General features: G+C 36.0%; 46 protein-coding genes and 1 tRNA gene (1 of these 47 running past the window's edge). 27 read left to right on the forward strand and 20 right to left on the reverse strand.

The genetic code is table 11. From position 1 onward, the window contains the following. Both ABJ955_RS07105 and ABJ955_RS07110 read left to right on the forward strand, forming a co-directional pair. Nucleotides 1-407, forward strand: partial view of a LytTR family DNA-binding domain-containing protein gene (locus tag ABJ955_RS07105; protein ID WP_347373903.1) — the 3' portion only. It extends 325 nt beyond the left edge of the window; the window shows 407 of its 732 coding nt (coding positions 326-732); its start codon lies beyond the left edge, outside the window; it ends in the stop codon at nucleotides 405-407. Between the two features lie 166 nt (nucleotides 408-573). After that, complete coding sequence (locus ABJ955_RS07110) at nucleotides 574-1086, forward strand: gamma carbonic anhydrase family protein (RefSeq protein ID WP_347373904.1); 513 nt, start codon at nucleotides 574-576, stop codon at nucleotides 1084-1086. Here ABJ955_RS07110 and murI read toward each other — a convergent pair whose 3' ends face one another. The 8 genes from murI to ABJ955_RS07150 all read right to left on the reverse strand — a co-directional run bounded on the left by murI (nucleotide 1087) and on the right by ABJ955_RS07150 (nucleotide 9122). Next, entirely contained in the window at nucleotides 1087-1878 is a 792-nt protein-coding gene (murI, locus tag ABJ955_RS07115; RefSeq protein WP_347373905.1) for a glutamate racemase, read from the reverse strand. Between the two features lie 96 nt (nucleotides 1879-1974). Continuing rightward, entirely contained in the window at nucleotides 1975-2490 is a 516-nt protein-coding gene (locus tag ABJ955_RS07120) for an OmpH family outer membrane protein (RefSeq protein WP_347373906.1), read from the reverse strand. Nucleotides 2491-2543: 53 nt separating this feature from the next. After that, nucleotides 2544-3413: an OmpH family outer membrane protein gene (locus tag ABJ955_RS07125; RefSeq protein WP_347373907.1), complete on the reverse strand. Its 870-nt coding sequence runs from the start codon at nucleotides 3411-3413 to the stop codon at nucleotides 2544-2546. A 39-nt stretch (nucleotides 3414-3452) separates the two neighbouring features. Continuing rightward, nucleotides 3453-6026, reverse strand: coding sequence for an outer membrane protein assembly factor BamA (bamA, locus tag ABJ955_RS07130; protein WP_347373908.1), 2574 nt, complete (start codon nucleotides 6024-6026; stop codon nucleotides 3453-3455). A gap of 7 nt (nucleotides 6027-6033) precedes the next feature. Continuing rightward, nucleotides 6034-6777, reverse strand: a complete 744-nt coding sequence (locus tag ABJ955_RS07135) for an isoprenyl transferase (protein WP_347374374.1) — start codon at nucleotides 6775-6777, stop codon at nucleotides 6034-6036. Nucleotides 6778-6784: 7 nt separating this feature from the next. Beyond that, on the reverse strand, nucleotides 6785-7477 hold the full coding sequence (locus ABJ955_RS07140) for a DUF6089 family protein (RefSeq protein WP_347373909.1): 693 nt from the start codon (nucleotides 7475-7477) through the stop codon (nucleotides 6785-6787). Nucleotides 7478-7577: 100 nt separating this feature from the next. Then, entirely contained in the window at nucleotides 7578-8462 is an 885-nt protein-coding gene (locus ABJ955_RS07145; protein WP_347373910.1) for an NAD kinase, read from the reverse strand. Between the two features lie 3 nt (nucleotides 8463-8465). Then, nucleotides 8466-9122 carry an acetoin utilization protein acuB gene (locus ABJ955_RS07150; protein WP_347373911.1) on the reverse strand — a complete coding sequence of 219 codons (657 nt, stop codon included), beginning with the start codon at nucleotides 9120-9122 and terminating at the stop codon, nucleotides 8466-8468. A gap of 88 nt (nucleotides 9123-9210) precedes the next feature. Between ABJ955_RS07150 and ABJ955_RS07155 the strand changes: the two genes are divergently transcribed. From ABJ955_RS07155 to clpX, 8 genes are all read left to right on the forward strand, one after another. After that, complete coding sequence (locus tag ABJ955_RS07155; RefSeq protein ID WP_347373912.1) at nucleotides 9211-9924, forward strand: pyridoxine 5'-phosphate synthase; 714 nt, start codon at nucleotides 9211-9213, stop codon at nucleotides 9922-9924. Continuing rightward, nucleotides 9924-10685 carry an alpha/beta fold hydrolase gene (locus tag ABJ955_RS07160; RefSeq protein ID WP_347373913.1) on the forward strand — a complete coding sequence of 254 codons (762 nt, stop codon included), beginning with the start codon at nucleotides 9924-9926 and terminating at the stop codon, nucleotides 10683-10685. The genes ABJ955_RS07155 and ABJ955_RS07160 overlap by 1 nt, the downstream gene beginning before the upstream one ends. A gap of 106 nt (nucleotides 10686-10791) precedes the next feature. Further along, a complete protein-coding gene (locus ABJ955_RS07165) occupies nucleotides 10792-12042 on the forward strand; it encodes an outer membrane protein transport protein (protein WP_347373914.1) in 1251 nt (416 codons plus the stop codon). 19 nt (nucleotides 12043-12061) lie between these two features. Continuing rightward, nucleotides 12062-13594: a G-D-S-L family lipolytic protein gene (locus ABJ955_RS07170; protein ID WP_347373915.1), complete on the forward strand. Its 1533-nt coding sequence runs from the start codon at nucleotides 12062-12064 to the stop codon at nucleotides 13592-13594. Nucleotides 13595-13686: 92 nt separating this feature from the next. Then, nucleotides 13687-14028, forward strand: a complete 342-nt coding sequence (locus ABJ955_RS07175) for a phage holin family protein (RefSeq protein ID WP_347373916.1) — start codon at nucleotides 13687-13689, stop codon at nucleotides 14026-14028. Nucleotides 14029-14113: 85 nt separating this feature from the next. Continuing rightward, a complete protein-coding gene (gene tig, locus ABJ955_RS07180; protein ID WP_347373917.1) occupies nucleotides 14114-15433 on the forward strand; it encodes a trigger factor in 1320 nt (439 codons plus the stop codon). 110 nt (nucleotides 15434-15543) lie between these two features. After that, nucleotides 15544-16218, forward strand: a complete 675-nt coding sequence (gene clpP / locus ABJ955_RS07185; RefSeq protein WP_347373918.1) for an ATP-dependent Clp endopeptidase proteolytic subunit ClpP — start codon at nucleotides 15544-15546, stop codon at nucleotides 16216-16218. Between the two features lie 26 nt (nucleotides 16219-16244). Beyond that, nucleotides 16245-17477, forward strand: a complete 1233-nt coding sequence (gene clpX / locus ABJ955_RS07190; protein ID WP_347374375.1) for an ATP-dependent Clp protease ATP-binding subunit ClpX — start codon at nucleotides 16245-16247, stop codon at nucleotides 17475-17477. Nucleotides 17478-17879: 402 nt separating this feature from the next. On the opposite strand, the gene ABJ955_RS07195 is transcribed toward clpX, so the two are convergent. Then, nucleotides 17880-19400: a GH3 auxin-responsive promoter family protein gene (locus ABJ955_RS07195; RefSeq protein WP_347373919.1), complete on the reverse strand. Its 1521-nt coding sequence runs from the start codon at nucleotides 19398-19400 to the stop codon at nucleotides 17880-17882. 121 nt (nucleotides 19401-19521) lie between these two features. Between ABJ955_RS07195 and ABJ955_RS07200 the strand changes: the two genes are divergently transcribed. Then, complete coding sequence (locus tag ABJ955_RS07200; protein WP_347373920.1) at nucleotides 19522-20316, forward strand: DUF2797 domain-containing protein; 795 nt, start codon at nucleotides 19522-19524, stop codon at nucleotides 20314-20316. Here the strand turns inward: ABJ955_RS07200 and ABJ955_RS07205 are convergent. Next, nucleotides 20313-22955, reverse strand: a complete 2643-nt coding sequence (locus ABJ955_RS07205; protein ID WP_347373921.1) for an AsmA-like C-terminal region-containing protein — start codon at nucleotides 22953-22955, stop codon at nucleotides 20313-20315. The genes ABJ955_RS07200 and ABJ955_RS07205 overlap by 4 nt on opposite strands. A gap of 129 nt (nucleotides 22956-23084) precedes the next feature. On the opposite strand from ABJ955_RS07205, the gene folK reads away from it, so the two are divergent. From folK to ABJ955_RS07235, 6 genes are all read left to right on the forward strand, one after another. After that, a complete protein-coding gene (gene folK, locus ABJ955_RS07210; RefSeq protein WP_347373922.1) occupies nucleotides 23085-24230 on the forward strand; it encodes a 2-amino-4-hydroxy-6-hydroxymethyldihydropteridine diphosphokinase in 1146 nt (381 codons plus the stop codon). 99 nt (nucleotides 24231-24329) lie between these two features. Further along, the gene (locus ABJ955_RS07215; RefSeq protein ID WP_347373923.1) at nucleotides 24330-25262 is read left to right on the forward strand and encodes a pseudouridine synthase; all 933 of its coding nucleotides are present in this window, start codon (nucleotides 24330-24332) and stop codon (nucleotides 25260-25262) included. Between the two features lie 307 nt (nucleotides 25263-25569). Beyond that, nucleotides 25570-26967 carry an arginine decarboxylase gene (locus tag ABJ955_RS07220; protein WP_347373924.1) on the forward strand — a complete coding sequence of 466 codons (1398 nt, stop codon included), beginning with the start codon at nucleotides 25570-25572 and terminating at the stop codon, nucleotides 26965-26967. Continuing rightward, the gene (speB, locus tag ABJ955_RS07225) at nucleotides 26957-27898 is read left to right on the forward strand and encodes an agmatinase (protein ID WP_347373925.1); all 942 of its coding nucleotides are present in this window, start codon (nucleotides 26957-26959) and stop codon (nucleotides 27896-27898) included. The genes ABJ955_RS07220 and speB overlap by 11 nt, the downstream gene beginning before the upstream one ends. Next, nucleotides 27888-28865 (forward strand): deoxyhypusine synthase family protein, encoded by a 978-nt coding sequence (locus ABJ955_RS07230; protein ID WP_347373926.1) that lies wholly within the window; start codon nucleotides 27888-27890, stop codon nucleotides 28863-28865. Before speB ends, ABJ955_RS07230 begins: the two co-directional genes overlap by 11 nt. Nucleotides 28866-28978: 113 nt before the next feature. After that, complete coding sequence (locus ABJ955_RS07235) at nucleotides 28979-30517, forward strand: bifunctional GNAT family N-acetyltransferase/carbon-nitrogen hydrolase family protein (RefSeq protein ID WP_347373927.1); 1539 nt, start codon at nucleotides 28979-28981, stop codon at nucleotides 30515-30517. A 6-nt stretch (nucleotides 30518-30523) separates the two neighbouring features. Here the strand turns inward: ABJ955_RS07235 and ABJ955_RS07240 are convergent, their stop codons facing one another. From ABJ955_RS07240 to miaB, 8 genes are all read right to left on the reverse strand, one after another. Next, complete coding sequence (locus ABJ955_RS07240) at nucleotides 30524-31900, reverse strand: mannosyltransferase (protein ID WP_347373928.1); 1377 nt, start codon at nucleotides 31898-31900, stop codon at nucleotides 30524-30526. Between the two features lie 108 nt (nucleotides 31901-32008). Continuing rightward, nucleotides 32009-33646, reverse strand: coding sequence for a chaperonin GroEL (gene groL, locus ABJ955_RS07245; protein WP_347373929.1), 1638 nt, complete (start codon nucleotides 33644-33646; stop codon nucleotides 32009-32011). Between the two features lie 82 nt (nucleotides 33647-33728). Beyond that, entirely contained in the window at nucleotides 33729-34004 is a 276-nt protein-coding gene (locus tag ABJ955_RS07250) for a co-chaperone GroES (RefSeq protein WP_347373930.1), read from the reverse strand. Nucleotides 34005-34159: 155 nt separating this feature from the next. Further along, a complete protein-coding gene (gene secG, locus ABJ955_RS07255; RefSeq protein WP_347373931.1) occupies nucleotides 34160-34492 on the reverse strand; it encodes a preprotein translocase subunit SecG in 333 nt (110 codons plus the stop codon). After that, a complete protein-coding gene (locus ABJ955_RS07260; RefSeq protein WP_347373932.1) occupies nucleotides 34489-35406 on the reverse strand; it encodes a hypothetical protein in 918 nt (305 codons plus the stop codon). The genes secG and ABJ955_RS07260 overlap by 4 nt, the downstream gene beginning before the upstream one ends. A 44-nt stretch (nucleotides 35407-35450) precedes the next feature. After that, nucleotides 35451-35963, reverse strand: a complete 513-nt coding sequence (locus ABJ955_RS07265) for an LptE family protein (RefSeq protein ID WP_347373933.1) — start codon at nucleotides 35961-35963, stop codon at nucleotides 35451-35453. A gap of 56 nt (nucleotides 35964-36019) precedes the next feature. Next, nucleotides 36020-37345, reverse strand: coding sequence for a sigma 54-interacting transcriptional regulator (locus ABJ955_RS07270; protein WP_347373934.1), 1326 nt, complete (start codon nucleotides 37343-37345; stop codon nucleotides 36020-36022). A 117-nt stretch (nucleotides 37346-37462) separates the two neighbouring features. Further along, entirely contained in the window at nucleotides 37463-38902 is a 1440-nt protein-coding gene (gene miaB, locus ABJ955_RS07275; protein ID WP_347373935.1) for a tRNA (N6-isopentenyl adenosine(37)-C2)-methylthiotransferase MiaB, read from the reverse strand. A 260-nt stretch (nucleotides 38903-39162) separates the two neighbouring features. Here miaB and topA point away from each other — a divergent pair, with 260 nt between their 5' ends. The 7 genes from topA (at nucleotide 39163) to ABJ955_RS07310 (ending at nucleotide 48765) form a co-directional block, all read left to right on the forward strand. After that, nucleotides 39163-41679, forward strand: coding sequence for a type I DNA topoisomerase (gene topA / locus ABJ955_RS07280; protein WP_347373936.1), 2517 nt, complete (start codon nucleotides 39163-39165; stop codon nucleotides 41677-41679). Continuing rightward, entirely contained in the window at nucleotides 41679-42839 is a 1161-nt protein-coding gene (locus ABJ955_RS07285; RefSeq protein WP_347373937.1) for a formimidoylglutamase, read from the forward strand. Before topA ends, ABJ955_RS07285 begins: the two co-directional genes overlap by 1 nt. A gap of 114 nt (nucleotides 42840-42953) precedes the next feature. After that, complete coding sequence (gene gldK, locus ABJ955_RS07290; RefSeq protein WP_347373938.1) at nucleotides 42954-44327, forward strand: gliding motility lipoprotein GldK; 1374 nt, start codon at nucleotides 42954-42956, stop codon at nucleotides 44325-44327. A gap of 79 nt (nucleotides 44328-44406) precedes the next feature. Beyond that, entirely contained in the window at nucleotides 44407-45057 is a 651-nt protein-coding gene (gene gldL, locus ABJ955_RS07295) for a gliding motility protein GldL (RefSeq protein ID WP_347373939.1), read from the forward strand. 44 nt (nucleotides 45058-45101) lie between these two features. Continuing rightward, nucleotides 45102-46676, forward strand: coding sequence for a gliding motility protein GldM (gene gldM / locus ABJ955_RS07300; protein ID WP_347373940.1), 1575 nt, complete (start codon nucleotides 45102-45104; stop codon nucleotides 46674-46676). Between the two features lie 23 nt (nucleotides 46677-46699). Then, nucleotides 46700-47599: a gliding motility protein GldN gene (gene gldN / locus ABJ955_RS07305; RefSeq protein WP_347373941.1), complete on the forward strand. Its 900-nt coding sequence runs from the start codon at nucleotides 46700-46702 to the stop codon at nucleotides 47597-47599. 113 nt (nucleotides 47600-47712) lie between these two features. Continuing rightward, nucleotides 47713-48765, forward strand: coding sequence for an FAD-dependent oxidoreductase (locus ABJ955_RS07310; protein WP_347373942.1), 1053 nt, complete (start codon nucleotides 47713-47715; stop codon nucleotides 48763-48765). Here ABJ955_RS07310 and ABJ955_RS07315 read toward each other — a convergent pair. Beyond that, on the reverse strand, nucleotides 48762-49160 hold the full coding sequence (locus ABJ955_RS07315) for a DUF983 domain-containing protein (protein WP_347373943.1): 399 nt from the start codon (nucleotides 49158-49160) through the stop codon (nucleotides 48762-48764). The genes ABJ955_RS07310 and ABJ955_RS07315 overlap by 4 nt on opposite strands. A gap of 59 nt (nucleotides 49161-49219) precedes the next feature. On the opposite strand from ABJ955_RS07315, the gene ABJ955_RS07320 reads away from it, so the two are divergent. Then, on the forward strand, nucleotides 49220-51133 hold the full coding sequence (locus ABJ955_RS07320; protein ID WP_347373944.1) for an ABC-F family ATP-binding cassette domain-containing protein: 1914 nt from the start codon (nucleotides 49220-49222) through the stop codon (nucleotides 51131-51133). A 61-nt stretch (nucleotides 51134-51194) separates the two neighbouring features. Continuing rightward, nucleotides 51195-51377: a CPXCG motif-containing cysteine-rich protein gene (locus ABJ955_RS07325; protein WP_347373945.1), complete on the forward strand. Its 183-nt coding sequence runs from the start codon at nucleotides 51195-51197 to the stop codon at nucleotides 51375-51377. Nucleotides 51378-51382: 5 nt separating this feature from the next. Here ABJ955_RS07325 and ABJ955_RS07330 read toward each other — a convergent pair whose 3' ends face one another. After that, nucleotides 51383-52954, reverse strand: a complete 1572-nt coding sequence (locus ABJ955_RS07330; RefSeq protein WP_347373946.1) for a hypothetical protein — start codon at nucleotides 52952-52954, stop codon at nucleotides 51383-51385. Nucleotides 52955-53130: 176 nt separating this feature from the next. On the opposite strand from ABJ955_RS07330, the gene ABJ955_RS07335 reads away from it, so the two are divergent. Then, nucleotides 53131-53203 (forward strand) — tRNA-Met (locus tag ABJ955_RS07335). The last annotated feature ends 389 nt before the right edge of the window (nucleotides 53204-53592 follow it).

A 53592-nucleotide genomic window follows, 5' to 3' on the forward strand; every position in this document is an offset into this window, starting at 1 on the left:
TGATTGAAGCTGTGGATTACGTGAAAGAAATTAAGGAAAAGGAAAACACGCTTCAAAATTCAATTTTAAAGCCTTTACAGACCCTAGTTTTGGGCAAGATTACTATTCCGCTCCAAAATGGTTTTGAAGTACTGCAAATGGAAGACATTCTTTATTGCCAAGCAGATGATAACTATACACAGATTCACCTAAAAGTTGGAAAACGCTTAGTGAGTAAAACACTAAAATATTTTGAAGACTCACTATCTGAACACGGTTTTGTTCGGGTTCATAAATCGTATTTGGTAAACGTAAACGAAATTACAGAATACAAAAAAGGAAAAGGAGGGAGTGTGGTGCTTTCTAGTGAAAAAGAAATTATGGTAAGCCCCTCACGGAAAAAAGAGTTGCTTGCGTATTTTGGATGAGTTGTTATTAATAATTAATGATTAGTGATAAAATGGGCAATAGGCAATAGGGAGTAAGCGGTTGCAGTTGCAGTTAGTTGTGTTAATTTATGATTAAATGGTTATTAGGAAATAGTAAGAAAGGGATAATTAGTAAAGATTAAGAATTTATAAAGAAATATACAAAATGGTAATCAAAACTGTAAACGGGAAGCATCCCCAAATTCCTGAGGATTGTTTTATAGCTGAAAACGCAACCATTGTAGGGGATGTGGTAATGGGGCAGGAGTGTAGCGTTTGGTTTAATGCAGTAATTCGCGGGGATGTACATTTTATTAAAATGGGCAACAAAGTGAATGTCCAGGATGGTGCAATAATCCATGCCACCTATAAAACGTCACCTACTACAATTGGCAATAACGTTTCTATTGGGCATAATGCGATTGTGCATGGCTGTACCATTCACGATAATGTGTTAATTGGTATGGGAAGCATTGTAATGGACGATTGTATAATTGAAAGCAATACCATTATTGCGGCTGGTGCAGTTGTTTCAAAAAACACTAAGGTGGAAAGCGGCAGTATTTATGCGGGAATACCTGCTAAAAAAATTAAAGACATAAGCCCCGAACTTACCAAAGGTGAAATTGAAAGAATCGCCAATAATTATGTAATGTATTCCTCGTGGTTTAAGGAGTGATTAAAAATCCATTTTTTCAACCGAAATACTTTCTGAGTACGCGCTTAAAAGAAATTTTAAGGTAGCTGTTTCCGCATTTGTAAAAAATTGAAGGCTTGGTTTTGTTTTTTCTTCTCGAAGCAAATTTAAACTTTGTAGCACTGTTTTTGTTTGTCTAGCAACTGCTTCCCCAGAGTCTATAATTTTTACATTTTCAGGCAGTATTTTTTTTAACTGCGGAATAATATAAGGGTAGTGACTGCATCCCAAAACCACATAATCTACATTGGCATCAATCATTGGTTTTGTGTGCTTTTTTAACAATGAAATCATTTCTGGGCCATCAAGATTTCCTGCTTCAATTAGAGTTACAAGGCCTTCCCCTATAATTTCTATTACCCTAATATCTTTGGTAAACTCTTGTGTTGTTTTGCTAAAAAGGGCACTGCTCAATGTGCCTTTGGTGGCTAAAATCCCAATATTTTTTGAGGTAGTTTGTAATGCTGCTGGTTTTATTGCAGGTTCAATACCAATTATAGGAATACTATAGTTTTCTCTAACTGTTGCAATGGCATTAGTGGTGGCGGTATTGCAGGCAATAACAATAATTTTACAGCCCATGTGCAATAATTTCTCAATGTTTTTAATACTGAGAGTTGTTATTTCTTCTGAAGATTTGTTGCCATAAGGTGCATTTTTGCTATCTGCTAAATATATTATATGCTCACAAGGCAATAATTTATTGACCTCTTTCCAAATAGAAGAGCCGCCAACTCCAGAATCAAAAACACCTATGGGACTATTTTTATTCATAGCGTAAATGTAGCTAATAACTTCAAATTTTTCCATAAAAAAACTGCCCGTTCTTGAACGGGCAGTTTATAGATTATAGTTTTAAAAAGAACGAATTTACATTCCCATTTCTTTTTTAACATCAGCCATAAGGTCTTTGCCATCAGCAAGGATAACACCGCCACCGCCGCCAAGAGTTGAATCTAAAACATATTGGAAGCCTTGTGCTCTACCTACTTTTTGAATTGTAGATTGTGCTTTTTCAAGAATAGGCTTGAAAATATCTTCTTGTTTTTTCTGAAGATCTTGAAGTGCTTGTTGTCTGTATGCTTGAATGTTGTTTTGCATTCCTTGAACTTCTTCTACTCTTTTTTGATTTTCAGTATCTGTTTTTGTTGGCGCTTCACTATCGTACTGCTTCATTTTTGTATCAAGCTCTTTTGCCATTGCTTTAATCTCAGTGTCATACGTTTTCTGTACTTTCTCTAATTGGCTTTGCGCTGCTTTGTATTCTGGCATTGCTTCAATTAGTTCCTGTGCATTGATATGTGCAACTTTAGATTGAGCATTTACAAAACTCGTAGCCCCTACAAAAAGTGCCATTGCAACTAATAACGTTTTCATTTTTTTCATTGTAATTGTATTTAATTTAAGTGTTATTTTATTTGAAGTTTGATTATACATTTTTAGCCACCATTTTCTTCACCGCCAGCTTCAGGTGTATTGTTTTTATTCTGGCGTGCTTCCATTATGGAATCTCTTCTTCTGTCTCTTTCTTCGATTAAGCGTTGACGACGTTCTTCAAATTCAGCTTTTTTTACAGCGCGAATTGAATCGCGTTCTTTTTGGCGTTGTGCCATCATTTCTTCACGCTCCGTTTTCTTAGCTTCAACAATTTTTTCACGTTCTTCTTTCTTTTCTTCAATTGCTTTTTCTCTTTCCGTAACTGCGCCTTCTTCTTCAAGAGATAATTTTTCGCGTTGTTCTATTTCACGTTTTTCTTTTTTATCAGCGGCTTGTACTCTTCTTCCTGCGCGTTCAATGCTTCTTAAAACCAAATCGCTGATATCATTTCGCTTAGCGGCAAATAGCATTACTACATCTGCTGATTTATCGAATATAAAATCATATTTTTTTGCTTCAGCTACTTCTTGAACAATATTGAAAACTTGATCTTGTATTGGCTGTACCAATTGCCTTCTCTGAATCATTAAATCTCCACTCGGGCCAAAACGATCTTGCTGATATTGTAGCATCTCGTCTTCTTTGATTTTAATTTCTTCTTCACGCTCGTCGATCAATTCTTTCGTTAAAAGAACTCTTTCATTTGAAAGGTTCAATTTCATTTGATCAATTTCTTTTTGCTTTTTATCAATGTCTTGTTTCCAGCGTTGTACTTTTCCTTCTAATTGAATAGATGCTTCTTTATATTCTGGAACACTTTCAAGAATGTATTCCATATCAATATACCCTATACGAACACCTCGTTGTGCTTCTGCCATGAAGGTGAAGCAAAAAAGAGCAATGGTAAAAAATAGTATTTTTTTTGTCTTCATATTGTTTGGTTGTTGTTTTAAGAAAATATCGTGCCAGTTTTAAAATTGTTGTCCAATTATAAAGCTTGTTTTCCATCCATGTGGCTCTGTTCCACCCAAAACAGGGTCAAATCCATATCCAAAATCGATACCCAAAAGCCCAAATGCGGGCATAAATATACGTAATCCTGCGCCAGCGGAACGTTTTAGTTCAAAAGGATTGTAATCTCTAAATCCATTATAAGACGCTCCCCCTTCTGCAAACCCAAGCACATAGATGGATGCCATTTGTGCCAAAGTTACGGGATATCTAACCTCTAACGAAAATTTATTGTAAATCGTATTTCCATCAACTTCAGATAAGGCTTGGTTTGGATACCCTCTTAATGCAATTACTTCACGCCCATCAAGGCTATAAGCTCCAAGGCCATCACCCCCTAAAAAGAATCTTTCAAATGGAGGTACACCACGATCTTGGTTATAAGCTCCTAAAAATCCAAATTCTGTATTGGTGCGAAGCACTAACTTTCCTGCCATTCTCGTGTACCAAGTTCCTTTGAATTTTACTTTATAATATTCTAGCCATTTAAAACGCTCTTGGTCAATTTCAGAAATACGTTGATTGGCATCTATATAGTTTGAAGCGTCTTCTGGTACTAATAATAATGAGGCTCTTTCATCTTTTAATGATTTGTAATCCGTATCGCTGAAAGAAGAGTACGGTAACGTCATTTTTGCGGTTATGCTAAAATCTGAACCTGAGGTTGGATAAATGGGGTTGGTTGCAGTGTTGTTTCTGCTAATACCTATAGTGTATGCTAAGTTGTTTGAATAACCATCACCAAAAGTAAAAAGACCGGTGTTATAATTGTTTAGATTATAATGTTGAAAACTTAATGCATTAGACCATACAAAATAATCGTCTGGCCATTTTACTTTCTTTGCCAAACCTACAGAACCACCTGTAATCGTGAAACTTCTAGACTTATCAGCTTGTCTGTTATTATAATCGTAGAAATTTTGAATGGTATGTGAGAAAGAAGTGGAAAGCTGCACGGGCTTTTTTCCACCCAACCAAGGCTCCGTAAGGGAAAGACTATAGGTTTGGTAATACCCACTTGCTTGTGCTCTTAATGATAATTTCTGCCCATCACCCATTGGGAGTGGTTTGTATGAATCTAAATTGAAAATATTACGAAGTGAAAAGTTATTGAAGGAAAGCCCTAAGGTTCCTACAAAACCACCGCCACCATAACCTCCTTGAAGTTCAATCTGGCTAGATCCTTTTTCTACAACCGAGTACTCTAAGTCTACTAGGCCGTTGTTTTCATCAACTTTTTTAAAGTTTGGAGAAAGTTGTTCTGGATCGAAAAAACCTAATTGACCTAACTCACGAATTGTTCTTACTACATTTCGTTTGCTGTATTTTTGGCCAGGGCGTGTTCTTAATTCTCGGTAAATAACATGGTCGTTTGTCCGGTCATTGCCTACTACAGTAACATGATCAAAATAGAAAAGACTGCGTTCCATAATTCTGATTTCAAAATCGATGGTGTCATTCCGAACAGCTACTTCTACAGGGTTTATACGTGCCGCTAAATAACCATTGTTTTGGTATAGGTTGGTGATGTCGTTAGCTTCTGGGTCGCTATCGTCTTGAATACGTTCCTGAAGAAGTATACCGTTATATACATCTCCTTTTTTAAGTCCTAATATTTGGCGAAGCTGCCCATCTGTAAATACACTGTTTCCAATGAATTTGATGTCTCCAAAATAATATTTATCCCCTTCTTCAAGTTTTACATCTAGTGCAACACTATTGGTGTTAAGCATACTAATGGTGTCACTAGTAATTCTTGCATCTCGATATCCGTTAGACTTGTATTTTTTCAAAAGAGATTCTTTGTCTTCTTCAAAACCTTCTTCTGTATATTTTGAACGTTTCCAAAAACGGAAGAAATTCTTGCGTTTTGTATTTTTTAGGGAACGCCTTAATTTACCTTTTGTAAATTGATTGTTTCCTTCAAAATCAATACTTTTCACTTTTACTCGCTTCCCTCTATCCACAGAAATTTTCATGTTCTTTGAAATTTCAGCACCTGTAGAATCAGTGTGTGGAGTCATAGAGATTGTTACATCAGTATTAAAGTAACCATCTTTTTTATACTTATTAGTGATGTAATTTTTGGTGGTAGTAAGCAGGTTCTTTGTGATTTTTGTGCCTGGATTAAGGTCGTTGTCCTTAATTATTTCTTTTTGCTTCGCTTTGCGAATCCCATCACCTTCTATAGTAACTTCATGTAGTTTTGGTAACTCTACAATATAGAGTTCTAAATCTACATCGTCTCCTTCTATATTAGTAACATAAAACGCGATGTCGCTAAAGAGGTTTTGCTCCCATAGTTTTTTGGTAACTTGGCTTAGTTTTTCACCGGGAATATAGATGCGATCTCCTTTTTTAAGGCCTGTAAAAGCCACTACTGTTTGCTCGTTAAAGCTCTGAGCTCCAGTTACCGTAATTTGATTTATCGTATATTTTCTACCGCTATCAAGTTCTTTTTGCTGTGCGTGTAGTGTAAAAACGGAAAGTATTGTAATTAAAAATATACAATAAGATTTTCTGTATGTGTGCAATAGGGAACTATTGATTAAGTTGTTCACTGGTTTTTCCAAATCTTCTTTCTCTGTTTTGATAATTTAATAATGCTTCAAAAAGATGGTTTTTATTGTAATCCGGCCAGAGTGTTTCAGTAAAATATAACTCGGCATATGCTATTTGCCAAAGTAGAAAATTACTAATGCGCTGTTCGCCGCTGGTACGGATCAATAAATCTACATCTGGTAAATTTTGCGTGTAAAGATGATTATTTATTACCGTTTCATCAATATCGCGCGGCGAAATTAGGTTATTTTTAACTTTAAGGCTAATCTCTTTTATTGTTTTTGTGATTTCTTCCCTTGATCCATAGCTTAATGCAAGGGTTAAAGTCATTCTCGTGTTGTCTTTTGTTTTTTCAATAACATCTATAAGTTCTTTATGAGCTTTTTTAGGTAATGCATCCAAATTTCCTATAGCGTTTAGTTTTATATCGTTCTTAGATAATGTTTTTATTTCTTTTTTTAAGGAAGTAATTAAAAGCTTCATTAGCAACTCTACTTCTATTTTTGGACGATTCCAATTTTCAGTAGAGAAAGCATAAAGTGTTAAATAAGGTATTCCTATTTCTGCACAACCTTCCACAATTTCTCGAACAGCTTTAGAGCCATTTTCGTGCCCAATGGATCTAAATAACCCTTTTTGCTTCGCCCAGCGCCCATTTCCGTCCATAATTATGGCGAGATGTTTGGGTAGGTTAGTTGTGTCTATTTGGTCTTTATAATCCATGGTGTTGTTAAAAATTGCAATAACACGGTCTTCTTCCGAAGGCAAATGTAACAGTTATGCCAGTAAATACATACCAGTCGTCGCTATTTGTGTTTCCAAATTTTAAGTATTCGTAATCCTCAAAATCATTTACGGGGTTGCTTCCGTCCAAATTATCCGTAAAAGTATAACGCGCACCAATCTCAAAACCAATCATTGCGTTTTGGCCTAAATTGGCTTTATAGCCTAATACCATTGGGATAGCAACACTGCCGGCACCCTCGTTTTTTTTAATTCTATTGTTGGCGTCTTTATAAAGTGCATCATACCAAAAATAGGTGAGTCCTGTATATAGATAGGGGGTGGAAATTGCTTTTTGGGAATGCACTTCAAAATCCCAAAATGTATACTCTATTCCTACAGAAAGTTCCTTGAGGGTGTTTTGAAACGAATAGCCTCGCTGTTCTCTTCTACTATTAGAACTTTTGGCATCATCTCCTTCTATTTTAGCAACCAGTAAAGAGCCTCTAAATGCATGTCTTGCACTTCGATTCCATTTTACAATCCCTCCAATGGCAAGGCTGCTCGGGTTTATATAATTGGTTTTTCCTACATCACCTATATAGTTGGCGCCTCCTATCATTCCTCCTATTTCATAAGTTTGGGAGTGTGCCAAAAACGCTGTAGAAAGTATTAAAAATACAGTCGCAAAATACTTCATATATCTTAAAAAGTTTGCAAATATAACAATAAACTTGGCTTAACGATATGCTAAGCACATTTGTCTCTGTTGATTAACAATTTTTGGTTGATTTTATTGTTTAATTCCGTTTGTCTTCACCCCATAAAAGTTTTTTGCGGAGTGTTTTTATAAAGCTATCGTCGTGTAGCTGTAACAATTTAATAGTGAAGGGAGCTTTTTTAATGATAATGGTAGTTTCGTTTTCTAGCGTAACAATTCTGGAGTCCATTGAAACCAAGAAAGTGTTTTCTCTACCCGAAACTTTTAGTGTAATTGTGCAAGAATCTGGGATAACCAACGGTCTTGCGTTTAAGTTATGTGGGGCTATCGGTGTGAGTAATATATTGTTCGCATTTGGATCTATTACTGGGCCACCACAACTTAATGAATAGCCTGTAGAGCCGGTTGGTGTAGCAACAATTAGCCCGTCAGACCAATAGGAGGTTAGGTATTTGTCGTCTACAAGTGTTTCAACTTTAATCATAGAGGTTGTGTTTCGTCTGTTTACAGCAACTTCGTTTAGGGCAAAATTAAGTGGGTGAATTCCTTCGCTTTGAGGTAAGGTTTCCATGGTGAGTAGGCTTCTTTCCGAAATGGAATAGTGGCCTTCGAGAATTTGATTTAGGCTTTCCGTCATTTCTTCTTTTTGAATAGTTGCCAAAAAACCAAGTCTTCCGGTGTTTATACCAACAATTGGAATTCCTAAATCTGCTACAAAAGTTACCGCTTTTAGAATTGTTCCATCACCGCCAATACTGAAAAACAAATCAAAACTGTTATCTAATTTGGTGAAAGTAGAAAAACCAGAAAAATTCTTGGTAATATCTTGATTTCGATTTATAATTTCCAGAAAATTTTCTTCAATAAGTACTTCAGCTTCCTTTTTTTGAAGTGCATTCAGTAGCATCTGAATATAAATTTCAGAGTTTTCATGATAAAATTGACCGTAGATGCCTATTTTCATTAGTTATATATTTAGGTATTTGTCTAAATATTCGGAACGTTCTTTTAAATCTTCCAAAAATTTATCTTCTTCATGCTGACTAATTATGTTGTAATTATACCTTCTAAAAGTCTGTACAATGCTATTCATAGCGGTATGCCCAACTTTTATAGTAACTTCTACATTTTCATTTTCAATTTTTGAAATAAAAACTCCAAAAATTCGGGTGCCATTAGATTCAACTATTTGGCACACCTCACTAAATGAATAATCCTGAATGCCTTTTTCAACCACAATGATGCCCCCCATTTCATTTAAAAAAGGCGTATTGTTGAACAAGCTCATGATGTCCCCTAATTCATAATACCCTAAATAGTTGTTTTCAGCGCCCAGTACCGGCATGATGTTGCTATTATTAAGGGCAAAAGCTTCGAGAATATCGAGCCAATTAGTGTCTTCAAGTACATGAAAAGGTTCTAAAGCATATTGAAAATCACTTAATGTTTTGGTATTATCAAAGCAATACGCATCGTTTTCAGAAACACAACCTATAAAATGCCCTTCCTTTGCAACAGGCACATGCGAATATGTAAGTTGATTAAAAACGGTTTGAACATCTTTTATCTTCGCCGAAACGTCAAAAGGTTCAATATCATTGATAATATAATTTAAGGTTTCCATCAGAAATTATTTTTAATGCAAATTACTTAAAATAAAGATTCACAAAGCGCTGTAAGCTTTGTATTTTTGTTAATTATAACACAAAGAAATGACAAAATTAAGCGTAAACATAAATAAAATAGCCACGTTGCGAAATGCACGTGGGGGTAATATGCCGAACTTACTAACTGTGGCAAAAGACGTTGAGGGGTTTGGTGCACAGGGAATTACCATTCATCCCCGACCAGATGAACGCCACATTCGGTATCGAGATGCGTACAATTTAAAAGCGGTTGTTACCACAGAGTATAATATTGAAGGAAACCCTATAGACGATTTCACAAAGATGGTTTTGGAAATTAAACCCACTCAAGTTACACTGGTGCCGGATGCTATAGATGCAATTACATCAAATGCTGGTTGGGATACTATAAAACACAACGCTTATTTAAAAGAAATGATTTCCGAATTTAAACACAATGGAATTCGTACTTCAATTTTTGTAGACCCCAACTTAAAAATGATTGAGGGTGCCGCAGAAACGGGTACAGATCGTATCGAGCTTTATACTGAAGCCTTTGCTAAACAGTATTCTTTGGGAAACAAAGAAGCTATACAGCCCTATACGGAATGTGCTATTTTAGCTAATAAATTGAATTTAGGTATAAATGCTGGGCATGACCTTTCCTTAGAAAACATCCAGTTTTTTAAAGAAAACATCCCCAATCTTTTGGAAGTAAGCATCGGGCACGCCCTTATTTGTGAAGCGCTTTACGAAGGATTAGAAAAAGTTATTTCAGAATATTTAAAAAAACTTAGCTGATGGTTTTACACTCACAAATACTTGGTGAAGGCAAACCCTTTGTAATCCTCCATGGGTTTCTTGGGATGAGCGATAACTGGAAAACCCTTGGTACACGATGGTCTGGGGCCGGTTATGAAGTGCATCTTTTAGATCAACGTAACCACGGACGAAGTTTTCATAGTAATGCGTTTTCATATGAAATAATGGCGGAAGATTTAAAAACCTACTGTGAAACGTACAACTTAAAGGAGTTAATTTTACTTGGTCATTCTATGGGTGGAAAAGTGGCAATGCAATTTGCGGTTACGTACCCAGAAATGGTCTCTAAATTAATAATTGCAGATATTGGTCCGAAAGCTTATCCAGCACATCATCAAGATATATTGAAGGCACTTTCACAATTAGATTTTTCTACTATAAAATCGAGAGGGGAAGCAGAAACTATTCTGTCCGAATACATAAAAGATGAAGGCACAAAATTATTTCTTCTTAAAAACCTTTATAGAAAAAGTAAAACGGAATTAGCGCTTCGAATTAATTTACCAATTCTTACAGAGAAAATGGAAGAAATCGGAACAGCTCTTCCTGCAGATGCTCTTTTTGAGGGGGATACACTTTTTTTGGGTGGTGAAAAAAGTGGTTATATTGAGCCAATGGATGAAATTTTAATAAAAAAACAGTTTCCTAAAGCAAAAATAGGGGTCATATCAAATGCTGGGCATTGGCTTCACGCAGAAAATCCTGACGAATTTTATGAAAATGTTATGATTTTTTTATAATATTGTAAGAAGGTTTCTTATGCGTGCATAATAAATTTCAATTTTTTTTTTTTTGATTCATTAATAATATAACCCAATTAAATTAACTCTAAAGAAATAAACGATTATGAAGAAAGTATTAATACTTGCCGTTTTTGCACTTGCAAGTGCGGTTACTTATGCTGGTGGTTACCGGGTAAGTTTGCAAGGTAACAAATCCTTAGCGATGGGCCACACAGGTGTTGCGGTTGTAAACAGTAGCGAATTGGTGTTTTTTAACCCTGCGGGATTGGTATACTTAGATGATAAATTTAATATCTCTGTAGGTGCAAGTGCTGTGTTTTCAAATATAGCATACCAAGATACTCAAAGCGGAGCAAATGCTCAATCTGATAGCCCTGTAGGGACGCCTCTTTATTTATATGCTTCATACAAAGCAACAGATTGGTTGGCATTTGGTCTTGGAGTTTACACACCTTACGGAAGTGAAGTGAGGTATGAAGATGATTGGGAAGGGTCTCATTTGGTGAATTATATTGACTTAAAAGCAATCTATATTCAACCAACAGTTTCCTTCAAGGTTAATGATAAATTAAGTTTTGGAGGTGGGCCAATATATGTTACGGGTTCTGTTGAATTTAATAGAAATTTAAACCGTACCCTTACAGATCTTGAAGGAAACCGCTCAGAAGTTACTGTTGATGCTTCTGGAGTAAATAGCTGGGGATGGGTAGCAAGTGCTATGTTTAACCCTACCGATAACTTGCGTATTGGAGCCACTTACCGTTCTGAAATTACACTTGAAGCAGAAGAAGGAGATGCAACTTTCGAAAACATACCAAACTCTCCATTAACGCCATTTAACAATACAACTTTTGATGCAGCGATGCCTTTGCCTGCTGAAATGACCGTAGGGATGTCGTACGATTTCTGTGAAAAATGGACTTTTGCATTTGATTTCAATAGAACGTTCTGGGGTGTTTATGAATCTTTAGATATCGATTTTGCAGATCCAGCAATTCCAGATTCTTTTAACAAGCGCAATTATAAAAACGCATCTGTGTATCGTTTTGGAATGCAATATGATGCTACTAAAATGTTTACTTTAAGAGCAGGATATTACTTTGATGAATCTCCAGTTCAAGATGGGTATTTTGCGCCAGAAACGCCACGTAACGATAGCAATAATTTTACTGCAGGTTTAACTGTAAACCTTGGGGAGCGTTTGCAGATAGATGCTTCCTTCCTTTATTCGCACTTTAAGGAAGTAAATGCGTCGTACAATTATTACCTTGAAAGCGGTGTTGCAGCTCCTTTTAGAGGAACTTATAAAACCAATGCTTTTGTACCAGGATTGGGGCTTACTTATAAACTTTAATTGAAAAAATTCAGAAAAGATGAAAAATATACTTAAATATACATTCGTAGTTTTGGCCGTAGGTCTTACAAGTTGCGACCCAGAATTTGATAGCCCTGTAACTGACGAAGGATTTTACAGCAGCGGCACAGCAAACCTTTCCAAATATGTTGCTGTTGGAAACTCACTAACAGCCGGATACGCTGACGGTGCACTTTATATTACTGGGCAAGAAAATAGCTACCCAAATATTATGGCAGAGCAATTTGCATTTGTGGGTGGAGGTGAATTTTCACAACCATTAATGAATGATAATGTTGGTGGATTATTATATAATGGGGCACAACTTACTGAGAACAGATTTGTTTTAGCTGTTGGCTCCGATGGAAGCCCGGGCCCAGTTCGTTTGGAAGGTAATCCAACGACAGAAATTACAAATAAATTATCTGGACCTTTCAATAACATGGGAGTTCCTGGGGCAAAAAGCTTTCATTTAGTAGCTCCTGGCTACGGTAATGCAGCAGGTGTTCCTGTTGGTGCTTCCAACCCATATTTTGCACGTTTCTCAACTACTGAAAATGCAACTGTAATAGCAGATGCAGCTTCTCAAAATGCAACGTTTTTTAGCCTTTGGATTGGGAATAATGATATTTTAAGCTATGCGACTTCCGGGGGTTCTGGTATTGACCAAACAGGAAATTTAGATCCATCTACTTATGGTGGAAATGATATTACAGACCCTAATGTGTTTGCATCAGTTTACAGCCAACAAGTAGACGCTTTAACAGCGGGCGGCGCTAAAGGTGTTTTGATTAATATCCCTGAAGTAACTTCAATTCCTTATTTTACAACTGTTCCTACAAATGCTATTCCATTGGATGCAGCTACAGCAGCAGCTCTTAATGCGCAATTTGCAGCTTACAATTCACAAATTTTACCTGGTTTGGTTGCTAATTCTGTAATATCTGCGGAAGAAGCTGCTTTACGAATGATAAGCTTTTCAGCGGGTCAAAATTATCCAATAATGACGGATGATGATCTTACAGATTTAACTGCAATTTTACAGGGACCTCCATTCAACCTTCCAGCTCCACTAGCTACTTTATTGGGGCAGTTGCGCCAGGTAAAGGCGAATGACCTTGTTGTTTTAACGGCTTCTTCGGTTTTAGGTTCAACACCAGATCCAAGCAACCCACAAGGTGTAATTGGGGTGAGCATTCCTTTGAGTGATCAATATGTATTAGCTGTTTCTGAGCAAGAGCGAATTACCGCTGCAAGTACCGCGTATAATGCCACTATCGAAGCGCTTGCTGCTGCAAAAGGATTGGCGTATGTAGATGCTAAAACAGCATTGGCAAGAGTTGCAAATGGCGGTGTTTCTTTTGAAGGAGGCGTACTTAGTTCACAATTTGTAACCGGTGGTGCGTTTTCTTTAGATGGCGTTCACCCAACACCAAGAGGATATGCGTATACAGCAAACTTAATTATTCAAGCTATAAACCAAACCTATGATGCAACCATTCCAATGGTTCATATTGGTAATTATGGAACCATAATGACTACGAACAATTAATAGTTATAATTCATAATTTTATTTTAAACCGTTCTCAAGTGAGGACGGTTTTTTTTATCTTTAATATTCTTAAAACCCAAACCTATATATTTATGAAGCTAATCATTAAATTATTACTAACTGCTTTGGCGGTGGTAATCTTATCAAAAATATTACCCGGTGTAGCAGTTGAAGGCTATGGCGCAGCGATTATTGTTGCTATTGTTATTGCCTTATTGCGATTGATTGTGCGACCAGTTTTAGTTGTTTTAACCTTGCCAATAACCATTGTAACCCTCGGATTATTTCTTTTAGTAATCAATGCGCTTATAATTTTAATGGCAGATTATTTTGTGGGAGGTTTTTCAGTAACTTCGATATGGTGGGCGCTTCTTTTTAGTTTGTTATTGTCGCTTTTTCAAGCAATACTTTTTTCACTTTTAAAAGAAGATTAATAATTGACTGAACAACAGTTTGTAAATGTTTGTTGGGTTATTCAAAAAGACGTATTTTTGCATCCCGAAATTCAGAAGAGAAAAAATGAACATTACAAAAAAAGACATTGATAAATTGAACGCTGTGGTAACAGTGGAAATATCAAAAGACGATTACGCAGACAAAGTTGAAAAAGTATTGAGCGACTACCGCAAAAATGCAAACATTCCAGGGTTCCGAAAAGGACACGTACCAATGGGAATGGTAAAAAAACAATACGGAAAAGCTGTCTTGGTTGAAGAAGTGAATAAACTTTTGCAAGATGCACTTCACAAATTCTTAAACGAAGAAAAACTGGATGTTCTTGGAAATCCACTTCCAAAGAATGAAACAGAAATAAATTGGGATGCAGATGACTTTTCATTTGAATTTGAATTAGGCCTTGCGCCACAATTTGAGGTTGATGTAAAAGCAAAAGCGGTTACACAATATAAAATTGTTGCTGATGAGGAAATGCTAAACAATCAGGTGAAAACCATCAGAAAGCAATATGGAAAATTGATTTCTAAAAGTGAAGTGGAAGCTGGGGATGAAATTACCGGAACCTTTACTGCTTCCGAAAAAAATATTGAAAAGAAGACCACCATTTCTCTAGACGAAATAAAAGGTAAAAAGCAATTAAACAGTTTGCTTGGAGCAAAAGTTGGCGAAACAGTAACCCTAAAAACCAAAGGGATGTTTGCTGACGATCACGACAACCAAAAATATTTGGGTGTTGAGCACGATGCTGCTCATGGATTGGATATTGATGTTGCTTTAAGCATCGAAGAAGTAAACAAACGCGAAATGGCGGAGTTGAACCAAGAGTTGTTCGACAAATTATTTGGCGAAGCTGTAGTTTCTTCTGAAGAAGAATTAAGGGCTAAAATAAAGGAAGATGCTGAAGGGCAATTTGCACAACAAAGCGACCAGAAGTTATTAAATGATGTTGTGGATTCATTAATTGAAAACACAAAATTTGATCTTCCAAAAGAGTTTTTAGAGCGTTGGATTGCAATGACGGGCGAAAAAAGACTTTCAGAAGAAGAAGCAAAAGAAGAATACGAAAGAAGCGAAAAAGGACTTCGCTATCAGTTGATAGAAGGAAAACTTCGCGCAGACAATAAACTACAGGTTTCTTTTGACGAGTTGAAAGACTATTCAAAAGAAATGGTTAAAACACAAATGGCTCAATTTGGACAAATGAATCCTTCAGATGAGGAGTTAGAATCAATCTCGGCACGTATTCTTTCCAACCAAGACGAAGTAAAGCGTTTAAGCGAGCAGTTAAATACAAACAAATTGCTTACTTATTTTAAGGAAAACGCAAAACTAAAGACTAAAGAGGTTACTTACGATAAATTCATTAAAGAAGCCTACGCATAATTCAGCGAAGAAATAGTTATCTTTAGGCGTTGAATTATATAATTTAACGCCTTTTTGATTTAAACCTTTTCCTGTTCAGGAAAGTATATTTTTAAAACGAACAAACATTTATGAACTACAGTAACGAATTTAGAAAATTTGCTATAAAAGATCAAGGAATCAACGATCTGTATTATGATAAAATCATAAGCAGTATGTATCCAACAAACTTGACGCCAAATATTATTGAAGAACGCCAAATGAATGCCGTGGCAATGGACGTTTTTTCACGATTAATGATGGATCGAATTATTTTCCTTGGCACAGGAATTAACGACCAAGTGGCAAACATTGTACAAGCGCAATTACTATTTTTAGCGAGTACAGATGCTACGCGCGACATTCAAATTTATATAAACTCTCCTGGAGGAAGCGTATACGCAGGCCTAGGAATTTATGATACCATGCAATTTATCAAACCCGATGTTGCAACTATTTGTACAGGAATGGCTGCTTCAATGGCAGCAGTATTACTTTGTGCAGGCGAAAAAGGTAAACGTAGTGGTTTAACACATTCTCGTGTTATGATTCACCAGCCTTTGGGTGGTGCACAAGGACAAGCAAGTGATATTGAAATTACTGCGCGTGAAATCATTACTTTAAAAGAAGAACTTTATAAAATTATTTCTAAACACAGTGGTCAAACCTACGAAAAGGTTTACGAAGATAGCGATCGTGATTATTGGATGAAAGCAGACAGAGCTTTGGAGTACGGAATGATAGATGAAATATTGACACGAAGCTAAACTTAGATTTTTTGAAAAAAGATAATATGTCGAAAGAAGATTTAGAATGTTCCTTTTGTGGACGTAAAAAGGTGGAAACCAGCTTGCTTATAGCAGGATTGGATGCCCATATTTGCGACCGTTGTATTGAACAGGCACATGGAATTGTTGTTGAAGAAGCATTGCATTCAGGCAATACGGAATTGACAAATGACCTTATGCTAAAAAAACCCAAACTCATTAAAGCATTTCTTGATGAATATGTGATTGGGCAAGAATTCACCAAGAAAGTAATGTCTGTAGCGGTTTATAACCATTACAAGCGATTGCTTCAGCCGAAAAGTGATGACGATATTGAAATACAAAAAAGTAATATTATTATCGTTGGGCAAACAGGAACTGGCAAGACATTAATCGCAAAAACTATTGCTAGAATGTTAAACGTACCTTTGGCAATTGTTGATGCAACCGTTTTAACAGAAGCAGGATATGTTGGCGAAGATGTAGAAAGTATTTTAACGCGTTTATTACAGGCCGCAGATTACAATCTTGAAAAAGCCGAAAATGGAATCGTTTTTATTGACGAGATAGATAAAATTGCACGTAAAAGCGATAACCCTTCCATTACAAGAGATGTAAGCGGAGAAGGAGTGCAACAGGCTTTACTAAAACTTTTAGAAGGAACAACCGTAAACGTTCCCCCAAAAGGAGGTAGAAAGCATCCAGACCAAAAATTTATTGAAGTAAATACCGAAAACATTCTCTTTATTGCAGGCGGTGCTTTTGATGGTATTGAACGTCATATATCAAAACGCTTGAATATGCAAGCGGTTGGTTTTACTGCTTCAGTGAAGGAAAATGAAATGGAAAAAGACAATATGCTCCGATATATTATTCCGAAAGATTTAAAAGATTTTGGATTGATTCCAGAGATTATTGGTCGCCTTCCCGTTTTAACGTATATGAATCCGTTAGATAAAGAAACACTTCGTGCAATACTGACAGAACCAAAAAATGCTATTATAAAACAGTACAAAAAACTGTTTGAAATGGACGAAATTGACTTTGTAGTTACGGAAGAAGCATTAGATTTTATTGTTGAACAAGCTATAGAATACAAACTTGGGGCACGTGGTCTACGTTCCCTTTGTGAAGCCGTTCTTACAGATGCAATGTATGAAATGCCTGGAAGCGATGAAAAAATAGTTCATGTTACTAAGGAATATGCCGAAGATAAATTGAACAAATCCACTCTTAAAAAATTAAAGGCGGTTTCATAAAAAACGTTTATTAAAAACAAAAAACCTCGGAATTTCCGAGGTTTTTTTTGGCTAATAATTAGTTAGTTGTTAAAGAATCGCCCTAAATTTTTTTTGTTGCACTTGTTCTTTCTTGCTATTTAATTTATCGCTAGCTAGTTCTATTTTCCTGTTATTTGGAGCATCTAATCAAGCATAAGGTGTAACTAAAACGGTAAAATCTAAAAAATACACTGTTTCGTATTGAAATATTATCGTCTTTAATAACTCAAAAGTACTTCGGAAGGAAAGCCTTTACAAAAGTTTTAGTTAAAGTTACAGGTATAATCGTTGAAATACAAATACTAAAAAAAAGAGACGGTAAAGTGCGTTATATTGCCGTTTTACAGTGTCTTTAAACAGGTGTTGTGGTTGCGTAATTAATTATTTAGAATGGTTTAAGTGTAGCAGCTCTTCCAAATAATCGCGCGTATTTGAAAGTCTAGGAACTTTATGTTGCCCACCAAGTTTGTTTTTTTCTTTAAGCCAATCATAAAAAAGACGTTCTCGAGCATAGTGAATTTTCGGCGCATTAAGAGTTGTGTTATTATACCGCTTCGCTTCATAGTCGCTATTTACTTCTTGTAACGCGGAGTCTAAAAGTTGTGTAAAAACTTCCATGTTTTGTGGAGGCGACTTAAACTCAATAATCCATTCATGCGCTCCTTTTTCCTTGCCCTTCATAAATACAGGTGCAGCAGTATAATCTACAATTTCGGCATTTGTAAGTTGTGAAACTTTTCGCAGTGCAGTTTCAGCATTTTCAATAATTAATTCCTCGCCAAAAACATTGATGTGATGTTTGGTGCGTCCTGTAACTTTTATTCGATATGGATTTGTTGAGGTAAAACGAACCGTATCGCCAATTTTATAGCGCCAAAGCCCAGAATTTGTTGTAATAATGACTGCGTAGTTTTTTCCTTCTTCAACATCGCTCAGGGGGATTATTTTTTCTTCAACTGTGTCATAATTTTCCATGGGAATAAACTCATAGAAAATTCCGTAATCAAGCATTAATAGTAACTCTTTATTGTCATTTCGGTCCTGAATAGCAAAAAACCCTTCTGAAGCATTGTAGATTTCGTAATATCTAAAATCACTTTTAGGTAAAAGCTTATTGTATTGATCAATATAAGGATCGAAATTTACACCTCCATGAAAATAAACTTCTAGATTCGGCCATACTTCAAAAAGATTCCCTTTTCCGGCAGTTTCAATAACATTATTAAGTAAAACCAACATCCACGAAGGTACGCCAGCTAAACTTGTAACATTCTCTTTTATAGTTTCATTTACAATTGCTTGCATTTTTGTTTCCCAATCGGGCATTAATGAAACTTCATTGCTTGGTGTACTACTATATTCTGCCCAAAAGGGCATATTATCAATTAATATGGCGGAAAGATCTCCGAAAACGGTTCCGTTTTCTTGGTATAATTGTTTGCTTCCGCCAAGACGTAAACTCTTTCCCAAAAACAAATTTGCTTGTGGGTTATTATTAAGGTACATACAGAGTAAATCTTTGCTGGCAGCATAATGGCAATCTTCTAATGAGTCCATTGTTACAGGGATAAATTTACTTTTGGCATTGGTAGTACCACTAGATTTTGCAAACCATTTTATAGGTGTGGGCCAAAAGATGTTGGTTTCTCCCTTGCGCGCACGCTCTATAAGTGCTTCGTTTTCCTCGTAGGTTGTAACCGGGACTCTATCTGAAAAATCACGATATGTTTTTATAGATCCAAATTCGTATTGGCGTCCTATTTCTGTGTTTTTAGCTTTTTGTATTAAGCTAAAAAGGAGTTCTTCCTGAACCTCAATAGGATACTTTAAAAAAAGGTCTATTTGGTGAAACCGCTTCTTTAAAAACCAAGATGCAATGGAATTTACAATGGGGATTGGCATATTTTTCCGCTATCTTTATGCTATAAAAATAACGATTTTATAATTACGAATTTCTCTTTTTTGAAGTGATGTTTTTTTTAATGCTTTTTCAGAAAAGGTGCCGTCAAAATATTTCCTATAAATGAATTACGAAGGAGTACTAACAAAAATGCAAACTGAAAATGGGTCGCCTATTCAATATTATTTGGTTTTTGAGAATGATTTTTTAAATATTAATCAATTATTAGATAAGAAAATAGCAATCAATTTTCTGCGCTATCAATGTTTAAATTGCTCCCTTCAGAAGAAAATTTATAGACAAGGATTTTGTTATGATTGCTTTTATGAAATTCCTCAGGCTGCAGCTTGGGTGATAAATCCTGAAAAAAGTACTGCACATTTAGATATTGAAGATCGCAATCTTGAGTTTGAAAAAAGGGCGCAACTACAACCACATGTGGTTTATCTTGCTAATAGTAGTAGTGTAAAAGTGGGGGTAACACGTAAAAATCAAGTTCCCACACGTTGGATAGACCAAGGTGCCCATGAAGCAATTGAAATTGTTGAAGTGCCCAATCGTTATCTAGCAGGCATTACCGAAGTGGCACTAAAAGACCATGTGAGCGATAAAACCAATTGGCGTGCTATGCTGAAAAATGATGTAAAAGAGGAAGATTTAATCCATTGGAGAAACCAGTTGAAAAAATTTATTCCCCATGAAGTTGCTGCATATTATATAGAAAATAATACCGAAACAAACCTGCAATTCCCTGTATTAAGATATCCAGAAAAACCAAAATCACTCAACCTTGAAAAAACCCCTTTTTATGAAGGGGTTTTAAAAGGTATAAAAGGGCAGTATCTAATTTTTGAAGATGATACCGTTTTTAATATTCGCGGAAACGAAGGCTATGTGGTTTCGATTACGGTACTTTAGTTTTTTGCTTTAGTGGTGTCTGTCTTCTTTTTTCCACCGAGTAATCCGCCTAAAACATCCTTGATTATTTTAGTGTTTTGTTGCTGCGTATTTTGTTGTTGATTCGTGCTTGTATTTGTTTTTGTAGAATCTTTTTTGGTTCCGCCACCTAATAAACCGCCCAGAATATCGGTGCCTTGGTTTAATAATTTATCTTTCTGTTTTGCCAAAAGTTGCTTGGTTAAAGCGGTAATGGCAGTTTCAGTATTCATTGAAACTTGCGGGCTTGTAAATGTTCCTTTTAAACCAATGGGCAGCGAAACACTCATTTCATCTGCTTCTTTTGGGTCTAAATTTTGAAGTAATTTAGTTACTTCTCCACCCAAATATTTTGCAGGCACATCGAGCGTTAAATTATAATCTATCGATTTATCCAAACCATGCGTTCCTGCTACAGCAACGTCAATTCCTTTTACATCAAAATGAAACGGTTTTACTTCTATTTTTCCATTGTTGAAGGTAAAATTGGTGCTAATATCTCGTAAACTCAATTTATCTAAGTTCAAAAAAGAAACTTTATTACCAAGTGCAGAAAGCAAAGGCGCTTGTTGTGAATCAACATCTGCAGTAATTATTTGTGCAAGCGCTGTTCCAGCAAGGGTAGAAAGTTTTGGTGAAAGATCGTTCGTTAATTGTCCGTTTAATTGAAACTTGGTGTTTAAACTTCCTTTTAAAGCTTTTGCGATTGGTGCTAAAAATTTGAATAATTCTAAGCCTTTAAATGATTGATCAATATCAATTTTGCTTAAATCCAAATCCATCGCAAATGTTGGAATTTCATTTTTAGTTGAAACATTTCCTGAAAGCGCGATATTTCCACCAAAAATAGCTGAAGTGAAATTACGAATGGTAATTGCTTCATTTGCTATAGAAGCTGTTCCTTGAGCGTTTTTCAATTCTAAATTATCATATACTACTTTGCCGGCATTAAAATCTAAAGTAGCGTCTAAGAAATCTGGTATTTTTACTGCTTCTGCTGAAGTAGTTTTTTCTGAAGTTTTACTATTTCCTTCTGCATTAGCTGTTGTTGCTCCGTCTTTAGAAGCCATAAAATCGTTCACATTAAAGGTGTTGGATTGTACTGCAAACCGCCCTTTTAAATCTTGTTTACGCATCAAGAAAGGAATAAGATTTTGAATACTTCCGGAAGCTTTAATGTCAGTTTGCCCCGTTGTGGCATTCAGCTCATTTAGTGTAATTGTGCCAGGTTTTAAAGCTAAACTGGCGTTTGCTATTTTTAATTCATTTTTAAAACCTGCATCATAATTAAAGTTTGTTAAACTCGCTGTTCCGCGTGCATCAATTTTTTGGTATTGTTCTTTATCAACAGATTCCATGTCGAAATTAGCAATAATATCCGCCTTAAAAATACCGCTGAGGTTTTGTTCCATTTCTACAGGCAGTACTTGCTTTATGTTTGCAAGGTTTAAAGTTCCTTGCATTTCCATATTTACTAACGGATTTTCAGTCATGTTTTTAATACTTCCGTTCATCAGGAAAGGTTCTCCGTCAATTTTAAATGTAAGTTTTGCGATGTTTAAAAATGTATCTTTTAAAAGCCCAGTTTCATTTTTTAATTGCATGTCGATTGAAATATTATTTACTTCTTTCGGTAAATCTGGATATTTGAATGATGCATTATCACTTGCCACTTTTATATCCATCATGGGTATGTGAGTACTGTCTACAATACCTTTTAGCATACCGTTTATGGTGAAATTTCCTGTAGTTTTTACATCGCTAATTTGTTTAACATAGGCTTCAGGAATTACTGCTAGAAAATTTTTAAAATCGGAAGAAGGAGTTTTGAAAGTTATGTCTACTTCATTATTGGTTTCATTTATTTTTACGAAGCCATCAAAAACAAGTGGTAATTCATTGATTTTTGCTTGGTTATCAAGAAAGGTGTATTTCTGGTTTTTTAAATCGAGTTTAAAAACGGCATCCAGTGAAATTCTATTTTTTGTTAAATATTCAGCATCATTCATTTTAAATGAAACAAGCGCTTTTGTTTGGGTGTCGAGGTTGCTTATTTCTTGTGAAAAATCGCCACTTCCTTCGTGTTGAAAATCTGTGAGTGTTAAATACGTTTTACTTGCTTCGTCACTATAATTGATTTTTGAATCGGTAATTTCATATGTATTCAGTTCAAAAGTAAAACCGTTGCTTGCATCTTCACTTTCTGAAGTTACTGGAGTATCTTTTTTTATTGCAATATCATAATTGGCATTTCCAAGGGAATCAATTTTTATGTTTACCAATGCCTCATCCAGTTTTATGGCATCTATTTTAATGTTTTCAGATTTAAAAAGCTGCATCACACCCATGTCTAATTTCAAACTTTTTCCACTGGCAAGTGTATCGCCTTCAAATGGTGCTTTGTTGATAACACTAAAGTTATTTAACCGCAGTGAGGCATCTGGAAAACTACTGAAAAGACTCAAGTCTAATTTTTCCCAAGTTACAGTTGCATTTAGATTTTCGTTGATGGTGTTTTTCAACATTTTTTCTAAGCTGCCTTTAAAAAGAAAAGGCGCTGCTAAAAGCAACAAAATCAATATTCCGAAAATAATTCCAATTATTTTTAATGCTTTTTTCATAAAAAAATTTAAAATTTTAGTGGGTTAATTTCCTTAAAAACAATTCTTTAAAAATTGGTTGTACGGTAAATTTTTTTCTACACACAAATTTAGTTGGTAGTCTTTTACTTTTCCTTAATTTCGTCATAAATGTTAAAATTGGATTTGCTGAAACCACTTCATAACGTATATTTTTCGCTCGGAAGCAATATGGGAAACCGTTTTGAGTGTCTTCAAAGTGCCATAAATGCTCTTTTTGAAGAAGTTGGAACTATTCTTAAAATTTCTTCTGTTTATGAAACTCCTGCGCTTGGTTTTGATGGTGAACCTTTTTTGAACTGTGCTGTTTTGCTTCAAACGGACTTAAAATCTTCCAAAATATTAAAGAAAATTTTGGAAATTGAAAAAAGAATGGGACGCAGTAGAAATACTTCAGAAACCTATACTTCAAGACCCATAGATATCGATATTATATTTATAGACGACTTAGTTATTGCGTCTAAAAGTCTTACTGTTCCGCATCCAGAAATGGAAAAGCGAAAGTTTGTTGTGCAACCCTTGGCAGAATTAAATTCGCAATTGGCACATCCAATTTCAGGAAAGAATATAATTAAAATTCTAGCTGAAACGGAAGATAACAGTGTGCTTCAGAAGCAATCAAAATGGCTTAGTAATCCGATAAAAGACTACGATATTTCAAAATATACTTACATTGCTATTGAAGGAAATATAGGGGCTGGAAAAACCAGTTTGGCTTCTAAAATTGCAAATGATTTTAATTCAAAATTGATTTTAGAACGCTTTAAAGACAATGCCTTTCTACCTAAGTTTTATGAAGATGCGGTGCGTTATGCGTTTCCGTTAGAAATGTCTTTTTTGGCAGATCGCTATCAGCAATTGGTGGATGATATTACACAGTTTGACCTTTTTAAAGAATCTGTAATTGCCGATTATGACGTAAATAAATCTTTAATTTTTGCTAGCATTACCTTGCCCGAAGAAGAATATTCACTTTATAAAAAACTTTTTCAGGTAATGCACAAAGATTTGCCAAAGCCCGATATGTATATTTATTTACACCAGAACACAACGCGTTTGTTACAAAATATTAAAAAAAGAGGGCGTAAGTACGAACAAAGCATTCAGGCTGAATATCTGCAAAAACTGAATGTAAGCTACCTAGAATTTATAAAAAATCAACATTCAGACACCATAAAAATCATTGATATTTCTGAAATGGATTTTCTTAAAAATAGAAAAGATTATTTAACAATTTTAAAAGAAATTGTTTCTTAATAAAGTTACAGTAAGTCAGTCTATTTATAAGTTTTTGCACTACAATTTGAAAACTGTATTTGCCTACTTAAATTCATTACCTTTGCAAAAAATTTAAAGATGAGCACACACGATAATTATGATAGCGGGAGAGGTTCCAAAAAACCAGGGAAGAATGCCAGAAAGAAAAGTATGGCTCGCGGAAATGCCGCTTTAAAATCTGATGTTTCCTCAAAAAAAACAGGAAGACAGCAAGATCCAGTTGCAAAGCCAAAGTTGAAGTTTGATAAAAATGGAAAGGAAATAGGCCGCAGGGAGAAAACAGTACAAGTAGTTAAAAAGAGCAATCCTGAAGATGGAATTCGCCTTAATAAATACATTGCTAATAGTGGTATTTGCTCACGTCGCGAAGCTGACACCTATATTGCTACAGGTTTGGTAACCGTAAATGGAAAAATCATTAACGAGATGGGCTATAAAGTTCAACTTGCCGATGATGTGCGTTTTGATGGACGTAGATTAAACCCTGAGCCAAATACCTATGTATTATTAAATAAACCCAAAGGTTTTGCGACCACCGACAGCAATGCTAAGGGGATGACTGTTATGGATTTGGTAGCTAATGCTACAACAGCCAAAATTAAACCTTTTGGCCGTTTGGGAAGAAACGCAACGGGACTTTTGCTTTTTACAAATGATGATGAGTTTGTACAAAAATTCACTAAAAAAGGAATTACGAGACTTTTTCACATAGAATTAGACAAAAATCTAAAAGCCGAACACATTAAGAAAATCAAGGAGGGATTGACTATTGAAGGTAAAGAAATAACTGTAGATGAAATTAGTTATGTAGATAATTCACCAAAAAGTGAAGTAGGACTGAAGATAAAGCATACTGGAAATAGTGTTATTAGAACCATTTTTGAACATCTAGGATACGATGTGGTGCGTGTAGATTGCGTAACCCTTGGGCCATTAACCAAAAAGGATTTGCCGCGTGGGCGCTGGAGAACATTAACCGAAAATGAACTTAATATGTTTAGCATGATTTAAGACCTAATGAAAAAGTGGTCTCTTTTATTATTTGTTGAATTTTTTTTGGCACATTTGCATTGAAATATTTTAAAAATAGTATTTTTATAATGGTTGGCTTCTTCTATTTTTAGAAGCAAAATTCTAAATGGACAACACATTTTTACTTCCAACGGCTGTAATACAGCGGTTTTATGGCAAAAGTTTCATTCTAAACCTTTTGCCTATTCATATTTAACCTTCTAGTTAATTTTTTGTTATATGCCTCATTTTTAGAGGAATTATCAACAAGGATTTTTAATTTACATAATTCAACGAAAACAAAAGGATGAATACTAAGTATATAGATTTAATAAACCAAACATATTATTTTCCACAGGAAGAGTTCCGTTTAGGTGGTAATGGGCTCGAATTTCATGGCGTAGATCTTATGGCGCTTGTTGAAGAATACGGCGCTCCGCTTAAGTTTACCTACCTACCAAAGATTTCAGAAAATATAAATTTGGCTAAAAAATGGTTTGCAACAGCCATTGAAAAAAACAATTATAAAGGCACATATAATTATTGTTATTGCACCAAAAGCTCACATTTTAAACATGTTTTGAATGAGGCGCTTAAAAACGATATTCATATTGAAACCTCTTCAGCATTTGATATAGATATCGTAGAAAGCCTTAAAGAGTCAGGAAAAGTTACTAATAAAACCTACGTTATCTGTAACGGTTTTAAGCGAGAACAGTATATTGAAAATATTGCGCGATTAATTAATAATGGTCACGAAAACTGTATCCCAATTATTGATAATTATGAAGAAATTGATTTGCTTACAGACAAAATTGAAGACCATTTTAATGTAGGAATCCGAATTGCTTCAGAAGAAGAACCAAAATTTGAGTTTTATACATCAAGACTCGGAATTGGATATAAAAATATCATTCCTTTCTACGAAGATCAAATAAAAAACAATGATAGGGTGGATCTTAAAATGCTCCATTTCTTCATTAATACAGGTATTCGCGACACCGCCTATTACTGGAACGAATTGGTAAAGTGTTTGAAAGTCTATGTGCGTCTTAAAAAAATCTGCCCTTCCTTAGATAGTTTGAATATTGGTGGAGGATTTCCTATAAAAAACTCATTACACTTTGAGTACGACTATCAGTATATGATAGACGAAATTTTAAATCAGATAAATATCACCTGCGCAGAGGCAGATGTGCCTGTGCCAAATATTTTTACAGAATTCGGAAGTTTTACAGTAGGTGAAAGTGGCGGTGCTATTTATGAAATTCTTTACCAGAAGCAACAAAACGATCGCGAAAAGTGGAATATGATTAATTCCTCATTTATCACTACGTTGCCAGATACGTGGGCTATCAGCAAGAAATTTATAATGTTACCTATAAACCGTTGGAATGATGAATATGAACGGGTGCTTTTGGGTGGATTAACCTGTGATAGTGATGATTACTATAACAGTGAACAAAATATGGCTGCTATTTATCTGCCAAAATTCAGAAAAGAAAAACCTTTGTATATTGGCTTCTTTAATACGGGAGCATATCAAGAAACTATTGGCGGTTTTGGAGGCTTGCAACACTGCTTGATTCCGCAGCCAAAACATATATTAATAGACAGAGATAAAAACAATACGATAACAACCAAACTTTTTTCAAAACAACAAACAAGCGAGCAATTGCTAAACATTTTAGGTTATGAGCACTAAGACGTATGCAGGAATACCGCAGAAATATGCGGCCCTAGAAACATCAAAAATTGTATTAATTCCGGTTCCTTATGATGGAACCAGTACTTGGCAAAAAGGCGCCGATAAGGGTCCTGAGGCATTTTTAGATGCTTCCGAAAATATGGAGCTTTATGATATTGAAACCCAAACAGAGGTTTATAAACAAGGGGTTTACCTTGCAGATGCAATTACTGAAAATTCGTCTCCTGAAGCAGTAGTTTCAGAGGTGCATAAAACCACAAAGGATTATATAAAACGAAATAAATTCGTAACGCTTTTTGGTGGCGAACACAGTATTTCTATTGGTTCTATTAGAGCTTTTAACGAGTGTTTTGATGATTTAACGGTATTGCATATTGATGCACATGCTGATCTTAGAAGTGAATATCACGGATCAAAATGCAACCATGCTTGTGCTGTTTACGAAGCCAGTCAAACAACAAATCTTATTCAGGTGGGAATTCGAAGTATGGACGTTGCTGAAACCCGTGTAATGGATGAAGAAAAAGTGTTTTTTGCACATGATATGGCTAAAGACGAATACTGGATAGATAAAGTAATTGAGGCTTTGGGTGAAAATGTGTTTATTACGTTCGATCTTGATGCCTTCGATCCTTCAATATTACCTTCAACAGGAACTCCAGAGCCAGGCGGACTTTTTTGGTATGAAACTCTTGATTTTTTAAAACAAGTATTTGAAGAAAGAAACGTAGTCGGTTTTGATATTGTGGAACTTTGCCCAAATGAAAATGAAAGAGCTTCAGACTTTGTAGCTGCAAAACTATATTATAAAATGTTGACTTATAAGTTTGCAGATACAGAAGAAGGAGACGAATACGAAAATAATTTTAATGAAACAAAATCCCGAAACATTGGGGGAAAATTTAACACAGAAGAAGATGAGTACTAGCAAAGGATCCATTTCTCAATTTATAGAAAAATATTACTTACACTTTAATGCAGCTGCGCTGGTAGATGCCGCAAAAGGGTATGAGGCTCAATTAGAACAAGGTTCAAAAATGCTTGTTTCTCTTGCAGGGGCTATGAGTACTGCGGAATTAGGAAAGATTTTTGCCGAAATGATTCGCCAGGATAAAGTACACATCATTTCATGTACCGGTGCAAATTTGGAAGAAGACATCATGAATCTTGTTGCTCACAGCCACTACAAACGCGTTCCAAATTACAGAGATTTAACCCCTCAAGATGAGTGGGAGTTACTTGAAAAAGGACTTAATCGTGTTACAGATACGTGTATTCCTGAAGAGGAAGCATTCCGAAGAATCCAAGAACACATTGTAAAACTTTGGAAAGAAGCTGAGGCTAAAGGGGAGCGTTACCTTCCGCATGAATATATGTATAAACTGCTTTTAAGCGGAGTGATGGAAGAATACTATGAGATAGATTTAAAAGATTCTTGGATGTATGCCGCTGCAGAAAAAAACCTTCCAATTGTTTGCCCAGGATGGGAAGACAGTACAATGGGAAATATTTTTGCCAGCTACGTTCTTAAAGGGGAGTTGAAAGCTTCTACGATGAAAAGCGGGATAGAATACATGACCTTCTTGGCAGATTGGTATACCGATAATTCAGAAAAAGGAATTGGTTTCTTCCAAATTGGAGGAGGAATTGCCGGAGATTTTCCTATCTGTGTTGTGCCGATGCTTTACCAAGATATGGAGCGTACAGACACTCCATTTTGGAGTTATTTTTGTCAAATTAGTGATTCCACAACAAGTTTTGGAAGTTATTCAGGGGCAGTGCCCAATGAAAAAATTACTTGGGGAAAACTGGACATAGATACGCCAAAATTCATCATAGAAAGTGATGCAACCATCGTAGCGCCTTTAATTTTTGCGTATCTTTTAGATATGTAACTCAGACATTTAACAGCAATTTCCAATTATAAACAGCAAGTTGCGGTTACTATATTCCTACACAAAATTTAGCAGTTCATTTTAAATAAGTTGGGTAACATAATTCAGAAAAAATGGAACAACAGAAGATTGAAAATATAGAACTTAAATTTTTGACGCTTAAAGATTATGAAGCGTTGAAGGAAGCCACAATTCAGTCTTATGGCGGGTTGCCGAACAGCTATTGGAAGATAAATGAAATAGGAAACCTAATCGATATTTTTCCTGAAGGTCAAGTAGTCATCATGGCCGATGGCGAAATTGCCGGTTGTGCGCTTTCCATCATTGTTGATTTTGACGAAATTGAAGATCAACACACCTACAAAGATATTACGCACGATCCTACTTTTAGCATTCACGATCCTGAAGGCGATGTATTGTACGGAATAGATGTTTTTATTAGACCAGACTTTCGAGGCTTGCGATTAGGGAGAAGGCTATACGATTACCGAAAAGAACTTTGTGAGAATTTAAATTTAAAGAGCATAATTTTCGGCGGAAGAATGCCAAATTATCATTTGTACGCAGATAAAATTTCACCCAAACAATACATAGAAAAAGTAAAGCGTAGACAGATTGATGATCCCGTGTTAAACTTCCAAATCTCTAATGATTTTCACCCTGTTCGTGTTTTAAAAGGGTATTTGGAAGGCGATAAAGCTTCGGGGGAATTCGCTGTTTTAATGGAGTGGGATAACATTTATTACACCAAGCCGGAAAAAAAACCAAAGCCTTCAGCAGTTAAAAGCATTGTACGCCTTGGATTGATTCAATGGCAAATGCGAAGCTATAATAGCATGGAGGAGCTAATGCATCAAGTAGAGTATTTTATTGATAGCGTTGCAGGTTACCGTTGTGATTTTGCCATGTTTCCAGAATTTTTTAATGCGCCGCTTATGGCAGAATACAACCATATGAGCGAGCCAGATGCAATTCGTGAATTGGCAAAACACACTAAAGAAATCACCGAAAAGATGTCGCGCCTTTCCATTTCTTACAATATAAATATCATCACCGGGAGTATGCCCGAAGTGGTTCGTGGTAAATTGTACAACGTAGGTTATTTATGCCGTCGCGACGGCAGTGTGGAACGGTATGAAAAAATACACGTAACCCCAGATGAAGCAAAAGTATGGGGAATGGTAAACGGAAATGCATTAAAAACATTCGATACTGACTGTGGAAAAATAGGGGTGTTGATTTGTTATGACTCCGAATTTCCAGAATTATCAAGGTTATTGTCTGATGAAGGAATGGACATTCTTTTTGTTCCATTTCTTACAGATACTCAAAATGGATATTCAAGAGTTCGGCTTTGTGCGCAAGCAAGAGCCGTTGAAAACGAATGCTACGTAGCCATTGCAGGAAGTGTTGGTAACCTGCCGAAGGTTCACAATATGGACATACAGTATGCCCAAAGTGCTGTTTTTACTCCTTGCGATTTCTCTTTCCCTAACAACGGTATAAAAGCCGAAGCAACCCCAAACACTGAAATGATTTTAGTGGCCGATGTGGATGTCGATTTGCTTCGTGAATTACACACTTTTGGTGCGGTTAGAAATTTAAAGGATAGAAGAAAAGATTTTTATAGGCTAGAACGAGTAAAAAAATAACACAGCCTATATGTTTTTAATGGATGTAGGTTGTGATTCTTTTTTTCTGAAAAACAGTTCCCAAATAGCGACTCCAATTACTGTGGTATACTCTATAGCTACGAGCCAAAGATTTTCATCAAAACCATCTTTTCCATACGCTGAATAGCTTAAAATTACCATAAAACTCCAAACGATAGGGAACTTATATTTTGTAAAAACTGAAAGCAAAAGCGGGGTTGCAATATACCAAGGGTGAACAGTTGTTGCAAAAAGCAAGTAAAATAAAATTGCAAAAAGCATTGCGGTGAGAAGCTGTTGCGGGTTTTTATTATCTCTAAAAAAAGCTAGACTCAAAACAAAGAAGAGCACTAATATTGGAAGTATTTTCCCAACAGTTTCAATGACATTCCATCCTACAATTTGAAACCCTACCCATCGAATTATATAGTAAACACTTGCGTTAAATTCAAAATTCTGAAACCAAAGTGCAATGGTAGCTGAAAAATGTGCAATAAACTCTGATGATAGAAAGGGGAGGAAAGTTAATAAAACAGTACCCCCAATCAGAGTGTAAAATTTCATCAAATTCATCAAACTAAGCTTGGTGAAGCACTCATTTTTAAAGTTAAAATACTTCAAAAACAAGGGTAAAAATAATAGCGGAATCAACTTCACAGAAACTGAAAGTCCAATTAAGACCGCCGCCCAAAACCATTTTCCTTTAAAGAAAAGATAAAGCGCTAAAACGAAAAAGAAAAGCATTGCCCCTTCAAAATGAAGGTTGCCAGTAAGTTCAATGATTATAAATGGGCTGAGGAAATACCAAAAAACATTTTTAATTGGAAGGTTTAGTTGCGCTAATATTTTTTTTCCGAAGTAAAGAATACCAACATCTGCCAAAACTATCAGCACACGAAGTACAACCACCGAGCCTAAAACACTCTTTCCTGCAAAAAGCGCTGCAATAACATAAAATAACTGGTTTATAGGGGGGTAATTACTAAAATGACTTGCGTTTAGCGGACCCATACCTTCAATTAATTGATGACTTTGCACAATAGTTACACCCAGTGAAGTTGAAGAGTCTGGAGTAAATAAATAGGGACTAGTACCTTGAAAAAGCAATCGCCCGTCCCATAAAAACCGATAAAAATCCTGTGAAAGATTCGGGATTGCAGTTATAAAAAGGAGTCGGAAAATAATTCCTAAACCTGCTAAATGCCAAAATTTAAGATTTGATTTTTCAATTAATAAATATGTGAAAAGAAAAAGTGCTGAATAAAACGAAATGAGTTTTAGGAAGCTGCTTCGCTCTAAATTATAAGCGAAACTCACATAAAAAACAATGCATATAACTGCTGAAAGTACTGGGGTCTTATAAGTAGTTAGTGCTTTTAGCATAGGTTCTTTAAGGTAATTTTTGGCTAAAAATAGTCAAATTTTGATATAAAAAAGCCTCACAAATCTTAAAGACCTGTGAGGCTTAGTTTTAGCAATCACTCTATGGAATTACATCATTCCTGGCATTCCGCCACCCATACCACCTGGCATTCCGCCACCAGCGTTTTCTTCTTTAATTTCAACTAAAGCACATTCAGTAGTTAAAATCATTCCAGCAACTGAAGCAGCATTTTCAAGTGCAATACGAGTTACTTTCTTAGGGTCGATAATTCCTGCTTTTAGCATATCTACATACGATTCGCTTTTAGCATCATACCCAAAGTTTTTCTTGCCTTCCAAAATTTTATTGATTACGACAGAGCCTTCGCCACCTGCATTTTCAACAATGGTACGAAGTGGTGCTTCTATAGCACGTGCTACAATTTGCACGCCCGTTGTTTCATCTAAAGTTTCTGTAGTAAGTTTTTTCAACACTTCAATAGCGCGAACTAAAGCTACACCACCACCAGCAACAATACCTTCTTCTACAGCTGCACGGGTTGCGTGAAGTGCATCGTCTACACGGTCTTTTTTCTCTTTCATTTCTACTTCAGAAGCAGCACCTACATACAGAACAGCTACACCGCCAGCAAGTTTTGCAAGACGTTCTTGTAACTTCTCTTTGTCGTAATCGCTAGTTGTAGTTTCAATTTGCGACTTTATCTGATTCACACGACCTTTAATGTCGTTTTTGTTTCCAGCGCCATTTACAATCGTTGTGTTGTCTTTATCGATGGTTACATTTTCAGCAGAACCCAACATATCGATGGTTGTGTTTTCTAATGTAAATCCGCGTTCTTCAGCAATTACAGTGCCTCCAGTTAAAACTGCGATATCTTCAAGCATTGCTTTTCTTCTATCACCAAAACCTGGTGCTTTTACAGCAGCGATTTTTAGCGAACCGCGAAGTTTGTTTACAACCAATGTAGCCAAGGCTTCACCGTCAACATCTTCAGCAATAATTAAAAGAGATTTTCCTTGTTGTGCCACTGGCTCAAGTACAGGAAGTAAATCTTTCATTGATGAAATTTTCTTGTCATAAAGCAAAATCATTGGGTTTTCCAATTCTGTTTGCATCTTTTCAGTGTCAGTCACAAAATATGGAGAAAGGTAACCGCGGTCAAACTGCATCCCTTCAACTACATCAACATAGGTCTCAGTTCCTTTAGCTTCTTCAACAGTGATAACGCCTTCTTTTCCAACTTTCCCGAATGCTTTAGCAATTAAATCGCCAATTACATCGTCGTTATTTGCTGAAATGGAAGCTACTTGCTTAATCATTTCAGAAGAGTTTCCAACTTTAGTTGATTGCTTTTCAAGATCTTTAACAATTGCTTCAACCGCTTTGTCAATACCACGTTTTAAATCCATTGGGTTTGCACCAGCAGCAACGTTTTTAAGACCTTCTTTTACGATTGCTTGAGCCAAAACAGTTGCAGTTGTAGTTCCATCACCAGCGAGATCGTTGGTTTTTGAAGCTACTTCTTTTACCATTTGCGCCCCCATATTTTCAAGGGCGTCTTCAAGTTCAATTTCTTTTGCAACGGTAACCCCATCTTTTGTTACTTGTGGCGCACCAAAGGACTTGCTTATAATTACATTACGACCTTTTGGGCCTAAAGTTACTTTTACTGCGTTTGCCAAGGCGTCTACTCCGCGCTTGATAGCGTCGCGAGCTTCTACATCAAATTTTATATCTTTTGCCATTTTTTTTAATACTTTATACTTTTAAGGTTGTGCCTTAAGTGTTGATTAAACTGATTTTTAAGAGAAAATTGTTTTTGAAAAGTTAGATGATTGCCAAAATATCATCCTCACGCATGATGAGGTAATCTTTTCCATCAAATTTTAACTCACTTCCAGAGTATTTCCCATAAAGTACGGTATCACCAACTTTTACAGTCATTTTGTGGTCTTCTTTGCCATTACCTACAGCTACTACTTTACCTTGTTGCGGTTTTTCCTTTGCAGAATCAGGAATATAAAGTCCTGAAGCAGTTTTGGTTTCTGCTTCTTGTGGCTGAACCAATACTCGGTCTGCGAGTGGTTGAATTTTTAATGCCATTTTCAATTTTATTTTTTAGTTGTTAAACTTTGGTTTAAATATTTGCTAATAGGTTGGCAGAAATTGTGCCACTGCTCATAAACTGACAGTATATAAAACAAAAATGCCAGCTTGTCAGAAGCTGGCATTTTAATATAGTAAAAACTAAGTTTTAGTTAGTTTGAAGCATCTGGGTTTGTAGGTGCAGGTAATTCAGTTGTTGGAACTGCAGGCACACTGTTTTCGTCAAATGTTTTAGATTGTAAACTGTTTCCGCCCATAATAAATACGTTTGAAAACAAAATAAGCGCCAACATAATTGTAGCTAACGTCCAGGTACTTTTATCTAAAAAGTCGCTTGTTTTCTGAACACCTCCAATTTGTGCACCTCCGCCACCGCCAAACGATGAAGAAAGTCCGCCTCCTTTTGGGTTTTGAACCATTATAACTATGACCAGTAAAAAGGCCACTAACATTATTAAAATTAAAAATATTGTAAACGTACTCATGATTGTTCTGAATTAATCAATTTTTCTATTGCCCGAATTTGGTCTGCAAAGAAACCACTTTTTTCGGGATTTTTCAAAATTAAAATTTTATATGCTTGAATTGCTTTTTTATAGTTCTTTTGCTGTAGATAAACTTTCGCCAAAGTTTCCGTCATTAGCGAATCAGACTGTGGTTGATATGAAGTGGCAAGGTTGGTTTGGCTTTCTGTGTTTTGCCTTTTTTTATCAATTTCAGCGGGTGAAATTTTTGGCTTTTCCTGAATAAATTTATCAATTAACTCAAATTTCCGCTCTTTTTCATCTAGGATCGAAGTTTTAGAAGCCTCTCTTTTTTGTGTATCTGTAGCCTGTTTTGTTGTTCCCTCAGCACGCGCAATGGGTTTTGCTTTTGTCAATTTTAACCATTCTGAAAAAGAGTGGGTGTCATTTTTAGTAAATTCTAAAGGTTTGTCTGGTTGGAGTATTGCTTCAGGCTTTTCTTCAACTAAATTAACTGTAGCTGCAGCTTTTCTTTGAAATAAATCTGGGTTTAGTATATTTTCGGCTTTTTGCATTTCAGCCTTTAATTTATTGTCGTTTTCAGTGCTTATCTGTTCTGAAACATTTTCAGCAATAACATTTATTTCACCTACGGAAGCATCGTGCTGTAAAATAGTTTGTGAAATTTCGTTCTGAATAAATTTTTCTGAAGTAATATATTCAAATAAAATATCGCGATCTGTTGTATGCGTAGCAGTAAGTTTTAAGGCTTCATTGTACAGAAAACTATTCTCATTTTTTAAGCCTTTAAGTTGCAAGGCGCGTGCACTTTGAAAATAGGGGTATTTTTTTATAAGCAAATCCAATGCAGCCATATCTTCAGAAGTTATTTTCTGTGGGTTTGCGAGTAGATATGTATAATTATCAATATTCAATTTTGTATGTTTTTGGTCAAAAAAGGACTGTTTTCAGTAAAATACTACCAATTTGCAAGCGATTTATTAAAAATATCCTGCGTTATCCGTTCAAAGATAACATCGATTGCCGCATCCAATTGCGACCCAACTAAGAGCGACGCTCCTTCATAATCATAATAAAAGCTAAAGGATTGCTCAAAATCTTTCAAAGGATCTTTTGTGTTAAAAAAGCGTACATTTATTGAAATTGTTAGCCTGTTTTGCGCTGCCGTACTATTTGAAGTTGCGGTTATGGGCGCGGTATAAAACTGAGTGATTTCTCCTTCAAAAACTAAATCGCCACTGTTGGTAACTAAATCTAAACTCGTTTGATTTAGCAATAAATCTTGTAGTTTCTGGGTAAAATCACGTTCAATTCCTGGCTCAACTTGAGGGGCGATATTTTGGAAATAATTTACTTGTACCGTTTTGGTTGTGCTATAGTCTATATCTGCACCAGTAAATGAATAGGCGCCACAAGCTTGCAATGCAATTGCGATACAGACAAACACTATAATTGAAATTAATTTTGGCATCTACTTTCTTTCTTATTTTAATTTTCTAAAGGCTGGTATGTGTTACACACATGCGTTTACAGGTCGTATTGTTTTATTTTTCTATACAATGTTCTTTCAGAAATGCCCAATTCATCGGCGGCATCTTTTCGTTTTCCATTATATTTTTCAAGCGATTTTTTAATTAATTCGAGCTCTTTTTGTTGAAGTGAAAGGTTTTCTTCTTCTTCAATATCTTCCGCATATTCATATTTATCTTTTCTTTTTAATTCGTGTGCGGAAGGGTCTCTATGTGGTGTTGAAGTAACGAACGATTCTGACGTATTTTCAGGAATACTGAAAACTGCGACATCAGTGTCATCTCCAATATTTTCGTCTTCAATAAAGGAAGCTAATTCTTCATCCGCAGTGTTTTCTTCGGAATAAATTTTATTAATCAGTGACGATTGTTCTTCTTTTACTTTTGCTGCATTCCCCGTTTTCATTAATTCTAAAGTAAGTTTTTTAAGATCGTTTACATCACGTTTCATATCAAACAATACTTTGTAAAGAATTTCGCGCTCACTGCTAAAATCGCTTTCTACTTTTTTTGCGTTTACGATTGCAGGCAGGTTGCTGCCCATATCTGGGAGATAATGCTTTAGCGTTTCATAAGAAATATCACGGTTTTGCTCCAAAACTGAAATCTGTTCCGCCACATTTCGCAACTGACGTATGTTTCCACTCCAGCGATATTTTAACAATAAATCTGTTGCGCGATTGTCCAAACGGATGGTGGGCATTTTATATTTCTGCGCAAAATCTGCAGCAAATTTTCTAAAAAGTAAATGGATGTCTTCCTGCCTTTCACGAAGGGGAGGCAAGTTTATATCGACAGTGCTCAATCTGTAAAAAAGGTCTTCACGAAACTTGCCTTTTTCAATGGCTTGGGTCATTTTTACATTGGTTGCGGCAACGATGCGTACATCTGTTTTTTGTGCTGCAGAAGAACCTACTTTTAAAAACTCCCCATTTTCCAAAACACGCAGCAGACGCACTTGTGTAGGAAGTGGTAATTCGCCAACTTCATCAAGAAAAATGGTGCCCCCATCAGCTACTTCAAAATAACCACTTCGGGTTGTGGTTGCCCCCGTAAAAGAGCCTTTTTCGTGACCAAAAAGTTCACTATCTATGGTACCTTCAGGAATCGCGCCACAGTTCACGGCTATGTATTTTCCGTGTTTTCTATGCGAAAGCGAGTGGATTATTTTAGGGATACTCTCTTTCCCTACACCGCTTTCACCAGTAACCAATACCGAAATATCCGTTGGTGCAACCTGTATTGCTTTTTCTACCGCGCGGTTTAGTTTTGGGTCGTTACCTATTATTCCGAATCGTTGTTTTGTTGCTTGTATGCTTTCCATAAGCGCTAAGCCCCAGATGGGGAATTTGAATAGTTGAACTGTATGTTATGTATGTTTAAAAACATAATTATTTTTTTTCTTTGAACAATCGATAAAGCTACTTGCTTCCGTTGAACGTTATAGAGCTAATTCCACAGCTTCACCAATTAGCGTTGCTGTGGTGCAATCGGTTATCTTTACATTTACAAAATCTCCAGGTTTATAATTTTTCTTCGGAAAAACCACAACATTGTTATGTTCTGTTCTTCCACTCCATTCGTCTTTGTTTTTTTTCGATTCTTTTTCAATTAAAACAGTAACCGTTTTTCCTAAAAATCCTCTGGTGCGAATGGCGCTGTGTTTTTGTTGAAGATCAACAATTTCGGTCAATCTTCGGCTTTTAGTTTCTTCGGGCACATCGTCTTCTAGCTTTCGCGCTGCCATAGTGCCAGGTCTTTCAGAATATTTGTACATATAGCCAAAGCTATATTTTACGTATTCCATCAAACTCTTGGTTGCTTCATGGTCTTCTTCTGTTTCGGAAGGAAAACCTATAATCATATCCTGAGAAATGGAGCATTCTGGAATGATTTCTTTAATCCGATCAACCAGCTTCATGTATTCTTCACGGGTGTGTTGACGATTCATTTCTTTTAAAATCCGCGTGCTCCCACTTTGAACAGGAAGGTGAATGTGATTGCAGATATTTTTGTGTTTTGCTACAATATGCAATACATCTTCCCCCATATCTTGTGGGTTACTGGTTGAAAAACGAATGCGCATTTTTGGATGTTTTGCAGCAACCATAGCTAGCAATTGCGCAAAATCAGTTGCAGTGGCTTGCTGCATTTCGGAAGCATTTTTGAAATCTTTTTTCAATCCGCCACCATACCAAAGGTAACTGTCTACATTTTGACCGAGCAATGTAATTTCTTTATAGCCCTTTTCTGCCAAATCATTTACTTCATTCAAAATACTTTGAGGATCGCGGCTACGTTCTCGACCACGCGTAAAAGGCACTACGCAAAAAGTACACATATTGTCGCAACCACGCGTAATGCTCACATACGCAGTGATGCCATTGCCGCCCAAGCGCACAGGCGAAATATCGCCATAGGTTTCTTCCTTTGAAAGTATAACATTCACAGCATCGCGGCCTTCTTCAACTTCTTTTAGCAAATTAGGAATGTCTTTGTACGCATCTGGCCCCACAACCAAGTCCACAATTTTTTCTTCTTCTAAAAATTTTTCTTTTAAACGTTCTGCCATACAGCCGAGCACACCAACCTTCATTTTTGGGTTTACGCGTTTTACGGCATTGTATTTCTCTAGCCGCTTACGAACCGTTTGCTCTGCTTTATCGCGAATGGAACAGGTGTTTACCAAGACTAAATCGGCCTCTTCCAACAAGCTTGTGGTGTTAAAACCTTGGTCTGCAAGTATGGAAGCCACAATCTCGGAGTCACTAAAATTCATAGCACAGCCGTAACTTTCTATATAAAGCTTTTTAGAATTGCCTTCTCGCGCCTCCAATGTTAGCGTGTTTCCTTGCGTTTTTTCGTCAATAATTTTTTCCATGAAATCTAAAAAGTACTAGTAAGCAACAATGTTACCATTTGACTTACAAAGATACAATTTTAAGCAACGGTGACAAAGTGGCAGATTTGTTTTTATTAAATATTAACCTTAGTAGAAAAATACAGTACAAATAGCGAGCTAATTAAGTAAAAATTTTCGCATGCTTTTGGTAAAACCTATACCTTAATATTCAATTTTCACACGCTAAATGATTCGTATTAAAAAATTCATATACTTTTGCAATCATAACAAAATAGCAAATGGCAAAGAATTTAGTGATAGTTGAGTCCCCAGCAAAAGCAAAAACCATTGAAAAATTTTTAGGAAAAGATTTCAAGGTAGCTTCCAGTTTTGGACATATTGCAGACCTTCCTTCAAAGGAATTGGGCGTTGACGTAGCAGGAGATTTCACACCTAAATATATAGTGAGTAGCGACAAGAAAAAATTGGTCGCTGAATTGAAATCACTTTCCAAGAAGGCCGAAATGGTTTGGTTGGCAAGTGATGAGGATCGAGAAGGAGAGGCTATTGCATGGCATTTGGCGGAAGAATTGAAATTGGATGAAAATAAGACAAAACGTATTGTTTTTCATGAAATTACCAAGACCGCTATTTTAAAAGCAATAGAAAACCCGCGTCAGATAGATTATAATTTGGTAAACGCACAGCAAGCACGCCGTGTGTTAGACCGTTTGGTGGGGTATGAACTTTCGCCTGTACTTTGGAAAAAAGTAAAAGGCGGACTTTCTGCAGGCCGCGTACAATCTGTTGCGGTGCGATTAATCGTAGAACGCGAACGTGAAATTGAAGCCTTTAATCCGGTAGGGTCTTATAGGATTGATGCAGAATTTACTACTGCTGAAGGCAGCAAGTTTAAGGCGAAACTTCCAAAGAATTTTGATACAGAAAAAGAAGCACGTGAGTTTTTGCGGAAGAATTTAGGCGCTTCCTATAAAATTTCAGATTTAATAAAAAAGCCTGCTAGCAAATCGCCTGCGGCGCCTTTTACCACTTCAACCTTACAACAGGAGGCGGCTCGAAAATTATATTTTTCAGTTGGAAAAACAATGACTATTGCACAGCGCTTGTATGAAGCAGGTTTTATAACCTATATGCGTACCGATAGCGTGAACCTTAGTAACGACGCTAAAAACGCGGCGCAAAAAGAAATTATTTCTTCCTACGGAAAGGAATATAGCAAACCGCGTGATTATAAAGGAAAATCTAAAGGCGCACAGGAAGCGCACGAAGCGATTCGCCCGACAGATATGTCTAAGCACACTTTTTCTGGCGATCACGACCAAGCGCGTTTGTACGATTTAATATGGAAAAGGACTTTGGCTTCACAAATGAGTGATGCGCAATTGGAGCGTACCAATGTTAAGATTGATGTGCTTTCGGATGAAAAGGTTTCTGAAAATTTCACTGCAAATGGTGAAATGATAAAATTTGACGGTTTCCTAAAAGTATATTTGGAAGGAACCGATTTTGAAGAAGAAGAGCAAGAAGGAATGTTGCCAAATATGAATAATGGCGATTCACTTCAAAATAATTACATAACCGCAACCGAACGTTTTACACGTCCGCCGTATCGCTTTACGGAAGCTTCGTTGGTGAAGCAGTTGGAGGAGCTTGGTATTGGCCGCCCGTCTACCTATGCGCCAACAATTTCAACAATTATTAGTAGAAATTATGTTGAAAAAGGAACTGTAGAAGGTGTTGAGCGAAAATACTTACAGCTTACACTAGAGGAACAAAAGGTTAAAGATAAAACCCTGACTGAAACGGTAGGTTCAGACAAAGGAAAATTGGTTCCCACAGATATTGGAATGATTGTAAACGACTTTTTAGTTGCGCATTTCGAGAATATCCTCGATTATAATTTTACTGCAAAAGTAGAGCAGGATTTTGATGATATTGCGGAAGGAAAAGAAGAGTGGACGAAAATGATGAAAGATTTTTACACTAAATTTCATCCACGTGTAGAAGATGTTGAAGAAAATGCGGAGCGTGAAAGTGGCGAGCGTATTCTTGGAGAAGACCCCGAATCTGGAAGAACAGTTTTGGTCCGCCTTGGAAAATACGGCCCGATGGCACAAATAGGTGCGCCAGACGATGAAGAGAAAAAATTTGCAAGTCTTCGTCCGGATCAACAATTGCATTTGGTTACATTTGAAGAAGTAATGGATCTTTTTAAGCTTCCAAAGAGCTTAGGGATTTATGAGGGAGAAGAAGTTGAGGTGAATAATGGGCGTTTTGGACCCTATGTTCGCCTAGGAAAAACATTTATTTCGCTTCCAAAAGGAATGGATCCTTTAGACGTTGATATGGCTTTTGCAAAAGAGCTTATTGAGGAAAAGAAAAAGGCAGATGCACCTATATATACCTATGAGGATTTACCTGTGCAAAAGGGAGTTGGACGTTTTGGACCTTTTATAAAGTGGAACAATATGTTTATTAATGTGAACAAGAAGTACGACTTCGATAATCTTTCAAATGAAGATATTGAAACGCTCATAGAGGACAAAAAACAGAAGGAAATTGACAAATTGATTAATGAGTGGCCTGATGAAAAAATTCGAATAGAAAAAGCGCGTTGGGGGCGATTTAATATTATAAAAGGAAAAACAAAAGTTGAATTGCCAAAAGGCACTGAGGCTGAAAAAATAACTTTGGAGGAAGCAAAAGAGTTGCTCGATAAAAAAAGTCCGAAGAAAAAAACCGCAGCCAAAAAGAAAACTACAACTAAGAAAAAAGCTACAGCCAAGAAAAAATAATGATAGATTTTTTAGTTCCCATTTCAAAAAAAATACTGGCACATCGGGAAATTTTACCTCCCGGAACATTAGGAAAGCAGATTGAAATTTATTCAGAAATAGGAGAATTTCCTAGTATAGAAGGGGTGAAGTTTGCTATTTTTGGAATTAAAGAAAATCGAGCTGATGTAAATTTTATAGGTGGCGACATTTCTTTTGACTCGTATAGGAAGGCGTTATATTCATTATATCCCGGAAACTGGAACTATAAAATTTTAGATCTTGGTGATATTGAAAGAGGAGAAACTACCGAAGACACGCGTTTTGCTGTAAAAGAAGTGGTTGCTGCACTTTTAAAAAAAGATATAATTCCCTTGATTTTAGGTGGAAGTCAAGATTTGGCATATGCTCAATATCGTGGATACGATATTTTGGAAAATATGGTGAAAGTGGTGAATATAGATAACCGCTTTGACCTCGGTAATGCGGAGTTGCCAATCTCAAACAAATCGTATGTAGGGAAGATGGTTGTAGATAAACCCTACAACCTTTTTAATTATAGTGTGCTGGGGTATCAATCTTTTTTTAATGCACCTCAAGAAATAGCATTGATGGATAAGTTGTTTTTTGATGCGTATAGATTGGGCGAAATTGCGGCAGATATTACCATCGTAGAGCCCATAATGCGTGATGCAGATATGGTTACTTTAGATGTTACTGCAATAAAAAGCGCTGATTTAAGTTATAAAAATAACGAAAGCCCTAACGGGTTTGATAGTCGAGAAATTTGTGCCATTTCCCGTTATGCGGGCATAAGCAATAAAGTGAAATCATTTAGCGTTTTTGAACTTAGTGATTCCATTGAGACTAAAAGTGGAGCAATGCTCGTGGCTCAAATACTGTGGTATTTTATAGAGGGGTATAACTTTAGAATTGATGATGATTTTGAAAATGAAATGCTATTTACTTCCTATAAAGTTCCAATAGAAGATGAGATTTTAGAGTTTAAAAAAAGTAACAAAACAGAAAGATGGTGGATTGTTTTACCATTTATTTCAAATGTTAATAATAAATTAAAAAAGCATACGTTATTACCTTGCACTTATGGCGAATATTTGAGTGCGTGTAATCAGGAAATTCCTGAACGGTGGATGAAAGCCCGCCACAAAAATGAAGTATAATCACACAAGACAAGTAAAAACGGGGATTTAATGGTTTTTCAAAAAAAAATTGTTTTTTTGAAATTTTATAGATAGGTTTACGCCCTTGAATCCCGAAATTTAACCTAAATACCTATGAAGAAGTTTATTGCATTAACTGCGATCGTTGCCTTTTTATTCAGTTGTAACTCCGGAGACCGGGGAGAATTGGTTGGGGCAAAAGGTAAAAAATGGTATCCCAAAAAGCCTTATGGTATGACACTTATCCCTGGTGGATCTTTCATCATGGGTAAAAGCGATGACGATTTTGTTGCTGTGAATGATGCTCCCACTAAAACAGTTACGGTTCGTTCGTTTTATATGGACGAAACAGAAATTACTAACGCTGAATACCGTCAATTTGTAAACTGGGTGCGCGATTCTACAGTACGATTACGTCTTGCGATCATGGCCGATGAAGTTGGCGCCACTCCAGGTGATGGGGGGATAGGTGAATTTGCTTTCGTAGATCAAGAAAACGAAGAAATGACACCCTACCAACAATATATGTATGACAATTACTTTGGTATGGGGGAAGATTACTACGCAGGGAGAAAGCTAAACGATAAAGTTGAATTACTATGGGATACTGCTGAGTATCCAGACGAATACTATTCTGAAGTGATGGACACTATGTATATTCCTACGGAAGAAGCATATAATGGACAACGTACTATAGATGTAAGCAAATTGAATTTCCAATATACGTATATGGATATCGAATCTGCTGCGCGTGATGGTGCTAAACGAAGAAAAGACTTTATCAAAAAAGAAGAATTGAATATTTATCCAGATACTACTGTTTGGATTAAAGATTTCAACTATTCATATAATGAACCAATGCACAATGATTATTTCTGGCACGAAGCTTATGGAGATTATCCTGTGGTGGGTGTAACTTGGAAACAAGCAAAAGCATTTTGCGCGTGGAGAACATTGTATAAAAACTCATACCAAAAATCTAAAAAGCAAAACTTTGTAAACTCTTTCCGTCTTCCTGGTGAAGCTGAATGGGAGTACGCTGCGCGTGGCGGTTTAGAATCTGCTACCTACCCTTGGGGTGGCCCGTATGCTAAAAACGACCGGGGTTGTTTTCTAGCAAACTTTAAACCTTTACGTGGAGACTATGCTGCCGATCAAGCATTGTATACCGTTGAAGCCGATGCGTATGAGCCTAATGACTATAATCTATACAATATGTCAGGGAATGTTGCCGAATGGGTAGCTTCTTCTTATGACCCTGCTTCCTATGATTATACTTCTACGATGAATCCAAATGTAAACGACCCTAACAATATGCGAAAAGTAGTTCGTGGAGGTTCTTGGAAAGATGTTGCGTATTTTCTTCAGGTAAGTACCAGAGATTATGAATATGCTGATTCTGCAAGAAGCTATATCGGATTTAGAACAGTGCAAGATTATATGGGTACAGATGTTACCCTTAATGACAGATTAGGAGACGCACGCTAACTAAATTTCTATTTCAAAAATTAACTAAATACCCTAAAATAAATTTCTTAACCAAAACCTCAATTAAAACTAACTTATTATGGCACAAGCAAAATCGACAAAAAAATTATTTAACATGGCTTACGGCCTTGGAGCATCCATCGTAATTATAGGAGCACTTTTCAAAATTCTTCACTGGGAATTAGGACCGTTAAACGGAGGTATTCTATTAGCAATTGGACTTATCACGGAAGCTATCATTTTCGCAATTTCTGCTTTTGAACCAGTAGATGATGATTTGGATTGGGCATTGGTTTACCCAGAATTAGCTGGAGGCGCTTCAAGTGGGAAGAAAGGAAAAGAACAACCAGAAGATGCTCAAGGACTTTTGTCTAAGAAATTAGACGAAATGCTTAAAGATGCACGTATCGATTCAGAATTAATGAACAGTCTTACAACAAGTATTCGTTCTTTTGAAGGCGCTACTAAAGGAATGGCTCCAACTGCTGAAGCTATGAATTCTACTAAAAAATACAGTGAAGAAATGGCACTTGCAGCAGCACAAATGGATTCGTTAAATAGCTTATATAAAGTTCAGATAGAATCTACAAGCCGTCAAACGGAAGCAAATCAGGCAATCGCTGAAAATGCTGATCAATTAAAACAACAAATGCAGCACTTGGCTACCAACCTTTCTTCATTGAACGGGGTTTACGGAGGTATGCTTTCTGCAATGAGTACTAAAAACTAAGATAGGTTTTCACCTTAATTATTAATCTTTAAAAAAGAATAAAAATGGCAGGAGGAAAACTATCCCCAAGGCAGAAGATGATTAACCTAATGTATTTGGTTTTTATCGCGATGCTTGCACTGAATATGTCCAAAGAAGTATTATCTGCTTTTGGATTGTTAAACGAAAAAATAGCTGATGCTAACGTGGCTACAGGTCAACGTAACCAAGCGTTTATGGAAGGCTTAGCTGTAAAAGCTTCTGAACAAGCTGCACAATATGCTGGTGTAAAGGCAAAAGCAGATGAAATTTCACAGGTTTCAGATGAGCTAGATACATATATTGAAAACCTAAAGTCTGCTTCAATGGAAAATATTGAAGATCCTAAGGATTATGAAGTAATGGATAAGGCTGATTTTTTCAACAATTTGTTTTTTACAGGAGACACGTACAAGCCAGAAGGCAAAGAGTTTCTTGAGAAAATAAATACCTACCGTTCAGAAATGAACAGTATTTTATCTGATACTACCTTAACTAAATTTGCGGGTATTGAAGATGTTAAAAAATCTATTGAAACAAACTTTTCTACTGCGGAAGTTGAAAACCGTGATGGAAAAAAAGTTGCTTGGTTAAACTATAACTACGAAGGATTTCCTTTAGTAGCTTCTATAACTAAACTGACACAGATTCAAGCGGACATTAAAACTACAAAAAGTGAAGTACTGCAAAAAATGCTAGCAGGGCAACAAGCAACTGCAATGTCTTTTACACAATACAACACTTTGTTAGAAACTTCTAAAACGGCTTATTATTCTGGAGAACCGTTTGATGGTGGTATAGTGTTAGGTCGTAAAGATCCAAACACAAAACCAAACCGAGTTGAACTAACCTTAGATGGTCGTCCCTTAACAGAAGACCAATATGCTATTGAAAGCGGTAAAGTAATGCTTAAAATAGGAGCGGGTGCTCCTGGAGACCATAAAATTCAGGGAGATTTAATTTTCCTCGAAAATGGAGAAGAAACGAAAGTACCTGTTGATGTTGGATTTTCAACAATCTCAAAACCAAATTCAGCGGTAATTGCGGCAGATAAAATGAATGTTGTGTACCGTGGTGTAGATAACCCAATGACGGTTTCTATTCCTGGTATTCCTGACAGTAAAGTAAATGCGTCAGCGGCTGGCCTTTCTAAGGTTTCTGGTAGTAAATACGTTATGCGTCCAGGTTCTGGTAGAACAGTTACCATTACTGCAAGTGGAACATTACCCGATGGAACAGGTGTAAGAACCCCTGCTGAGTTCCGTATTAAAGATATTCCACCACCAGTAGGAGCAATCCGTGGGGAAACAGGAATTGTAAGAATGGAACGTCAAGGTTTAGAAATCTCTACAGTATCTGCAGTATTGCAAGATTTTGATTTCGAATTAAATATTAACGTAACTGGATTTAGCTTTAAAGTTTCCGGACAGCCAACTGTAAAAGTAAACGGAACAAAATTGGATTCCGCAGCTAAAGGAGCTTTAAGAAGAGCACAGCGTGGAGATGCTGTTCAGATTTTTGATATAAATGCAAGTCTTTCAGGAAATTCAAGTTATAAACTGAAAAAGATTTCTCCAGTTATTATTGAATTGACAAACTAATAGTTGTATAAAACCCTATCGGTATGAATTTTAAAAATGTTGTTTTATTTGTTTTTGGCTTCGGAATGGCTACTGCTGCAAACGCACAGTTAAACATCCTGAATGCAAAAACCCCAGAGGAGGTAGGCAAAAAGACAGAAGCACAGATTGCCTATGATAATGATGAGCCATTACCATATGGTTACACTGATGAGCGGGATGTGTTGTGGTCTAAAACTACATGGGAAATAATTGATCTTGATGAAAGAGTGAACTTTCCTTTGTATTACCCTATCGATACAAACAACATTGGTGCAGACAGACGCTCTCTTTATGACGTTTTGGTAAAAAACATTAAAAACGGAAAAATTGAAAGTGTGTATGCAGATTCATATTTTACTGAAAAGCGTACTTTGAAAGACATTGAAGCTTCTTTGGTGTATAGCGACACTACCGATCTTGGTATTGAGCAATACAATGCCGAGGGAACTGTAGACCCACAGTATGTGCGTCGCTTTTCATTGGATGCTGGTGATATTGAAGAATGGCATATTAGAGGCTATTGGTATTTAGATAAGCGTCAAGGGGAACTTAAATACAGAATGTTGGGAATTTGTCCAGTTGCAAATGAAGCGCGTGCAAAAGCGTATCCAGAAGATGGTCTTGACTCTAAAGTTGAACTATTTTGGGTTTGGTTTCCAGGTGCTCGAGAAGCATTACACGAAGCAAAAGCCTTCAACAGAAAGAATACCTCACAACCAATATCATACGATCATTTGTTAAATTCTAGACGTTTTAATGCAGTTATTTATAAAGAAGATAACGTTCAAGGCGATAGAGATGTAAAAGATTACATCAATGATAACGCATTAATGCAGTTGTTAGAGTCTGAAAGAATTAAAGAACAAATACGAAATATTGAAATAGATTTGTGGAATTATTAATTAGTTAATAATCCATACTTTGAAGAAAACCCTTCAAGTTCCCTTATGGAAACTGAAGGGTTTTTTATTGATGCAACTATTGAAATGGTATATTTGAAAATTCAATTTTAAAGATGAAGAAGGTAGATTATATAATTGTGGGTCTTGGAATTGCGGGAATAAGTTTGTGCGAGCAACTACAAAAACACAACAAAAGCTTTTTGGTAATTGATAGTGGTCAGGCTGGAGCGACAGCAAAATCCGGGGGTGTTTTTAACCCAACGGTGCTTAAACGCTTTACAGCGGCTTGGAATGCGTCAAGCTTTTATCCTGCTGCTCTAAAATTTTATAATCAACTTTCAGACAAGCTTCAATTTAATGTTTTTGAAGAAACACCAATTTTAAGAATATTTAAAAATGTAGAAGAACAAAACAATTGGACCGTAGCCAGCGATAAAAAAGAATTGCAACATTTTCTTTCTACCGATTTTTTAAAAAATACAAATTCAGCTATTGAAGCCCCCTTTGGATTTGGAGAAGTTTTAGGTACCGCACAGATACCCCCAACAAATTTACTTTCTGCCTATAAAAATCACTTGCAACATATAGATTCCCTTCTATTAGAGGGTTTTCAATATGAAATGATTCAACAGCAAGAAGACAAAGTGGTTTATAAAAATATTTCTGCTAAAAAAATCATATTTGCTGAGGGGGCTATGGTAGTTGAAAATCCTTTTTTTCCCAACACTGCAATTGTGGGAAACAAAGGTGAATATGTTGTTATTAAAGCAAAAAACTTAAGCCTTGAGGTTCTTTTGAAAGGTTCTGTATATGTTATTCCCATGGGGAATGACACCTATAAAGTTGGCGCAACTTATAGCCGAGATGATTATTCATTAAACGCTACAGAAATTGCAAAAGAAGAGATTGTTTCAAAACTAAAGACAGTTATTAATTGCCCGTTTGAAGTTGTTTCACAAACCGTTGGTGTGCGTCCAACCACCCGCGATCATCGTCCCTTGCTTGGCTGCTTAGATGAAAATCCAAAACTCGTTTTTTATAATGGCTTAGGTACACGCGGCTTTTTTATGGCGCCGTTACTATCTGAAATACTCTATACTTATTTAGAAGAAAACAATCCTTTGTCAAATGAAATTGACATCCGAAGAACCCTTAAATGGGCTTAATTTTTATGTGTTTGCTTCGCGGCATTTTCATCATAATCTACGAAGAAATTTATCCAAATATTACGAGAAATTCTTATAATTAGCGGAAATAACACTGCTAAGGTTAAAATAATTGCTAAAAAAGAATAATTTCTGTCTAGCCCAATAAAAAAATATGCGATAATAAAAGCCGCAACAGCAATTGCAACACCAACCCCATAACTTACATACATTGCTCCAAAAAAGAAAGACGGTTCTATTTTAAATTTTTTATTACAATTACTGCAGTTTTCATGCATGTCCATTATGCTAGAAATCTTGTAGGGATTGCTTTCACAATACATATCGCCTTTATGGCAAACGGGACATTTACTTGTGAAAATGCTATAAAGTTTACTGCTTTTGAGGAATTCCATATTGGGTTTTTTTAGCACCACAAAAATAAGCATCTTTGCAAAAATTTTAGTCCTTTTACATGATCAATATTCACAATCTTTCGGTTTCCTTTCAAGGCGACTATTTGTTCGAAAAAATCACCTTTCAATTAAAACCAGGAGACCGTGTTGGTTTAGTAGGTAAAAATGGTGCGGGCAAATCTACATTATTGAAAATTATTTCCGGAGAACAGGAATATGATACAGGGCAGATTGCTACCGACAAAGAAATATCCATAGGTTTTTTAAAACAAGATATAGATTTTGAAAAGGGGAGAACTGTCTTGGAAGAATCGTACGAAGCTTTCACTGAAATAAAAAGATTAGAAAAACAACTTGAAGAAATAAATGTACAACTTGCGGAGCGTACCGATTACGAAAGTGAGCGTTATAATCAGCTGATGGTTGATTTGAACGACGTACAGCATCAGTACGAAATTCACGGAGGTTATAATTATCAAGGTGAAACAGAACGTATTCTTCAAGGATTAGGATTTCAGCGTGAGGATTTCACCAAGCTTACTGAAACCTTTTCTGGTGGTTGGCGTATGCGTATTGAGCTTGCAAAACTTCTGCTTCAAAACAATGATATTTTACTGCTCGATGAGCCTACAAACCACTTAGATATTGAATCTATTCTTTGGTTGGAAGAATTTTTAAAAAATTATGCGGGCGCTGTTGTGATTGTTTCGCACGATAAAATGTTCTTGGATAACGTTAGCAATCGTACCATTGAAATTTCACTTGGGAAAATTTACGATTTCAACAAACCGTATACGCAGTATTTAGTGCTTCGCAATGAATTGCGAGAACAGCAGCTTGCTTCCCAGAAAAATCAGCAAAAGCAGATTGAGCAAACGGAGAAGCTGATTGATAAATTTCGTGCCAAAGCCAGTAAAGCAACCATGGCACAGTCGCTAATTAAAAAACTGGACAAAATAGACCGAATTGAAGTTGATGAAGATGATAATAGTGTGATGACACTTCGTTTTCCTGTTTCAATAACCCCAGGAAAAGTAGTGATTGAAGCCAAAAATATTTCAAAAAATTACGGTGATAAAAAAGTATTGAATAATGTAGACCTTTTGGTGGAGCGTGAGAGCAAAATTGCTTTCGTGGGGCAAAACGGGCAAGGAAAATCTACTTTGGCAAAAATAATAGTTGAAGAAATTGAGTATAATGGAAAGCTAGATTTAGGCCATAATGTACAGATAGGGTATTTCGCACAAAATCAAGCGGATTATTTAGATGGTACTAAAACTGTCCTAGATACAATGATTGATGCCGCAAATGAGAAAAACCGAAGCCGCGTTCGTGATATTTTGGGGTCGTTTCTTTTTCGTGGCGATGAAGTTGAAAAGTATGTTCGTGTACTTAGTGGAGGGGAACGGAACCGATTGGCTTTAGCGAAATTGATGCTGCAGCCTTTCAATGTTTTGGTGATGGATGAACCTACAAACCACTTAGATATAAAATCTAAAAACGTTTTAAAGGACGCTTTGAAGAGTTTTGAGGGCACCTTATTATTAGTTTCTCACGATCGTGATTTTCTACAAGGCTTAACTAATAAAGTATATGAGTTTAAGGATGGCCATATTAAAGAATATTTAGGCGATATTGATTATTTCTTAGAGCAACGAAACCTTCAAAATCTTCGCGAAGCTGAAAAACGCACCGTAGTTGCTTCAGGTGTAAAGGAAAAAAGAAGTGCCGGTGAAGAATATGAAATTCAGAAGAAATTAAAATCAGTAAAAAACAAACTAAGTAATGTGGAATCTTCAATAGCTTCTTTGGAAAAAGAAATTGCAACAATAGACACCGAATTACTGATTAATTATGAGGAAACTATTGCAAAACCACACTTTTTTGATAAATATCAAGAAAAAAAGAAAACACTCAAAAAATTAATGGAAGAGTGGGAAGTGCTTCAAGAAACTGTAGAATCACTCTCATAATCCCCTATTTATAGGTGAAAACTTCACTAGTTATTTGAAATTGTTTTTTTTCATTAAAACTATGATCGAATATTACTTTCAATGCCCTTATTGCTGGGAAGAAGTTTCAATGCTTTTAGACCCTTCTGTACGATTTCAAAAATATATTGAGGATTGTGAAGTTTGCTGCAATCCTATCGAGCTTGAAGTGTCTTTTGAAGCTAATGAATTAGTTGGTTTTTCAGCTAACAGTATGGAGCAGTAGTTTAGCTAATGGGTGTCATTTTTATTGCCTCCAAGCATAGTTTTGATGAGTGCATTTTTCAAATTTATCCATAAAAAATTAAATACTGATTTGGTTTTGTCGCGTGTAGCAGTGGCAATTCCTTCGCGATAATTAGTGTTTTTAGCATCGCTATTTTTTGATAAAAATATATTGGCAATTGCCGATAGAAATTTATTTTTTCCTTTTCCGTTTTTCCGCAAAATGGAAACCTCAAAATCAGAATAGTTTATTTTCATATCAATGGTTGAGGTATCGTTGTTTCCATCAATTGTAAAATACGTTTTAGTGGTGTTTCCTTCCAATTTTACTTTTAAGTTTGGTTCTGTAAAGCTGTTCATTTTCTCTGCTACAAGAGGGCCTATGTTAGCTTTAAAAAGAAACTGGTCATTTTTATTTTGAACATCAAACTCCCAGTCTATTGCGATTGGTGTGTGTTCCATAAAGTCTGCATTAACCTTTATGGTGGTTTTTATAGGTTCTTTGTAGGTGTTACTTACATTAGAAATAGCTGCTTCTAATTTTTCAAAATTTAGGGTGCCACCCATATTTTCCTTTTTTACTCTTTCTTCATATTTAATTTTGGCATCAAAAATTTTTAAGGAATCAACAGTAAGGTCAAAAGGTAGGTTGCGCAACATTTTGCTATACAATGATTTTGGCTTATTGTTATCGGCAACTAGTTTATCACGATATACTTCTAAAGAAGGTGTGGCTAAAGAAATTTTCTTGCTTTTTGCAAAAAAACGATTGTGATTAAAGCCAAAGTCAAAATCCTCAACCGAAAGTGATTTTAGTGTTAGGTTGTAATAATCCTGCTCTATGGCAATAACCTTAGACAGTTCTTTTTTTGAATACTTTGTTTTTAATTCTAAATTGTCGAAAATTGCGGTGTTGTTTTCAATTGAAAAATCTCTAACAGTAAGGTTTTCAAAAGGGCTTACTTTAACAAAAACAGTGTCGCTTTTTGCTTTAACATTACTGTACTCAAAGGGAATTTTATTTAGATGGGTTTTAGCATCCATTTTAATTCCATCAACTTCAATGCTTAACCCTTTAGTGTAGAGCTTTGTAGAATCTTTGCCTTCTTCATAAATAGCAAATTTGGTGTTATTAATTATTACTTTATCAATGTTAATAGGTTTGTAGATTTCAAAAATTCCTTTTCTAATCGAGTCTTTGTTAGGCTTTATTCGATCCTTATAATAAGCCATTGTAGGGTTGTCTATGGAGATGCTTTCTATATTTATTTCGCCATTTATAAGATAATCCCAATAACTTATATCGGTTATTTTTAAGTTTTCAACATTTATAAAGGTGTGCTTTATGCCATTTCCCTTATTTTTTATAATGAGAGAAGCATTAGTGATGTTAAGCGAGCCTTCAAAAGATGCCACAGTAAGGGCGTCGTACGATCGCACCATATTTTCAGGTAAACGATTGTTGATAAAGACTTCAAGCTTGTTTTTAAGAATGATATTTATTGAAACTGTAGCGATTATAAAAATGGCGCCAAGCGTAATAATTATAAATGCTATTTTTTTGAAATGTCTATTCACAATTTAAAGATAAGTAAAGATTTTTCTGAAAAAAGAATTTTAATAATACTTTAAAAAAAATCGCTGTTTCTTTCTTGTGGTATTTAAAATCCTTCGTATCTTTGCAGTCCAATATTTCTGTCGGCATTATGAACCGAAAGTTAAAAGCTAAAGAAGGGATATTGCAAATTCCATATCGCGGGATAGAGCAGTAGGTAGCTCGTCGGGCTCATAACCCGAAGGTCACTGGTTCGAGTCCAGTTCCCGCTACTAGTAAAATCAAGGCTTCACAGAAATGTGGAGCCTTTTTTTATTTTCAAAATAGGTAGTCACAGGTTACTCCGACGCTTCGGAGCTGTTCCCGCTATTTAATAAAACCTTTCAGGAATTTGAGCGGTTTTTTTTATTTTCAAAATAGGTAGTCACAGGTTCCTCCGACGCTTCGGAGCTGTTCCCGCTATTTAATAAAACCTTTCAAGAATTTGAGCGGTTTTTTTGTTTTCAAAATAGGTAGTCACAGGTTCCTCCGACGCTTCGTAGCTGTTCCCGCTATTTAATAAAACCTTTCAGGAATTTGAGCGGTTTTTTTATTTTCAAAATAGGTAGTCACAGGTTCCTCCGACGCTTCGGAGCTGTTCCCGCTATTTAATAAAACCTTT

Origin of the sequence: Aequorivita sp. Q41, from assembly GCF_039831855.1 — a bacterium.
Lineage (GTDB): Bacteria > Bacteroidota > Bacteroidia > Flavobacteriales > Flavobacteriaceae > Aequorivita.

Coding starts and splice junctions, on each gene's coding strand:
- groL (WP_347373929.1), bottom strand. CDS start 33,646: ATGGCAAAAGATATAAAATTTGATGTAGAAGCTCGCGACGCTATCAAG.
- ABJ955_RS07135 (WP_347374374.1), bottom strand. CDS start 6,777: ATGGATTATAAAGACCAAATAGACACAACTAACCTACCCAAACATCTC.
- ABJ955_RS07285 (WP_347373937.1), top strand. CDS start 41,679: ATGATAGATTTTTTAGTTCCCATTTCAAAAAAAATACTGGCACATCGG.
- secG (WP_347373931.1), bottom strand. CDS start 34,492: ATGAGTACGTTTACAATATTTTTAATTTTAATAATGTTAGTGGCCTTT.
- ABJ955_RS07250 (WP_347373930.1), bottom strand. CDS start 34,004: ATGGCATTAAAAATTCAACCACTCGCAGACCGAGTATTGGTTCAGCCA.
- gldN (WP_347373941.1), top strand. CDS start 46,700: ATGAATTTTAAAAATGTTGTTTTATTTGTTTTTGGCTTCGGAATGGCT.
- ABJ955_RS07170 (WP_347373915.1), top strand. CDS start 12,062: ATGAAAAATATACTTAAATATACATTCGTAGTTTTGGCCGTAGGTCTT.
- speB (WP_347373925.1), top strand. CDS start 26,957: ATGAGCACTAAGACGTATGCAGGAATACCGCAGAAATATGCGGCCCTA.
- gldM (WP_347373940.1), top strand. CDS start 45,102: ATGGCAGGAGGAAAACTATCCCCAAGGCAGAAGATGATTAACCTAATG.
- ABJ955_RS07200 (WP_347373920.1), top strand. CDS start 19,522: ATGAATTACGAAGGAGTACTAACAAAAATGCAAACTGAAAATGGGTCG.
- ABJ955_RS07235 (WP_347373927.1), top strand. CDS start 28,979: ATGGAACAACAGAAGATTGAAAATATAGAACTTAAATTTTTGACGCTT.
- miaB (WP_347373935.1), bottom strand. CDS start 38,902: ATGGAAAAAATTATTGACGAAAAAACGCAAGGAAACACGCTAACATTG.
- clpX (WP_347374375.1), top strand. CDS start 16,245: ATGTCGAAAGAAGATTTAGAATGTTCCTTTTGTGGACGTAAAAAGGTG.
- ABJ955_RS07165 (WP_347373914.1), top strand. CDS start 10,792: ATGAAGAAAGTATTAATACTTGCCGTTTTTGCACTTGCAAGTGCGGTT.
- ABJ955_RS07160 (WP_347373913.1), top strand. CDS start 9,924: ATGGTTTTACACTCACAAATACTTGGTGAAGGCAAACCCTTTGTAATC.
- ABJ955_RS07155 (WP_347373912.1), top strand. CDS start 9,211: ATGACAAAATTAAGCGTAAACATAAATAAAATAGCCACGTTGCGAAAT.
- ABJ955_RS07125 (WP_347373907.1), bottom strand. CDS start 3,413: ATGAAGACAAAAAAAATACTATTTTTTACCATTGCTCTTTTTTGCTTC.
- ABJ955_RS07195 (WP_347373919.1), bottom strand. CDS start 19,400: ATGCCAATCCCCATTGTAAATTCCATTGCATCTTGGTTTTTAAAGAAG.
- ABJ955_RS07310 (WP_347373942.1), top strand. CDS start 47,713: ATGAAGAAGGTAGATTATATAATTGTGGGTCTTGGAATTGCGGGAATA.
- ABJ955_RS07110 (WP_347373904.1), top strand. CDS start 574: ATGGTAATCAAAACTGTAAACGGGAAGCATCCCCAAATTCCTGAGGAT.
- ABJ955_RS07215 (WP_347373923.1), top strand. CDS start 24,330: ATGAGCACACACGATAATTATGATAGCGGGAGAGGTTCCAAAAAACCA.
- ABJ955_RS07205 (WP_347373921.1), bottom strand. CDS start 22,955: ATGAAAAAAGCATTAAAAATAATTGGAATTATTTTCGGAATATTGATT.
- ABJ955_RS07175 (WP_347373916.1), top strand. CDS start 13,687: ATGAAGCTAATCATTAAATTATTACTAACTGCTTTGGCGGTGGTAATC.
- gldL (WP_347373939.1), top strand. CDS start 44,407: ATGGCACAAGCAAAATCGACAAAAAAATTATTTAACATGGCTTACGGC.
- ABJ955_RS07220 (WP_347373924.1), top strand. CDS start 25,570: ATGAATACTAAGTATATAGATTTAATAAACCAAACATATTATTTTCCA.
- ABJ955_RS07315 (WP_347373943.1), bottom strand. CDS start 49,160: ATGGAATTCCTCAAAAGCAGTAAACTTTATAGCATTTTCACAAGTAAA.
- ABJ955_RS07320 (WP_347373944.1), top strand. CDS start 49,220: ATGATCAATATTCACAATCTTTCGGTTTCCTTTCAAGGCGACTATTTG.
- ABJ955_RS07120 (WP_347373906.1), bottom strand. CDS start 2,490: ATGAAAAAAATGAAAACGTTATTAGTTGCAATGGCACTTTTTGTAGGG.
- tig (WP_347373917.1), top strand. CDS start 14,114: ATGAACATTACAAAAAAAGACATTGATAAATTGAACGCTGTGGTAACA.
- ABJ955_RS07270 (WP_347373934.1), bottom strand. CDS start 37,345: ATGGAAAGCATACAAGCAACAAAACAACGATTCGGAATAATAGGTAAC.
- ABJ955_RS07150 (WP_347373911.1), bottom strand. CDS start 9,122: ATGGAAACCTTAAATTATATTATCAATGATATTGAACCTTTTGACGTT.
- ABJ955_RS07140 (WP_347373909.1), bottom strand. CDS start 7,477: ATGAAGTATTTTGCGACTGTATTTTTAATACTTTCTACAGCGTTTTTG.
- gldK (WP_347373938.1), top strand. CDS start 42,954: ATGAAGAAGTTTATTGCATTAACTGCGATCGTTGCCTTTTTATTCAGT.
- folK (WP_347373922.1), top strand. CDS start 23,085: ATGTTAAAATTGGATTTGCTGAAACCACTTCATAACGTATATTTTTCG.
- topA (WP_347373936.1), top strand. CDS start 39,163: ATGGCAAAGAATTTAGTGATAGTTGAGTCCCCAGCAAAAGCAAAAACC.
- ABJ955_RS07265 (WP_347373933.1), bottom strand. CDS start 35,963: ATGCCAAAATTAATTTCAATTATAGTGTTTGTCTGTATCGCAATTGCA.
- ABJ955_RS07325 (WP_347373945.1), top strand. CDS start 51,195: ATGATCGAATATTACTTTCAATGCCCTTATTGCTGGGAAGAAGTTTCA.
- clpP (WP_347373918.1), top strand. CDS start 15,544: ATGAACTACAGTAACGAATTTAGAAAATTTGCTATAAAAGATCAAGGA.
- ABJ955_RS07240 (WP_347373928.1), bottom strand. CDS start 31,900: ATGCTAAAAGCACTAACTACTTATAAGACCCCAGTACTTTCAGCAGTT.
- ABJ955_RS07145 (WP_347373910.1), bottom strand. CDS start 8,462: ATGAAAATAGGCATCTACGGTCAATTTTATCATGAAAACTCTGAAATT.
- murI (WP_347373905.1), bottom strand. CDS start 1,878: ATGAATAAAAATAGTCCCATAGGTGTTTTTGATTCTGGAGTTGGCGGC.
- ABJ955_RS07230 (WP_347373926.1), top strand. CDS start 27,888: ATGAGTACTAGCAAAGGATCCATTTCTCAATTTATAGAAAAATATTAC.